Here is a 41,316-nt window from a genome sequence, read left to right on the forward strand (position 1 = left end):
TCGGGTCACGGTTGTCTCCTGATGGCCTGCGTCACCTCGGATGGGTAACTTGCTGGAATGAATCTGTTTTCATGATTGAGAACATTACTTGCATCAGACTGACAACGCTACCGCACGCAAACCCTAGCTTGACGGGCGAAAAAAAGCCGCCTCCGTTTCCGGAGGCGGCTTCTTGCCGGGTTGGCTGTCCTGCTGGCAGCGCACCCGGGGCAAACGCGGTTCCATCCTGGGATGGAACCGGGCGATGGTTGCCTGATTAGGCGGCGGCCAGTGCCAGGGCCTTGACCTTGGCGGACAGGCGGCTCTTGTCGCGAGCGGCCTTGTTCTTGTGGAAGATGCCCTTGTCGGCGATGGTGTCGACCACGGCTTGCATCTTGGCAAACAGCTCGGTGGCCTTGGTCTTGTCGCCGGCGACGACAGCCTTCTCGACGTTCTTGACGGCGGTGCGGTACTTGGAACGCAGCGAGGTGTTGGCGGCGTTCAGTTTGACGTCCTGGCGGGCGCGCTTGCGACCGGATGCCAGGCGGGGGTTCTTTTTCTTCGGCTTGGTTGCCATGATGATGTTCCTTTGAGTTTGTGGATGTTGCCAGCAGAACCCAAGATTGTAGCGTGACACCTGCCAGTCTGCCAAGGTGCAGGGCCCTGGCGCACGCACGAGGTGTGGCTTCCATGCTGCGCTGCAGCGGCTGCGGGCGGCGAAGAATCCATTTTTGTCCCCTCTTTCCTTGCGAGATGAGACAATAGGGGCTCAGATGACACAAGCTTTCTCAGAACTTTCGCTGGCCGAGCCGCTGGCACGCGCCATCGCCGAGATGGGTTTCTCGGCCATGACCCCCATTCAGGCGCAAGCCATTCCGGTCGTGCTGCAAGGCCGCGACGTGATGGGCGCGGCACAGACCGGCACCGGCAAGACGGCCGCCTTCTCGCTGCCGCTGTTGCAGCGCATGCTCAAGCACGAGAATGCCTCGACCTCGCCGGCCCGTCACCCGGTGCGTGCGCTGGTGCTGCTGCCCACGCGCGAGCTGGCCGACCAGGTCGCCCAGCAGATCGCGCTCTATGCCAAGCACACCCAGTTGCGCAGCACGGTGGTGTTCGGCGGCATGGACATGAAGCCGCAGACCGCCGAGCTCAAGAAGGGCGTCGAGATCCTGGTCGCGACGCCGGGCCGGCTGCTCGACCACATCGAGGCCAAGAATTGCGTGCTCAACCAGGTCGAGTACGTGGTGCTCGACGAGGCCGACCGCATGCTCGACATCGGCTTCCTGCCCGACCTGCAGCGCATCCTGAGCTATCTGCCCAAGACCCGTACCACGTTGCTGTTCTCCGCCACCTTCTCGCCCGAGATCAAGCGCCTGGCCGGCAGCTACCTGCAGGACCCGGTCACGATCGAGGTGGCGCGCTCCAACGCCACCGCCTCGACCATCGAGCAGCGTTTCTTCCGCGTCGACGAGGATGACAAGCGCCAGGCCCTCAAGCAGCTGCTGCGCGAGAAGGGCGTCAAGCAGGCCTTCGTCTTCCTCAACAGCAAGCTCGGCTGCGCCCGCATGGCGCGCGCGCTCGAGCGCGACGGCCTCAACGCCGTGGCGCTGCACGGCGACAAGAGCCAGGACGAGCGCCTGAAGGCGCTCGACGCCTTCAAGAAGGGCGAGGTCGACCTGCTGATCTGCACCGACGTGGCCGCGCGCGGCCTCGACATCAAGGATGTGCCGGCGGTGTTCAACCTCGACATTCCGTTCAACGCCGAGGACTATGTGCACCGCATCGGTCGCACCGGCCGCGCCGGTGCCTCGGGCATCGCGATCTCCTTCGTCACCGGGCGCGACGTCAAGCAGCTGGCCGAGATCGAGAAGCTGATCGGCAAGAAGGCCGAGGTCGAGTCGCTGCTGCTCGAGTCCGACCAGCGCCGCTTCGGCGGTGCCCCGGCACGCCAGAACGACGGCCAGCGCCTCTGGAGCGATCCGCAGGCGCGCGCCGAGGTCCGTAGCGAGCGTCCTACCCGGGTCCGCGCGCCGCGCGCCTCGTCCGATCCCTTCTTCGACCAGCCCTACCAGCCGGCCCTGGCATCCGACGCCAAGCCCGAATGGGAAGGCAAGGCACAGCCGGCCCGTGGCCTGTCGCCCTTCATCAAGAGCAAGCGCAAGGTCGCCGCGCTGTTCCGCCCCGCGGCGGCTCCAGCTCCGGCATCGGCGGCTGAATCCAGCACCGAAGCCGCCAGCTGAGTGCTCGATCCGGCGCCTCCGCGCCGGATGCCGTCAGACGCCCGGCTGGCGCGTCTGCGGACAATCCACCTGGATGATCTCGGCCACCTTTGCCGGGCCTTCGGGCTGCGGCTGCAGCCGCGCTGCGCTCAGGCAGCCGCCCCACAGGCAGCCGGTGTCGAGCGCGAGCAGCCTGTCGCGCTGCAGCAGCCCCAGCGTCGACCAATGGCCGAAGGCGATCGGCGTGTCCGCGCTGCGCCGCCCAGGCACCTCGAACCAGGGCAGATAGCCCGCTGGCGCCGATCCGGCGCCTTCCTTGCTGTCGAAGTCCATCCGGCCTGCGGCATCGCAAAAGCGCAGCCGCGTCATCGCGTTGACCACCACGCGCCAGCGCTCGTCGCCGGCCAGCCCATCGCTCCAGCGGTCGGGCTGGTTGCCGTACATGCGCTGCAGCCAGTCCGGCCCCTCGCTGCCCGACAGCATGGCCGAGAACTCCTGCGCCAGCGCCAGCGCCTGCTGCGCCGTCCATTGCGGCAGCAGGCCGGCATGCACCAGCAGCCAGCCCTCGACCTGCAGCGCCAGCGGCCGCGCGCGCACCCAGTGCAGCAGCTCCGCCCGGTCGGGGGCGGCCAGGATCTCGTCGAGCGTGTCGCTGCGGTGCGCCCGGCGCACGCCTGCGGCGACGGCCAGCAGATGCAGGTCGTGGTTGCCGAGCAGGCATTGCGCCGATTCGCCATAGCCCATCAGCCGCCGCAGCACCGCCAGCGAGGCCGGCCCCCGGTTGACCAGGTCGCCGAGCAGATAGAGGGTATCGCGGCTGGGGGAGAAATCCAGGGTATGCAGCAGGCGCTGCAGCGCTTCGTCGCAGCCTTGCAGGTCGCCGATCAGGTAAAGTGCCATCCATAAATTATGGACGTCCTGCTCATCATCTTCCTGACCCTGCTCAACGGCGCCTTCGCGATGTCCGAGATGTCGCTCGCCGCCAGCCGCAAGGCCCGCCTGGCTGCGCTGGCCGAGGGCGGAGACAAGGGGGCCCGGACCGCGCTCCAGCTGCTCGACAACCCGACCGAATTCCTGTCCTCGGTCCAGGTCGGCATCACCTCGATCGGCATGCTCAACGGCATCGTCGGCGAGGCCGCCTTCAGCAGCTCGCTGGCCGAGCAGCTGGTCCGGCTCGGCCTGCCGCAGTCGAGCGCCGAGATCAGCGCGACCGCCGTCGTGGTGGTCGTGATCACCTTCGTGACCATCGTCTTCGGCGAGCTGGTGCCCAAGCGCATCGGCCAGATGCACCCGGAGGCGGTCGCGCGCTTCATCTCGCGCCCGATGGCCGGTGTCGCCAAGGTGGCCAAGCCCTTCGTGATGCTGCTGTCGGCCACCACCCGTGGCGTGCTCAAGCTGCTGCGCTTCGAGAACACCGCGGTCCAGCATGTGACCGAGGAGGAGATCAACGCCAGCCTGGAGGAGGGCGTGGGTGCCGGCATCATCGAGGAGCACGAGCACCAGATGGTGCGCAACGTGTTCCTGCTCGACGACCGCCAGCTCGGCAGCATCATGGTGCCCCGGTCCGACATCGTCTGGCTCGACCATGCCGACAGCCTCGAGCAGGCGCTGGCCAAGGCCTGGCGCGGCGGGCATTCCTGGTATCCGGTCTGTCGCGGCAGTCTCGACGACGTGGTCGGCGTGATCCACCTGCCGCACCTGATGGCACTGGCCGACGCGGGCCATGCGGAAGGCTGGCAGCGCCATGCCAGCTCCCCGGTCTTCGTTCCGGAGACCCTCAGCGGCATGGAGCTGCTCGAGCAGTTCCGCTCGCGCGCCACCCGGCTCGTGTTCGTGGTCGACGAGTATGGCGTGGTCCAGGGCCTGCTGACCCCGCTCGACATGCTCGAGGCCATCACCGGCGAGCTTTCGCCCGAGGTGCCGCACGAGGCCTGGGCGACCCAGCGCGAGGACGGCAGCTGGCTGGTCGACGGCGCGATGCCCGCGCATGAACTCAAGGCCAGGCTCGACATCGCCGAGCTGCCCGACGAGGACCGCGAGCGCTACAACACCGTCGCCGGCCTGATGCAGGCGGTCTCGGGCGAGCTGCTGGGCGTCGGCGAGTCGGTCGAGATCGCCGGCTGGCGCTTCGAGGTGCTGAAGGTCGAGAGCCGGCGCATCGAGCAGGTCCTGCTGCAGCGTCTGGCCGAGCCGGCGGACAGGGCGCAGGCATGAGGCTTGCTTCCTTGATCCGATCAGCCGTCGCCAGCACCAGACCATGACCGATACCGCCGCCCGCCGCCCGCTCGAAGACAGGCCCGTTTCGGCGGGCGCTGCCAGCCTGCTGCCGCCCGATGACCCGCAGCGCGTCGCGTTGCACAACGAGGTCCATGCGCGGCCGGCGGCCCGCATCCGCCTGCCGGCCCTGGTCACCTTGGTCGCGGTCCTCAACGAGGGTGTGTCACGCGAGGACGAACACGCCCACCTGTGTCACTTGCCGGGACAGCAGGGCCTGTCACTGGCCGAATTGCAGGACAACTTCCTGCGCCTGCGGCTCGACGGCTACACCGTCAAGTGGGAGCGCCACACCGAGTTCACCCGCTACTCGATCGTCCAGCCCCTGCCCGCCGGGGCCGGCCTGGGCAGCAGCATGCCCGCGCTGCTCGACCATCTGGTCACGCCGCCCGGCTGGCTGGGCCGGATTCCGGGCCGCACGGTGGCGGCGATCCAGCTCGTCATGCTGAACGCCGACCCGGCGGCGGGCCCGGCCCTGATGGAGCAGGCCAAGCATTGGCTGCGCCGGCGCACCGTGGTCGGCTCGCAGCTGGGCAGCTCGCAGGCCTGGGCCATCACCGACCTGCAGCTCAATGCCGACGGCTTCGAGCGCATGCTGGTGCTCGCGCCGCCGGGAACCAGCGAGGCGGCCGCCGGGCGCATCGCCATGCGGCTGCTGGAAGTCGAGACCTACCGGCTGATGGCCCTGCGCGGCCTGCCGGTGGCCAAGAGCCTGGGGCCGGCGCTGCTCGCCGCCGAGGCCGAGCTGGCCGACCTGACCGCTCAGCTAGATGCCAGTTCGGTTTCCGAGCAGGAGCTGCTCGACCGGCTGATCGGACTGGCGGCGCGGGTCGAGCGCGCGACCGCGGCCCATTCCTTCCGCTTCTCGGCCACCCAGGCCTATGCCGACCTGGTCAGCCAGCGCATCGAGGAGCTGCGCGAGCTGTCGCTGCCGGGCACCCAGACCCTGGGCGCCTTCATGCGCCGGCGCCTGGCGCCGGCCATGGCCACGGTGGCCTCGACCGCGCAGCGGCTGACCTCGCTGTCGGAGCGGGTCGCGCGCACCAGTGCGCTGCTGCGCACCCGGGTCGACATCGCGACCGAGGGCCAGAACCAGCAATTGCTCGCCAAGCTGACCCACGGGCAGGAGCTGCAGCTGCGCTTGCAGAGCACGGTCGAAGGGCTGTCGATCGCGGCGATTTCCTACTATGTCGTGAGCCTGCTACTGTACGGCGCCAAGGCGCTCAAGGGCCTGGGACTGCCGCTGCAGCCCGAGCTGGCGGCCGGCGCGCTGATCCCGGTCGTGCTGTGGGGCGTCTGGCGCACGACGCGCCGCATCCACGAGAAGCTGCATGCCGGCCACTGAGGCCGGCTGACACGGCCTGCCTGCCGGTCAGGCCGGCCCGGCCCAGGCCTGGCCGGGGCTCAGCTCAGCAGCGCCTGGGCGAATTCGCTCGCGCTGAAGGTCTGCAGGTCCTCCAGCTTCTCGCCGACGCCGATGAAGTAGACCGGCACCTCGCGTCCGGCTTCCTTGGCCCACATCGCGATCGCCGCCAGCACGCCGCCCTTGGCCGTGCCGTCGAGCTTGGTCACGATCAGGCCGGTCAGTTGCAGCGCGGCATCGAAGGCCTTGACCTGGGCCAGTGCGTTCTGGCCCGTGTTGCCGTCGATCACCAGCAGCACCTCGTGCGGCGCGCTGGCATCGGCCTTCTGCACCACGCGCTTGATCTTCTTGAGCTCTTCCATCAGGTGCAGCTGGGTCGGCAGCCGGCCCGCGGTGTCGACGATCACCACGTCGCGCCCGCGCGCACGCCCCGCCTGCACCGCGTCGAAGCTGACCGCGGCCGGATCGCCGCCCTCCTGGCTCACGATCTCGACCAGGTTGCGGTCGGCCCAGACGCCCAGCTGCTCGCGCGCGGCGGCGCGGAAGGTGTCGGCGGCGGCCAGCAGCACGCTGGCGCCCTCGTTGGCCAGGTGCTTGGTCAGCTTGCCGATGGTGGTGGTCTTGCCGGCACCGTTGACGCCGGCGACCATCATGACGGTCGGGCCGTCGGGCTGGCCGCCGATCGCCAGCGGCTTTTCCAGCGGCTGCAGCAGGTCCGTGATCGCCTGCGCCAGCAGGCCCTTGACCTGGGACGGATCGGTCGCCTTGGCTGCCTTGACGCGGCGCTTGAGGTCGTCGAGCAGGTATTGCGTGCCCTGGGTGCCGGTGTCGGCCAGCAGCAGCGCGGTCTCGAGCTCCTCGTAGAGCTCGTCGTCGATCCGGGTACCGGTGAAGACGGTCGAGATGCTGGAGCCGGTCTTGCGCAGGCCCTGCTTGAGGCGATCCAGCCAGCCCTGGCGGCCCGCTGCGGCCGTTGGCTTGTCCGCCGGCAGCGGTGCCGCAGGGGCGGGCGCGGCCGGCTGCTGGGCAGCGACTGCTGCCTTGACGGTCGGTGCTGCGGGCGCGGTCGGCGCTGGCGCAGCCTCGGGCTTGGCGGAAGAGAATTTTTTCTTGAGGAAGCTGAACATGGCGCGGGTTTCTAGAATCCATGCATTCTATGAAACCTGCATCACAACGTCCTGTCATTGCCCCGGCCGCGCCGGGTTTCGTCCGCATCATCGGCGGGCTGTGGAAGCGCAGCAAGCTCGCGGTGCCGGCCCGGCCCGGCCTGCGCCCGACGCCCGACCGCGTGCGCGAGACGCTGTTCAACTGGCTGGGCCAGAACCTGGGCGGCCTGCGCTGCCTCGACGCCTTCGCCGGCAGCGGGGCACTGGGCTTCGAGGCCGCCTCGCGCGGCGCCGTCCAGGTGCTGCTGTGCGAGCAGGACCCCGGCCTGGCAGCCAGCCTGCGCGCCAATGCCGAGCGTCTCCAGGCCACGCAGATCAAGGTCCAGCGCGGCGACGCGATCACGGTCCTGAAGGGCGCCGCGCGCGCCAGCTGGGACCTGGTCTTTCTCGATCCGCCTTTCGGCGACGGTGGCAACGAGGCCCTGTTCAGGCAGGCGCTGCAGGCCGCCGTGCCGCTGCTGGCGCCGCAGGGCTGCATCTACCTCGAGGCGCCGCGCGCCTGGAGCGACGAAGACCTGCTGGCGCTGGGCCTGCGCTGCAGCCGCCACGGCAAGGCCGGCCAGGTCCACTACCACCTGCTGGAGCTGGCGCCTGCTACTTGAGCTGGCGTTGCCGGCATGGATCGAATCTGCCTGCGTCTGACGGCATGGCCGGCCTGCCGCCAAGGCGCCGACGCAGGGCTTTTCCGCCAGCGCCAGCCCGGCTGCGGCCGGAAGACGGATAATCCCGCCCATGACGACATCCATCTCCCGTGACGCCCGGAGCCGCCGCATCGCGGTCTACAGCGGCACTTTCGATCCGGTCACGCTCGGCCACGAGGACGTGATCCGGCGCGCTGCCGGCCTGTTCGACGAGCTGATCGTCGCGGTCGCGGTCGCACATCACAAGAAGACCCTGTTCACGCTCGAGCAGCGCATTGCCCAGGTGAGCGAGGTCTTTGCCGACCTGCCCGCCCTGCGCGTGCTGCCGTTTGATGGCCTGATGGTGGATTTCTGTCGCCAGCAGGGCGCTTGCGCGGTCGTGCGCGGCATCCGCAACGTGGCCGATTTCGACTACGAGGCCCAGATGGCCGCCATGAACCAGAAGATGGCACCCGAGGTCGAGACGGTCTTCCTGCTGCCGCAGCCGCAGCTGCAATGCATCTCGAGTACCCTGGTGCGCGAGATCGCCAAGCTCGGCGGCGATGTGTCGCAGATGGTCAGTCCGGTGGTGGCCGCTCATCTGCGCGTGGCCACCCTGGCCGTCTGAAGGGGAGAGCGCCATGGCACTGATGATCACCGACGAATGCATCAACTGCGACGTCTGCGAGCCCGAATGCCCGAACCAGGCGATCTCGATGGGGCCGGATTTCTATGTCATCGATCCGGCCAAGTGCACCGAGTGCGTCGGCCATTTCGACGAACCGCAATGCGTGCAGGTCTGCCCGGTCGAATGCATCCCGGTCAACCCCGAGCATGTCGAGACCCGCGAGCAGCTGCAGGCCAAGTACGCGCAGCTGCAGAAGTCGAACTCGGCGGCGGCCTGACGGCTGCCGGGCCGTCGGTGTCCTTGGTTCCAGCTTGGCAGGTCGTCTGGCGGGAATAGATCTTTTGCGTGCAGGTCTGGGGTGGTACAAGGCCGCCGACCTCATCTGTCCGCTGCGCGTCCAGCAGATCGGTCGTCAGCCTCGCCCCCATCCCAGCAAGATTCCATCGCAGATCCTGGATACGAGGCCGCAGCGCTTTGGACTGGCCGCTGTTGCCCTTGTCTTTCCTGCAGCCGACCCAGTCACGCTTGAGCCCGGTGGGTGGGCGTGCGACTGGCCGATTTTTGGCCGCGCAGCGGACGGCATGAGGCCAGGCGCATGCCCGCCCGCCGGGCCGGCCAATCAGCCACATGAACCTGCTCGGCCCAAGGAGCTATTCAAGGTCCATCAGAAAGTCTGCGCTCGATACGAGCCGTGACGCCACTGATGGACCGTTTATTCGCCGGCAGCCGGCGGCTGGTCCGCCTTGGCTGGCCGGGGCGGCTTCGGGCGTGGCGGCTTGCTGGTGTGGATCGCTGCGGTGGCCTTGTCCATGTGGCCAGCCAGCAGATCGGGCAGGGCGCGCACCGCACGCTCGATCGACTGCTCGAGCGCATCGCGCTGGTCCGGCGCCGGCTTCTTGAGCACCCAGTTCGCGACCTCTGACTTGACGCCCGGGTGGCCGATGCCGATGCGCAGCCGCCAGTAGTCGCTGCTGCCGAGCTGGGCATGGATGTCGCGCAGGCCGTTGTGGCCGGCATGGCCGCCGCCTTTTTTCAGCTTGAGCTCGCCCGGATCGAGGTCGAGCTCGTCATGCGCCACCAGGATCTCCTCGGGCGCGATCTTGAAGAAGCGCGCCAGCGCCGCGACCGACTGGCCGGAGCGGTTCATGAAGGTCATCGGCTCGAGCAACCAGATCGGCCGGCCCTCGAAGCTGCCGCGGCCGGCGACGCCGAAATAGCTGCGCTCCGGGTTCAGGTTGATTTTCAGCTCGCGCGCGACCGCCTCCAGCCACCAGAAACCGGCGTTGTGACGGGTATCCTCGTATTCTGGACCCGGGTTGCCCAGGCCGACCAGCAGTTTGAACATGTCAGTGGCTTGGCGCCGATGGCGCCTGAAGAAAGGGTGGATGCGAAAAAGGCCCGCCGAAGCGAGCCTTTTGCCGAAAAAGCAGCAGAGCGAAGAATTACTTCTTCTTCTTGCCCTTCTTGTCGCCAGCGGCAGCGGCCACCGGAGCGGCGATGATCTCTTCCTTCGGCTCGACCAGGGTCGCGATGCCCGGGTTCGGCTTGCCGTGGACGATGACCTTGACGCCAGCCGGCAGGACCAGGTCGTTGGTGTGGATGGACTGGCCCTTGACGGCGTTGCCCAGGTCGACGGTGATGAATTCGGGGATCTGCATGGCCAGGCAGTCGACGACGACTTCGGTCATCGCGTGGTTGACCAAGCACTTGTCCTGCTTGACGGCCGGCGAGTTCTCGGCGTTGATGAAGTGCAGCGGCACCTTCTTGCGCACGCGGGTGTTTTCATCGACGCGCTGGAAGTCGACGTGCAGGACCAGCGGCTTGAAGGGGTGGTACTGCACATTGCGCAGCACGACCTTTTCGGTGTTGCCGTTCAGTTCCATGTCCAGCAGGGCAGCGTGGAAGGCTTCCTTCTGCAGGGCGAACCACAGGCTGTTGTGATCGAGTTCGATCACGGCCGGGGCAGTGGTGCCGCCGAAGACGATGCCGGGGGTACGGCCGGTGTTGCGCAGGCGGCGGCTCGCACCCGTGCCCTGCTTGGAGCGCTCAAAAGCGGTGAATTGCATGATATCTACCTTAAAGAGGGGCCATCCGCGACCAGCGGCCCCCAACAGAAAAAGCGCCCACTCGCGTGGACGCTGCTTTTTGTCATCGAATCAGTTCGATTCGGCGAACAAATCCATCACCGAGTCGCCGTTGGCGATGCGCTGGATGACCTCGGCCATCAGCGGTGCCACGGAAACCTGGCGGATCTTGGCGCAGGCCTGGGCGGCCGCATTCAAGGGAATGGTGTTGGTCACGACCACTTCGTCGAGGGCGTTGCCCTTGGCGATGCGCTCGATGGCCGGACCCGAGAAGACCGGGTGGGTACAGTAGGCATAGACCTTTTTGGCACCGCGCTCCTTGAGCACCTCGGCCGCCTTGACCAGCGTGCCGGCGGTGTCGATCATGTCGTCCATGATCACGCAGTTGCGGCCTTCGATGTCGCCGATCACATGCATGACTTCCGACACGTTGGCCTTGGGACGGCGCTTGTCGATGATGGCCATGTCGCAGCCGAGCTGCTTGGCGATCGCACGGGCGCGCACCACGCCGCCCACGTCGGGCGAGACGACCAGCAGGTCCTCGTAGTTCTTGGAGCGCAGGTCACCCAGCAGCACCGGCGAGGCGTAGACGTTGTCGACCGGGATGTCGAAGAAGCCCTGGATCTGGTCAGCGTGCAGGTCCATGGTCATCACGCGATGCACGCCGACGGCCTGCAGCATGTTGGCCACCACCTTGGCCGTGATCGGCACCCGGCTCGAGCGCGGACGACGGTCCTGGCGCGCATAGCCGAAGTAGGGGATCACCACCGAGATGCGCTCGGCCGAGGCGCGCTTGAGCGCATCGACCATGATGATGAGCTCCATCAGGTTGTCGTTGGTCGGCGCACAGGTCGACTGGACGACGAACACTTCGCGGGCACGGACGTTCTGGTTGATCTCGACCGTCACCTCGCCATCGGAGAAGCGACCCACGGCGGCCTGGCCCAGGGTGGTGCCGAGTTGCTGGGCAATCTCTGCGGCGAGTGCCGGGTTGGCATTGCCCGTGAAAATCATGAAATCCGGCGATTGCACTGGCGTGGTGATTTGCATGGAGAACCCGGCAGAATGTTGGTCTTCAGAAACACAATGCGGCCCTTTAAGGCCGCGTTGTGTGTTTACTAACAATAAATTTGGCAGGGGAGGAAGGACTCGAACCCTCGCATGTCGGAATCAAAATCCGATGCCTTGACCAACTTGGCGACTCCCCTACATGGGTTTGCAGTTTTCACTACAGACCGAATGCAGTTCTGTTTGTCATCTGCTCTTCACAAACAACGAAAGAGATTGTACTCTATTTTCGCCATTGTTTGAGAGGATGTTCAAACAAATTTTTGCAGCTTCTTGCTATCCAACCAGGAGGCAATGTGGTAATGTCTACCTTGCTTGCCTGACTTGTCGGTGCAAACAGCGCGCTGCCTGAGCCAGTCATTGTACCAGAAAGATTCTGGTTTTTTAACCAATCCAGTCCGATTTTTATGTCGGGGCAAAGATTGATTGCAACCGGCTGCAGGTCGTTGTGTCCATAATTGAAAACACTAGCGCTTGCAACGAAGTCTCGCATTGTAGAGCACAAACTATCGCGTTTGAGAGCCGGGCTCTGAAAAATTTTCGGCGTCGAGGCGCCGGTCGGCGGCTTGAGCACGATGAAGTTGCCAGCGGGCAGCGTCACCGGGGTCAATTGCTCGCCGATACCCTCGACCCAGGCGTTGTCACCGCCCAGGAAGAAAGGCACATCGGCGCCCAGCTGCAGCCCGATCTGCAGCAGCTGCTCGAGTGGCAGGTCCAGGCCCCAGAGTCGATTCAGCGCCAGCAGGCAGCTGGCCGCGTCGCTCGAGCCGCCGCCCATGCCGGCTTCCTGCGGAATCTGCTTGTCGAGCGCGATATGCGCGCCCCATTCGCAGCCGCTGGCGCGCTGCAGTGCCTGCGCGGCGCGCACGACCAGATCGTTGGCAGGCAGGGCCGGGCCGCTGCCACCGATATCCTCGCGGCTGATCGCGCCGCCCGCGCGCCGCTCGAAATGCAGGGTATCGCACCAGTCGATCAGCATGAAGACCGATTGCAGCAGGTGGTAGCCGTCGGCCCGGCGGCCGGTGATGTGCAGGAACAGGTTGAGCTTGGCCGGCGCAGGCACGTCCAGCAATTGACGCAGCGACATATATCAGTGAATGGATTTCAGGGTTGCGGGCGGTCGAGTATCAGGCGCAGCGTCGCGCTCGGGGCCGGTTCCAGCCGGCGGGCCAGCATCCGGCCGTCGGCCGGGCCGAGTTGCACCGTCCAGCCTGGCGGCTGGGCCGGATGGCCCTGCAGCCACTGGAACAGCTCGCTGACCGGCAGCGCAGCACCGGTCAAGGCGGCGGTCAGCGTCGCCAGGTCGGGGTAGGCGCGCTGTTCGTCGCCGCGCAGCAGCCAGGCGGAATCTGCGCTCCAGCGCGCGCTCGCGAGCGCCGAACCCAGCGGTGAATAGAGCCTGAGTTCACCCGCCTGTGCATTGCCGAGCAGTTCGAAGCCGGCATGGAAGCCTTGCGGCGGCTCGCTGTCGACCTGCAGCGAAAGCCGTCCGCTCCAGGGACCTTGACTGGCCTGCTCGCTGGCACCAGTTGTCACCGGTGCCGCCAGCGGCGGGCTGGCGCAACCCGTGACCAGTAGCAGGCTCGCCGCCAGCAGCCAGCCTGGCAGCCTGGCCTTGCCCGGGTGGCTGGTCACGGCTTGACTTGCAGGCGCTGCAGGGTGCGCAGCAGGGTTTCATTGTCCGCCTGCTGCTGCAGGCCCTGGCGCCAGACGCGCAGTGCCGCCTCCCGCTGGCCTTCGGTCCATAGCACTTCGCCCAGGTGGGCGGCGATCTCGGGGTCGGCCCTGCGCTCGAAGGCGGCTTGCAGGATGCGCCGGGCTTCGGCCAGGTTGCCGAGCCGGAACTCGACCCAGCCCAGGCTGTCCTGGATGAAGGGATCGTCGGGAATCAGCGCGACGGCACGGTTGATCAGTTCGCGCGCCTGTGCGAGATCCTGGTTGCGGTCGGCGAGCGAATAGCCCAACGCGTTGTAGGCATGGCCGTAGTCGGGCGCGCGCGCGATCAGCTCGCGCAGCAGGCGCTCCATTTCATCGGTTCGGCCCGCTTTTTCCGCCACCATGGCGCGCTCGTAGGCCAGGTCGGCATCCTGCGGAAAGCGCTGCGTCGCCTCCTCGTAGACCTGCAGCGCTTCGACATAATGTCCGAGCTCGCGCAGCAGCTGGGCCTCGGCCACCAGCTTGCGGCGTTCGTCGGTCGGGTTGTCGGCCGGCAGTCCGCGCAGCAGCGCGCGTGCCTCGTCGAGCCGGCCGGCGCGTGCCAGCAGCAGCGCGCGGCGCGATTGCACGGCGGCCTGGGCTTCCTGGCCCTCGATCCGGTCCAGCCAGGCCAGTGCATCTTCCAGCTTGCCCTGCTTTTCGGCGATCTGCGACAGCAGCAGCTGGGCCTGGGCCCGGCCGTTCTGTCCCGCTTCGCTGGAGGCCACGGCCAGGTAGCGCTGCAGCGAGCTGGTCGCCTGCTCGAGCTGCTCGAGCTGCAAGTACAGCAGGCCGTCGAGCAGCCAGACCTGGGCCATCGAGGCCTGCTCGCGCGTCAGCAGGTTCAGCTGTGCCCGGGCGTCGGAGTGGCGTTTTTGCTCGATCAGCAGCCGGGTGTATTCGAGCCGGACCCGGGTCGCTTCTTCGCCGTCAACGCGTGCCAGCCAGCGTTGCACCAGGGCATCGGAGCCCGGCTGGCGCTGCTCGAGCAGTCCCAGTGCGAGCCAGGCGGGCAGCGCCGACTGGCGATCCTTGGCCATTGCCTGCTGTGCCGATTCGAGGGCTCGGTCCTTCTGTCCCGCCGCGAGCTGCAGCCGGCCCAGGCTGGTCCAGGCCGCCATGGCCTGGGTCGGCTGTTTGCTGGCCTCCTTCAGCAGCGGGGCCACGGCCTGCAGGGCTGCCGTCTTGTCGTTCAGCCGCGCCATCATCTGCGGCAGCGCCTGGATCAGGGGCTGGCGCTCGGCGGCCGCGGTCAGGCGCAGCAGCGAGCGCAACGGCTGGGCAATGTCGGCTGGGCGGTCCAGCGCCAGCGCGAGCTGCAGCACCACGCGCTGTGCTTCGGGTGAACGCGGTTGTGCCTCGGTCCAGGCGCGTGCGGCCTGCAGCGCGGATTCGCCCGACCTTGCCTGCAAGGCGATCTGGATCGCGCGCTGGAACAGTTCGGTTCGCCGGCTCTTGCGCGCCGCATCGAGGGTCAGGCTGAAGCCCGCGCCGGGCTGGCCCTGGGTGATCTGCAGCTCGCTGATCAGCAGCTGGTAGAGCAGCTCGCCGCCCATGCCCGAATCGGCCGGTGTCTTCAGCGTGGATGGCGTCTGGGGCTGGGCTGACGACTTGGGATTGGCTGCCTGCGCCGAGCCGCTTCCGGCCAGCAGCGCCAGCGCCAGGGCGGCGCCGATGGAAGCCCGCATCCCGCCCGTCATCGGGGATGCCGTGCAGGAGGTCGAGGATTGTGCGCAGGGGCGCGTCAGAGCAGAGCGGTCCATCGGCCCATGATAATGGAAGCCCGTTCTCCCGTCCGACCCTGCGTTCCATCAGTTCCCATGCCTGAATTGCCCGAAGTCGAAGTCACCCGGCTGAGCTTTGCCGACCGCATCGCCGGCGCCCGCATCGAGGCCGCCTCCATGGGCAAGCCCCTGCGCTGGCCCCTGGGCATAGCGCCGGCGGCGCTGCAGGGGCGCCAGGTGTTGCAAGTGCGTCGGCGCGGCAAATATCTGCTGCTCGACCTCGATCAGGGCCTGCTGCTGATCCACCTCGGCATGTCGGGCAGCCTGGCCTTTGCCGACCAGTTGCCAGCGGCCGGCCCGCATGACCATTTCGAGCTCGTCACCAGTCGCGGCTGCTTGCGGCTGCATGACCCGCGCCGCTTCGGCGCCGTGGTCTGGGCCGAATCCGAAGCCGATCCGGTCGCGCGCAAGCTGCTGGGCCATCTGGGCGTCGAGCCGCTCGGGCCCGATTTCGATCCGCTCGCGTTCTGGCAGGCGCTCAAGGCGCGCCGTTCGGCGATCAAGCAGGTGCTGCTGGCCGGCGATATCGTGGTCGGGGTCGGCAATATCTATGCCTCCGAGGCCTTGTTCGCGGCCGGCATCCGGCCCACCTTGCGCGCCTCGGGTCTGAGCCGGGTCCGGGCCGAGCGCCTGCATGGCGCGATCCGCGCGGTGCTGGCGCGCGCGCTCGAGCAGGGCGGCAGCACGCTGAAGGATTTCTCCAGCGCCGAGGGCAAGTCCGGCTATTTCCAGCTCGAGGCCATGGTCTACGACCGCGCGGGCCAGCCCTGCCGCGCCTGCGGCGCTACCATCCGCACCCTGCGCCAGGGGCAGCGTTCGACCTTCTTCTGCCCCGATTGCCAGACCTTCTGACTACCTCGTCCTTCTTCATGCCGCTCGCTGCTTCCGACTCCTCGCCGACCGCCTCGCCCCTGCTGTTCTTCCCGCGCCTGGTTCAGTGGCAGCGTAGCCATGGCCGCAGCGGCCTGCCCTGGCAGGGCACGCGCGATCCCTACCGGGTCTGGCTGTCCGAGATCATGCTGCAGCAGACCCAGGTCACGACGGTGCTGGGCTATTACTCGCGCTTCCTCGAGCGTTTTCCCGATGTCCGTGCGTTGGCCGCCGCGCCGCAGGAGGCGGTGCTGGCGCTCTGGAGCGGGCTGGGCTACTACAGCCGCGCGCGCAACCTGCATCGTTGCGCCCAGGCCGTGGTCGAGCAATGGGGCGGCGCCTTCCCGGCCAGCGCCGAGCAGTTGCAGACCCTGCCTGGCATCGGCCGCTCGACCGCGGCGGCGATCGCGGCCTTCTGCTTCGGCGAGCGGATCTCGATTCTCGACGGCAACGTCAAGCGGGTGCTGTCGCGCCTGCTGGCCTTCGACGGCGACCTGGCATCGCTGGCGCAGGAGCGCCGGCTCTGGGCGCTGGCGCAGGATCTGCTGCCCGCCGCACCGAGCCACGACGAGATGGTCGCCTGGACCCAGGGCCTGATGGACCTCGGCTCCAGCCTGTGCTCGCGCAGCAAGCCGGATTGCTCGGCCTGTCCCGGCGCCGGTCTGTGCCTGGCCAGCGCGCAGGGCAGGACCGCGGAATTCCCGGTCCGCACGCGCAAGCTCAAGCGCAGCACGGTCGAATGGTGGTGGCTGCTGCTGCGCCGGCCCGATGGTGCGGTGTGGCTGGAACGCCGCCCGGCCGAAGGCATCTGGGCCGGCCTCTACAGCCTGCCGACCTATGGCTCGCGCGCCGAAGGCCTGGCCGCGTTCGGCGGCGAGCCGGCCTTGCGCCGGGAGCATGAAGCCCTGCGTCACGCCCTCACGCACCGCGATCTGGTGCTGCGTCCGCTCGAGCTCGATGCCTCGGCGCTGCGGCAGGACGCAGCCGGTCCGGGGCCTGCTGCTCAGGCGGCTCCAGGGCTCTGGGTCAGGCGGCAGGCCGACCTCGACCTCGGCCTGCCTGCACCGCTGCGCAGCCTGCTCGAGCGCCTGTTGCCGGCCTGAGACGGGCTGCCCCGCAGCGGCGGGCTGCCGCTATCGGCTTCAGGGTCCGGCGTGCTTGATCGCGTCGAGTTCGCGGTGGCGACTGCGCACCGTCCAGCGCTGCGAGAAGTGCATCGAGAGTTCCTCGACCAGGTAGGTCGAGCGATGCTGGCCACCGGTGCAGCCGATCGCGATCGTGACATAGCTGCGATGGTCGCGCACCATCGACGGCAGCCAGCGTTCGACGAAATCGATGATCTGGGCCTGCATCGCCTGCACCTCGGGCTCCACGCTCAGGTAGTCGGCCACCGGCTTGTCGAGCCCGGTCAGCGGCCTGAGCTCGGGCTCGTAATGCGGATTCGGCAGCATGCGCACGTCGAACACGAAGTCGGCGTCCATCGGCACGCCGCGCTTGAAGCCGAAGGACTCGAACACCAGCGTCAGCGAATTCGGCTCATGGTCGAGCAGCTTGCGCACTTCGGTGCGTAGATGCGAGGCCTTGAGCTGGCTGGTGTCGATCACGAGCGAATACTCGCGCAGCTCGGACAGCAGGTCACGCTCATGCTCGATCGCCTCGATCAGGGCGCGGCGCTGGTCCTGGTTGTCACGCCGCGACAGCGGATGCAGCCGGCGCGTCTCGGAGAAGCGCCGCACCAGGGTGTCGGTGGTCGCATCGAGGAACAGCACGGTCAGCGGCTGCCCGCCCTTGCGCAGCTTGTGGATCTGCGCCGGCATGCCGGGCAGCGATTTCGCACTGCGCACGTCGATCGCGATCGCGACCCGGTTGGCCCGGTAGCCGTGCTCGATCGCGATGAAGGCTTCCAGCAGTTCGGGTGGCAGGTTGTCGACGCAGTAGAAGCCCGCGTCCTCGAGCGCGTGCAGCGCCACCGACTTGCCCGAGCCCGACATGCCGGTGATCAGCACCAGCTGCATGGTGGATTTCTGTCTCATGGCAGCAGCATCTCGCGGGCATGGGCCAGTGACGCGTCCGACAGCTTGTCGCCGCCCAGCATGCGTGCGAGTTCCTGCACGCGGGTCTCGTCCGAGATCGCGCGCACCTCGCTCGCCGTGCCTTGATCATCCTGCCGCTTGGAGACGAACAGATGCTGGTCGGCGCTCGCCGCCACCTGGGGCAGGTGGGTCACTGCCAGCACCTGGCGGTCCTGTCCCAGCTGCTTCATGAGCCGGCCCACGGTCTGGGCCACCGCGCCACCGATGCCGCTGTCGACCTCGTCGAAGATCAGCGTTGGCGCCTGGCCGAGCTGGCTGGTCGTGACCGAGATCGCCAGTGCGATGCGCGAGAGCTCGCCGCCGGAAGCGACCTTGCCGACCGGCCGCGGCGTGCTGCCTGGATGGCCAGCGACCAGGAACTCGACGTTTTCCAGCCCATGTGCCTGGGGTTCGGGCAGCGGCACCAGCTTGGCTTCGAAGCGCCCGCCTGCCATGCCCAGGCCCTGCATCGCCGCCGTGATGGCCTGCGACAGCTGCCCGGCCGCCTGTTCGCGCGCGGCGCTGATCTTCCTGGCTGCCTTGAGCAGGGCCTGCTGGGCGCGCTGCTCGGCCTGCTGCAGCGCATCGAGGTCGCTGCTGCGGTCGAGCTCGGCGAGCTGGCGCTGCCACTGGGCCAGCCGCTCGGGTAGCTCCTCGGGCTGGCAGCGAAAGCGCCTGGCCAGCGACAACCACAGCGACAGCCGCTGGTCGAGCGCCTCGAGCGCGGCCGGGTCGAGCTCGGTCGGATCGGCATGGTGCTGCAGGTCGTGGCAGGCATCCTCGACCTGGGCCAGCGCGCCCTGCAGCACGGCCGCGATCTCGCCATAGCGCGGCTCGATATGCTGCTGTTCCTGTAGCGCCTGCAGGGCCCGGTGCAGCAGCTGGGTCGCGCCGCCGTCCTCCTCGTCGAGCGCCAGCAGCGCGTTGCGAGCGGCATCCATCAGTCCTTGCGCATGTGACAGCCGGCCATGCTGCAGATTGAGCTCCTCCCATTCGCCTTCGGCTGGCGCCAGCTTGGCCAGCTCGCCGAGCTGCCATTGCAGGCGCTCGCGCTCCTGCTGCAAGGTGGCCTGCTGCTGCTGCGCCTGCTCGAGCGCCTGCAGCGCCTGGCGCCAGCTGGCCCAGAGTCCGCGCAGTTCGCCGCCCGGGATGCGGCCGTAGTCATCGAGCAGCTGGCGCACCGTGTCGGGCCGCGTCAGGCTCTGCCAGGCATGCTGGCCATGGATGTCGACCAGCTCCTCGGCCAGGCTCTTGAGCTGGGCCACCGTTGCCGCGCCGCCGTTGATCCAGGCCCGGCTGCGGCCCTGGCTGTCCAGGCTGCGCTTGAGCAGCAGCGGCTCGCCGGGCTCGACCGCAAAGCCGTTCTCGTCCAGCCAGCGCTGCGCCAGCTCGGACAGGTCGAACTCCGCGGCGATCTCGCAGCGCGGCGCGCCCTCGCGCACCACGCCGGCATCGGCGCGCGCGCCGAGGGCGAACTGCAGCGCGTCGATCAGGATCGACTTGCCGGCGCCGGTCTCGCCGGTCAGCACGGTGAAACCGTTCTCGAGCTCCAGGTCCAGGGCCCGCACGATCACGAAATCGCGCAGGGACATGCGGCGCAGGCTCATGTGGTCATTCCTTCATTCCAGTGCAGTTTCTTGCGCAAGGTATCGAAATAGCTCCAGCCCACGGGATGCAGCAGGCAGAGCTTGTAGGGCGCACGCCGCACCGTTATACGATCTCCATGCAACAGGCTGGTGAAAGTCTGCATGTCGAAGTTGGCGCTGGCATCGCGTCCGTTGACCAGCACCAGCGCGATCTCGCCGCTGGCCGGCAGCACGATCGGGCGGTTCGACAGCGTGTGCGGCGCGATCGGCGCCATGATCCAGCCATCGATGGCCGGATGCAACAGCGAACCGCCCACCGACAGGGTATAGGCGGTCGAGCCGGTCGGCGAGGCGATGATCAGGCCGTCGGCGCGCTGGTTGGCGACGAAGCGGCCATCCACCTCGACGCGCAGCTCGATCATGCTCGGTGCGCCGCCGCGGTTGACCACCACGTCGTTGATCGCGACGGTGTCGAACACGCAGTCACCGTCGCGCCAGACGCTGGCGTGGATCAGGCTGCGGTGGTCTTCCTCGTATTCGCCGCGCAGGATCGGGCTCAGGTGGGTCTCGAAGTCGGCGAACGGGATGTCGGTGATGAAGCCGAGTCGGCCCTGGTTGATGCCGACCACCGGGATGCCGAAGCGCGCCAGCTTGCGCCCTATGCCGAGCATGGTGCCGTCGCCCCCCATCACGAGCGCGAGGTCGCACGAGGTACCGATGCCGCTCGCCGATAGGCTGTTGTACTGGGTCAGGCCGGTGTTCTGCGCGGTTTCGCGCTCGATCGACACCTCGCAGCCCATGGCGTGCAGGAAATGCGCCATGCGCTCGAGCGCATCGCGCGAGCCGACCGCGTGATACTTGCCCACCAGCGCCACGTGGCGGAAGCGGGATTTGCCAGCCCGGCTTGTCATGGGGCTCGGGCTTGATGTGGGCAGATTCATCCTCAAATTACATCACAAGCTTTTCTACAATGGCCTGCATGTTAGACGACCGCTCCAAACTGCTGCTCAAGACCCTGGTCGAGCGCTACATCGCCGACGGCGAGCCGGTCGGTTCGCGCACGCTCTCGCGCGCGGCCGGGCTGGAGCTGTCGCCGGCGACGGTGCGCAACGTCATGAGCGACCTCGAGGAACTCGGCCTGATCGTGAGTCCGCATACCTCGGCCGGCCGCATTCCGACCCCGCGTGGCTACCGCCTGTTCGTCGACACCATGCTGACCGTGCGGCGCGAGCGCCTGGCGGTGGTCGATGGCCTGGCCGGGCCTGGCCTGGCGGCCGAACAACCGCGCCAGGTCCTGAGCCAGGCCGCGCAACTGCTGTCGAACCTGTCGCAATTCGTCGGCGTGGTCATGACGCCGCGCCGGCCCTCGGTGTTCCGCCACATCGAGTTCCTGAGCCTGTCGGAGCGACGCGTGCTCGTGATCCTGGTCTCGCCCGACGGCGACGTGCAGAACCGTATCATCCACACCCAGGCCGACTACAGCCAGCAGCAGCTGCAGGAGGCGGCCAACTTCCTCAACGCGCATTACGCCGGACTCGCGATGGACGAGGTGCGACTGCGGCTCAAGACCGAGGTCGATGCGCTGCGCGGCGAAATCACTTCGCTGATGGTCAAGGCGGTCGATGCCGGCAGCGAGGCCATGGAGCAGGACGACGTGGTCGTCTCGGGCGAGCGCAACCTGCTGTCGGTCAGCGAGTTCTCGCGCGACATGGGCCATCTGCGCAAGATGTTCGACCTGTTCGAGCAGAAGACCCAGCTGATGCGGCTGCTCGAGGTCTCGAACCAGGCCGAGGGCGTGCGCATCTTCATCGGCGGCGAGAGCCAGGTCGTGCCGTTCGAGGAGCTATCGGTCGTCAGCGCCCCCTATGCGGTCAACGGCGAGGTGGTCGGCACCCTGGGCGTGATCGGCCCGCAGCGCATGGCCTACGACCGCATGATCCAGATCGTCGACATCACGGCGAAACTGGTCAGCAACGCGCTGAGCCACGGCAAGTAGACGCTACAATTTAAAGCTTGGTTCGGGGCGTTAGCTCAGTTGGTTAGAGCAGAGGACTCATAATCCTTTGGTCGTCGGTTCAAGTCCGCCACGCCCTACCATTCAAATCAACGACTTAGCCTGGCCTTCAAGCTGGGCTTTTTCGTTTCTGGCTGGTCACGCAGCCACTGGCTCGCCTCTTGAGTCCGCTACATTGGGCAGGTCAGTTGCTCACGATGGCACACCCGCCCTTGAGTTCCGTGCTGGCAAACAGCTCGTAGAACTTGCAAGCCTCAAACAGGCTGCAGGCTAGTCCTGCCCAGCCTCATCTGCCGCCAGCTTGTCCAACAAGGCGGTCTTGAACCAGTAGGGCATCGAGTCGGTTTTCATCTCCAGATCAGCGCCGTCAGTGATCTCTGCGACCCAGACCCGCTCTGCGGTCGAGTTGTCGAACACGTAAGCCCTGTCCGAGCACATCACGGCATCAGCCAGGTACTCCAGCGAGCGGTGGTAGCGCTCGACGATTTTCTCTCTGGGGACATCATGCTTGCCCATGCTGACCCGGTGCGCCACCCGTGACACGTTGATCTCCGGATCTTCGGTTGCCACGTAGTACAGATAGGTTCTGAACCCTTGTTCGCGCGCCTGGCAGAAAAACTCCACCTTGGCATGCGCAGACATGACGGTTTCGAACGTGAACGAGACTCGGCGCCGCACCAGGTCGTGCCTGATGAAGTCAACCAGCACCGAGGCAAAGTAGGAATTGACTGCAACCGCGCCAAAGACTACGCGGCCATCCTGCAATCGGATCTGCAGCGCTTCCTCCAAGAGGCCCGACTTCCTGAGCAGTGTCGAGTCTGCGAAGAAGGCATGCAGTTCTGCTTCCGAGGTCTCCACGCCAAAGTCTCCCAGTGCCAGAAATCCACGCTGGCGAACATCAGCCTCGATGTCATCTGCATTGACATAGACGCCCAGCCAGTCGGGGTCCAGCACCTCCTTCAAGGTGCTCTTGCCCGAACCGTTCGGGCCTGCAAACATGCGTAGCCTGGGTTGTACCGCAGTCATCAGGCCGTAGTGTCCCGACGCTTGAGCTTGAACCTGGCCCCAACCTTGACTTGTACCGGATGATGAATGGCACGAATCACGGTTTCGGTGCCGTCCGCATGGGTTTCAACCAACTGGCCATTGACCGCGCGCAGGACCATGCCGCTGCTGGTCAACGCCTGGTAATAAGCACGCTGAAAAGCGCCTTCGGCCAGCCTGGGGATGCCGGCTTCCAGATTCTTCATGGACTCTTCTGTCAGTTTCATTGGCTTACCTCAGCATGAATGCATGGGCCGGACGATGGCGTAGCTAGGGACTTCACCCCGTTCTCCATGGTTCAGAGCTTGCCCAGTGGGCTAGGAAGGTTTTCATGCGGTCGAGGTCGATGGTGGCGTGCACATCCATTTCGGCCTTGACCCAGTACCACTCCGTCGGGACATTATCGCAGCCAGCGGGTAAGGCGGGCAGGGCATCGCTCACTCGCTCGGGCGTATTCGGCCTGCAGCATCAGGTCGGCGGATACAGCGGTCCTGGCTCGGTCTTGTCCTTGCTGTACCTCTTGGGTGCGCCACCAGTTTGTGCATGGCGATGGAGATCCTTGTGGCAGGTCTCTCGCTACTTGGCGCGGCGGGCCTTGATGGCGCAATCGAGACGGCGTGCCGCTCGCTCAGGGCACGCGTGATCAGCTTGCCCTTCATCCGGGTTTCAGGCTGCCACAGCTTCCCACGGGTCCTCGCCACCCGCGGGCGAAGTCCCCGCTTGTCTGCACCCTTCACCAGCACGAACGGCATGCCAGCTGGGCAGCTGTCACGCGTCAGCAAACCATGTGTCTGATCGTGAACGTTGCTGTAGTCGCCTCTCGCGGCGACCGGAGGGAAGTTCATCGGGAAGGCCACCAGGCCACCGCAGCAGCTCTGCCTGATGTTCAAGAAATTGTGGCAGAAATGGTGAATTTTTCTAGGAGGGGTCTTCACTCTTGGTCTGGCTGATGCAAGAATGTCCTTGCTTGGCAATCGTCTCGAGCAATTTGGTTCAATCAATCCCGGAGGTCGTCATGAAGAATTTGAAGAGCCTGAAACAGCAAGCCCAACGCGGCTTTACGCTGATCGAACTGATGATCGTGGTCGCGATCATCGGCATCTTGGCGGCAATCGCCTTGCCTGCCTACTCGGACTACACGATCCGGGCCCGTGTTACGGAAGGCTTGACTTTTGCTGACAGCATCAAGGCCACAGTCTCCGAAAACATTGCCAGCAATGGTGGCGTGACTGCATCGAAGACAGGCTTGTGTGACGGTGTCACTGCGACTGCAGCAACAGACAACATCGCATCCTGGGATTGTGACAACACTGCAACAAAACCTGGTCGTATCACCATTACGATGAAAGCTAACGCTGGTAGTGTGGTGTTTTCCTTGACCCCCACTGCCACTGCAGGATCCCCCATCACATGGGCTTGTACTGTTGCAGATGATGCAAAAGCAAAATACATGCCTAGCTCCTGCCGCGTCAAGACTGTTTGATTTAGGTTTCTTATTGTGGTAGTGAAAACGGCCGCCACGGAGGCGGCCGTTTTCCCCTTGGGCCATGTCAGGCCATTCCAACCGCCGTTCTTGGAGCTAGGGTCCGCTATGAAAACCGTACACCGCCAAGTCGAGCAGGGCTTCACGCTGATCGAGCTCATGATCGTGGTCGCGATCATTGGCATCCTGGCTGCCGTTGCGCTGCCGGCCTATTCCGACTACACGGTGCGGGCCCGGGTCAGCGAAGGTCTCAACTTCGCTGCCAGCATGAAGACCACCGTATCGGAAAACATCAGTTCCAATGGCGGCACCATCGACTCGGCATCCGTCTGCCAGGGCGTCAACAAAGCCGTAAGCAGTTCAGTCCGGGTGGGCAATGTCGGAACCACTTATTACACCGATGTCGATAGCATTGACTGCGACACCGCCACTGGCAAGATCACCGTGACGATGGGCAACCTGGCTAACAATGTGGTCTTCACGCTGGAGCCCAGCGTGTCGGTCGGCAGCCCGATCACCTGGACCTGCAAGGTCTCTGCTGCCGCCAACAACAAGTATGTCCCGGCCAACTGCCGGATCTGAGGCAGCCGCTTTCAGGCTGCTGCCGTTTCCCGCAGCAGCACCTCGCCGCGCAGCGAGTGCGGGTAGGCCAGCGTGATCTTCACGTCCAGCATCTGGCCGATCAGGCGTGCGCCGTTCGGGCCGCCGTCGAAGTTGACGATGCGGTTGCACTCGGTACGGCCCATCAGTTCGGCCGGATTCTTGCGCGATGGGCCCTCGACCAGGATGCGCTGCACGGTGCCGACTCGGCTCTGGCTGATCCGCTGGATGTTCTGTTCCAGCGCGGCTTGGACTTCCTGTAGCCGGCGCAGTTTGATCTCGTGCGGCGTATCGTCGGGCAGGTTGGCCGCCGGCGTGCCGGGGCGCGGGCTGAAGATGAAGCTGAAGCTGTTGTCGTAGCCGACATCCTCGATCAGCTTCATCATCTTCTGGAAATCCTCCTCGGTCTCGCCGGGGAAGCCGACGATGAAGTCGCTGCTCATCGACAGGTCGGGGCGGATCGCGCGCAGCTTGCGGATCGTGCTCTTGTACTCCATCGCGGTGTAGCCGCGCTTCATCGCCATCAGGATGCGGTCGCTGCCATGCTGGACCGGCAGGTGCAGGTGGCTGACCAGCTTCGGGATCTTCGCGTAGGCCTCGATCAGGCGCGGCGTGAACTCGTTCGGATGGCTGGTGGTGTAGCGGATGCGCTCGATGCCGGGGATCTCGGCGACATATTCGAGCAGCAGCGCGAAGTCGGCGATCTCGTCCGTATCGCCCATCTTGCCGCGGTAGGCGTTGACGTTCTGGCCCAGCAGCGTGACTTCCTTCACGCCCTGGTCGGCCAGGCCGGCGACCTCGACCAGCACTTCCTCGAACGGGCGGCTGAATTCCTCGCCGCGCGTGTAGGGCACGACGCAGTAGCTGCAGTACTTGCTGCAGCCTTCCATGATCGAGACGAAGGCGCTGGCGCCCTCGACCTTGGCCGGCGGCAGGTGGTCGAACTTCTCGATCTCGGGGAAGCTGATGTCGACCTGTGGCCGGGCCTTGGCGGTGCGCGCTTCGAGCAGCTCGGGCAGGCGGTGCAGGGTCTGCGGGCCGAACACGACGTCGACATAGGGCGCGCGCTTGATGATCTCGTCGCCTTCCTGGCTTGCGACGCAGCCGCCGACGCCGATCAGCACGCCTTTTTCCTTCAGGTGCTTGACGCGGCCCAGGTCGGAAAACACCTTTTCCTGTGCCTTCTCCCGTACCGAGCAGGTGTTGAACAGGATCAGGTCGGCCTGCTCGATGTCCTGGGTTGGCTCGTAGCCCTGGGCGGCGCCCAGCACGTCGGCCATCTTGTCCGAGTCGTACTCGTTCATCTGGCAGCCGAAGGTTTTGATGAAGACTTTTTTGCTCATGGCAGGTAGTGGCGGAAAAATGCAACAAGCAGGCCGGCAATCAACGGCCGGTCTGCGGTGGGAGGAGAGGGCAGGTGCTCAAGCACCTGCGGGTGTCAGTTGGCCGACGGGTCGGCTTCGGAGGCGAAGCGGTAGTTGCGCTGTACCCCGTCGCCCTTGCCGGCGCGGTGCTCGGCCTGCTCGGCCGGGGTCAGCAGCCAGACCTCGTGCACCAGGCCCAGGCTCTCGCGCCGGTAGTTGACCTGCAGTTCCTGCCCGACCAGTTGCTGGGGCAGCACGATGCGGCGATCGGTGCTGCGGATGCGCGCGCCCGGCGAGAGCCGGTCCGGCTTGCCGTCGAGCAGGATGTCGGGTGGTGCCGTCACGCGCAGCACGCCGCGTCTTGCCTGGTCGGGGAACTGGCGCTGCAGCTGGTCGGTTGCCGGCTGTGCCCAGGACAGCGCGGGCAGCAGGATCAGCGCGGCGGCGCAGGCCGCCTTCAGCGGGTGCTTGGTGGGCATGTGAGTAGGCAGCGGTTCATGGTGTAGATCCAGAGGCTGACAGGTCAGTGAAGATGGACGGATTTTACCCGCCGCAGGCTCAGCCGTGGTGGCGTGCTGCCGCCACGCCACGCAGGAATTCGAGCAGGCCGCTGCCGGCAGCGGTCTGCTGTAGCAGCTCGATCGCGCGCAGCAGGTCGCGCTCGGCCCCGATGCGGCTTTGCACCCGGCTCGACTCGCGCAGCCAGCGGCCAGCCTTCTTCTCGGGCAAGAGGTCGAGCAGGGTTTCCACGCTGTAGCGCACCCGCTTGGCCAACAGCCGGGTCTGGTGCTGCTCGGGTTCGCTGGCCTTGGCGCGGCTCGAGTGCTCGACCGAGCGCTGCAGCCGGCTCAGCAGGCGCACGCTGCGCTCCCTGGCCCAGTCGCGGTCGGCCTTGCGCTGTCTGGTCTCCTGTGTCGCGGTGGCGTCCGACAGCGCGTGCAGCCAATGCGCCAGCCCGAGCAGGCCCAGTCCGGTGCCGGGTTGGGCCAGCAGGGTGCGTGCCGACTCGCGCTGGACCTGGCTGGCCGCAGCCATTTGTTTCTGCACCTGGCGCGCGAGCTCGAGCCGCGCCGGGTCGCCCTCGGCATAGGCCGCGCTCCAGGCGGGCAGGGTCTCGCTGCAGGCCACGTCGAGATCGCGCAGCTGGCCCAGCGCGTCGAGCAAGGGGCGCAGCGCTTCGCGTGGCGCCAGTTCGCTCAGCCAGGGCCGGAACAGTCGTTCCGCGCTGCGCCAGCGCCGCCAGGCGACGCGTGCCTGGTGCACCAGCTCAGGGTCGTCGCCCTGCAGCAGGCCCGCCAGGTTGCGCGTGAACTGCTCGAGCATCTCGCCCATGGCTTGCTGCGCGGCTGCCAGGGGGCTCACGCCGGCCGGCAGATGGGTGGCGCGCGCCCGCGCCGGGACATGGACCAGGCCCTGGGCCAGCGCATAGCCGCGCTCGGCCTTGCTGGCGTCGCAGGGCAGCACCGCGATCTCGCGGGCGATCTGTTGCGCCAGCTCGAACAGCGCTTGCGGCGTGCCGGCCTGCAGTTCTAGCTCGAGTTCGAGCAGGGGCAGCACCTGGCCGGCAGCAGCGATCTCGCCGCAGTCGAGAGCGACCTCGATCCGGCTACCGTCGGCCTGCTGCAGCAGCCAGGTGGTGCGGCGGCAGCGGGTGTCGAAGCAGGGTTGGAGCTGGTCGAACAGTTCGCCCTCGGGGTCGAAGGTCGACCAGGGCGTGGCCGCCAGTGCCGCTCGGTCGAGCTCGCCGCTGGCCACCGCGCTTTCCCATTCGCCGCGCTGGCTCAGGCCGCCGCGCGAGAGGCCGGCGGTCTTGAAGGTCTGGATCCACTCACCGCTTGGCGACTGTCCCGGATCGGTCTCGGGCCAGGGCTGGTCGCTCACGCAGCGCAGGCGCAGTGCGCTGCGTTGCTGGCGCAGGCCCTGTTGCGCGGTGTCGTAGTAGCGGTTCCAGAGCCATTGCCGGCGCAGCGTGCCGGCCGCCAGCGCGGGGATGAGGGTGAGGGTCTGCTCCACGGCCAGCGCGTCAGCACCTGGCAGCAGCAGCTTGAGTTCGACTTCGGTCGGGTTCATGTCGGGTCATTCGCTGGTACGGCGTCTAGTGTCGCATGGTGCAAGACCTTTGGCCTGTGAAGATTTCATGACGGATGGGGTCGCTTGTTTCCGGCACAATTTGCTCCGTATTCCATCCAATCCAAGCATCAGCCATGACCCATATTCCTCACGACCTGTCCCATGTCCAGTCTCGCGACAAGGCCGAGATCCTCGCGCAGGCGCTGCCCTATATCCGTCAGTTCCACGGCAAGACCATGGTGATCAAGTACGGCGGTAACGCGATGACCGATCCCGCGCTGCAGCAGGCCTTTGCCGAGGACGTGGTGATGCTCAAGCTGGTCGGCATCAATCCGGTCGTGGTGCATGGCGGCGGCCCGCAGATCGAGGGCCTGCTCAAGCGCCTGGGCAAGCAGGGCCAGTTCATCCAGGGCATGCGCGTGACCGATGCCGAGACCATGGAGGTGGTCGAGTGGGTGCTCGGCGGCGAGGTGCAGCAGGACATCGTCGGCATGATCAACCGCGCCGGCGGCAAGGCGGTCGGCCTGACCGGGCGCGATGGCGGCCTGATCAAGGCCAAGAAGCTCAAGCTGCTCGACCAGCAGGACCCGGCGCTCGAGCATGACATCGGCCAGGTCGGCGATATCGTCAGCATCGATCCGAGCGTGGTCAAGTCGCTCGAGGACGCCGGCTTCATCCCGGTCGTGAGCCCGATCGGCTTCGGCGAGGACGGCGAGAGCTACAACATCAACGCCGACGTGGTCGCGGCGCGACTGGCCACCGTGCTGCGCGCCGAGAAGCTGCTGCTGCTGACCAATATCCGTGGCGTGCTCGACAAGGCCGGCGAGCTGCTGACCAACCTGAGCGCGGTCGAGGTCGATGCGTTGATCGCCGACGGCACGATCTCGGGCGGCATGATCCCGAAGATTGCCGGTGCGCTGGAGGCTGCGCACAGCGGCTGCAACTCGGTCCACATCATCGACGGCCGGGTGCCGCACGCGATGCTGCTCGAGATCCTGAGCGAGGAGGCCTACGGCACCATGATCCGCTCCCACTGACCGGATGGCAGTCACCCGATCGGGTGGCTGGAAGGCAGAAAGGCGCAGCCATCGGCTGCGCCTTTCTATTGTCCGCGCCCAGCCTGGGCCGGGCGGCGGGAGTCAGTGGCCGTGGCCGACGACTTCACCAGCTTTGAGCTGGTAGACCGTGCCGCAGTAGGGGCACTTGGCCTTGCCGGTCTTGGCGATGTCGAGGAAAACGCGCGGGTGGCTGTTCCACAGCTTCATGTCGGCCTTCGGGCTGGGGCAGAACACGCCACCATTGCCGTTGAGGTCGTGCGCGGACAGTTCGATCGGCTTGCTCATCGTCGGGCTCCTCAGACCTTGGTCAGCCAGTGGGCGTATTTGGGGTTGCGGCCGTTGACGATGTCGAAGTAGGCCGACTGGATCTTCTCGGTGATCGGGCCGCGGCTGCCGCAGCCGATCTCGATGCGGTCGAGTTCGCGGATCGGGGTCACTTCGGCGGCGGTGCCGGTGAAGAAGGCTTCGTCGGCGATGTAGACCTCGTCGCGGGTGATGCGCTTTTGCACCACTTCAATGCCCAGATCCTTGGCGATCTGGAACACGGTGTTGCGCGTGATGCCGTTGAGTGCTCCGGCCGACAGGTCGGGCGTGTAGATGACGCCGTTCTTGACGATGAAGATGTTCTCACCGGAGCCTTCGGAGACGAAGCCGGCGGCGTCGAGCAGCAGCGCCTCGTCGTAGCCGTCGTCGGTGGCTTCGGTGTTGGCCAGGATCGAGTTGGTGTAGTTGCTGACCGTCTTGGCCTGCGTCATCGTGATGTTGACGTGGTGGCGGGTGTAGCTAGAGGTCTTGACGCGGATGCCGCGCTTCATGCCGTCTTCGCCGAGGTAGGCGCCCCAGGTCCAGGCCGCGACCATGGCGTGGATGGTGTTGCCCTTGGGGGACACGCCCAGCTTCTTGTCACCGATCCAGATCAGCGGGCGGATGTAGCCGCTCTCGAGCTTGTTCTCGCGGATGATGTCGACCTGGGCCTGGTTCAGCTGTTCCTTGCTGAACGGCACCTTCATGCGCAGGATCTTGGCGCTGTTGAGCAGGCGCTCGGTGTGGTCGTCGAGGCGGAAGATGGCCGGACCGTTGACGGTGTTGTAGGCGCGAACGCCCTCGAAAGCGCCGCAGCCGTAGTGCATGGTGTGGGTCAGGACATGGACCTTGGCATCGCGCCAATCGACCATCTGGCCGTCCATCCAGATTTTGCCGTCGCGGTCGGACATCGAGGGAACTGCGCTCATCTTCTTCAACCTTTGTCGTGGGGGAATGGTTCGGGGCCTGCCGGTGACATCTGCCCGTAATCTTGCATTTTACGGCGTCCGCCCGCCCCATGACCAGTGCTGTCGTGGCATGATTTCTGCCATGACCAGCTTGCGTGTCGTCACCTACAACATCCACAAGGGGGTGCAGGGCCTGGGCCCGGCCAGCCGCCTGGAGATCCACAACCTGATGCAGGCGGTGCAGGGCTTCGAGGCCGATGTCGTCTGCCTGCAGGAGGTGCGCGGCTTCAATCGCCAGATGCAGCGCCGCTTTGCCAACTGGCCCGGGGTCGGCCAGGCGACCCATCTGGCGCCGCCAGGCTACGAGGCGGTCTACCGCACCAATGCCGTCACCCGCCACGGCGAGCATGGCAATGCGCTGCTGACGCGCTGGCCGGTGCTCGGCCATGGCCACCACGATGTGTCGGACCACCGCTTCGAGCAGCGCGGGCTGCTGCATGTGCGCCTCGAGGTCAAGGGCGCGCCGCTGCATGTGGTGGTGGCGCATCTGGGGTTGATCCACGCCAGCCGCGAGCGCCAGGTGCAGCAGATCGGCGCCATGCTCGAGAGCGAGGTACCTGCCGACGAGCCGGTGGTGGTGGCGGGTGACTTCAACGACTGGGGCCAGCGCCTGCACGATGCCATGGCGGCCTTCGGCCTGCATACCTTCGAGGACATCCGCCATCCGACCTATCCCTCCCGCTTGCCGCTGCTGCACCTGGACCGGATCTACTCGCGCGGCCTGCGTCCGCTGTCGGCCCATGTGCCGCATGGTGGCCACTGGGCGCGGCTGTCCGACCACCTGCCGCTGATCGCCGAACTGGCCTTCGAATGAGGGGCATGGCCGGAGCGTCGAGTTGAAGGTGCCGTTGCGCGCGGGGCACCAGCTGCACCTGCTCGAGGGTGGGGGCGAGCTGTTTCCGGCCATGGTCCGGGCCATCGAGCGGGCCCGCCATCTGGTGCATGTCGAGACCTATATCTTCGAGTTCGCGGGTGCGGCGCTGCAGGTGGCCGAGGCGCTCGAGCGCTGTGCCCTGCGCGGCGTCACGGTCCGGCTGGTGGTCGATGGCATCGGCACCGCGCGGTTGCCGCAGTCCTGGCGCGAACGGCTCGAGCGGGCGGGGGTGCAATGCCGGGTCTACCTGCCGCTGGGCCATCTGGGCTTGCTGATCCCGAGCCGCTGGCGCCGCCTGCACCGCAAGCTCTGCGTGGTCGACGGCCTGCAGGGTTTCTGCGGCGGCATCAACCTGATCGACGACCTCGACGATGTCTCGCTCGGGCGGCTCGAGCGGCCGCGGCTGGACTTCGCGCTCCAGGTCAGCGGGCCGCTGGTGGCCGACATGCTCGAGACCATGGAGCAGCTCTGGTGGCGCATGCAGGCCGTCAGCCGTGCGCGCCAGCATGAGTTCCGTGCTGCCTGGGAGGCCTGGCGTGCCGGCTGGCCGGCCCTGCCGCTCGACCACTCGCCGCCCGGACGCAAGGCGTCGCCGACCGCGGCCGCCTTGCTGCTGCGCGACAACCTGCGCCATCGCCACGACATCGAGCGCGCCTATCTCCGGTCGATCGCCCGGGCGCGGCACGAGATCCTGATCGCCAACGCCTATTTCATCCCGGGGCGCAAGCTGCACCGGGCCTTGACGCTGGCGGCCGCCCGCGGGGTGCGGGTGCGCCTGCTGCTGCATGGCAAGTACGAGCATTTCCTGCAGTACCACGCCGCTCGCACCGCCTACCGGCGCCTGCTCGAGGCCGGCATCGAGATCCACGAATACGCCCCGAGCGCCCTGCATGCCAAGGTGGCGGTGGTCGATGCCAGCTGGGCCACGGTCGGCTCGACCAACCTCGACCCGCTGAGCCTGCTGATGGCGCGCGAGGCCAATGTCGTGACGCGAGATCCGGCTTTCGCGCGCGGGCTCAGGCAGCGGCTCGACCATCTGCTGCAGACCGCTGGCGTGCGCATCGAGCACGAGCAACTGCGCCTGCGCCCCTGGCGCCTGCGCCTGTTCGACCGGGTGGCCTACGCCATCATGCGCGCCATGCTGTGGCTGCTCGGCCACCGCTACTAGCCGGGATTTCCCCTTGCCATCGGGCCTTGGCCTCTGGTGTTAGCATGGGGCAATGCTGATGAAACTGCAACAAGACATGACCGACGCCAACCAAGATGAGGGGACGCCCGTCTCCGTCAAGATCCGCGAACGCTTGCAGGCTGCCAAGCAGCGTTTCCATTCGAATGACAACATCGCCGACTTCATCCGTCCGGGCGAGCTCGAGGCCCTGCTCGACGAGGTCACGGACAAGATGAAGGGCGTGCTCGACAGCATGGTGATCGACACCGAGCACGATCACAACACCGACAACACGGCGCGTCGCGTGGCCAAGATGTACCTCAAGGAGGTCTTTGCCGGCCGCTATGTCCAGGCGCCCACCATCACCGAGTTCCCGAACGCCGAGCACCTCAACGAGCTCATGATCGTCGGCCCGATCACGGTGCGCAGCGCCTGCAGCCACCATTTCTGCCCGGTCATCGGCAAGATCTGGATCGGCGTGCTGCCCAACGAGCACACCAACGTGATCGGCCTGTCCAAGTATGCGCGCCTGGCCGAATGGATCATGGGCCGGCCCCAGATCCAGGAGGAGGCCGTGGTCCAGCTGGCCGACCTGATCCAGGAGAAGACCCAGCCCGATGGCCTGGCGATCGTGATGGAGGCCAGCCACTACTGCATGGGCTGGCGCGGCGTCAAGGACATGGACAGCAAGATGATCAACTCCGTCATGCGCGGCGTCTTCCTGAAGGACAGCGATCTGCGCCGCGAATTCCTGTCACTGATTCCCCGGAGGAGCTGAAGATGCTGGTACGTCTGTTGTATGTGAGCCATGCGGTGCAGCCTGATAACACCGAGGCCATCCATTCCATCCTGTCCTCGGCCCGCGAGCACAACCTGCACCACGGCATCACCGGCATCCTGTGCTATGGCGGCGGCGTGTTCCTGCAGGCGATCGAGGGCGGTCGCTCGGCGGTCAACCAGCTCTACAAGCACATCATCGAGGACTCGCGCCACCGCGATGTCGAGCTGCTGCACTACGAGGAAATCAGCGAGCGGCGCTTCGGCGGCTGGACCATGGGCCAGGTCAACCTGAGCAAACTCAATACCTCGATCGTGCTGAAGTATTCCGAGCGCCCCGAGTTCGATCCCTATTCGGTCTCGGGCAAGGTCTCGCTGGCGCTGCTCGAGGAGCTGATGGCGACGGCCTCGATCATCGGTCGCGCCTGAACCGCCCTTGACGGCTTCGGTCCCCGAACTCTGGGGCTGCGACTTCAGCAGCGCGCCCAGCCGGCGCAAGCCGATCGTGCTGGCTCGTGGCGGCCTGCGCGCCGGGCGGGTGCTGCTCGAGCGCCTGGAGACCTTCGAGACGCTGAACGGCTTCGGCCAGCGCCTGGCCGAGCCGGGGCATTGGGTCGGTGGCTTCGACCTGCCGTTCGGCCTGCCGCGCGAGCTGGTCGAGCAGCTGGGCTGGCAGACCGACTGGCTGGCCTGCATGCGCCACTATGCGGCGCTGAGCCGGGCCGAGATCCGCGAGTGCTTCGCGGCCTTCTGCGCGGCACGTCCGGCAGGGGGAAAGTTCGCGCATCGCGCCACCGACCGCCCCGCCGGCTCGAGCCCGAGCATGAAATGGGTCAATCCGCCGGTAGCCTACATGCTGCATGCGGGCCTGCCGCTGCTGCTCGAGGCTGGCGTGTCGCTGCCGGGGCTGTGCAGTGGGGATGAGGCACGGGTCGCGCTCGAGGCCTATCCGGGCCTGCTGGCGCGCTCGGTGCTGGGCGCACGCAGCTACAAGAGCGACGACAAGGCCAAGCAGACGCCGGAGCGGCTGATCGCGCGCAAGGACCTGCTGCATGCGCTGGAGCAGGGGACGGCGCCGCTGCTGCAGGCGGCCGGCCTGCGGCTCAAGCTCAGCCATGCCCAGCATGACGAACTGGTGGCGGACGCCAGCGGCGACCGGCTCGATGCGGTGCTGTGCCTGCTGCAGGCGGCCTGGGCGTTCGCACAGCAGCAGGGCGGCCATGCGCGCTACGGCCTGCCGGACTTCGATCCGCTCGAGGGCTGGATCGTCACGGCTTGAGGGATGGTCCGCACGGCAGCCGCTCCCGCCCAGCGCCTGGTGATCCGGCCTGGCGGCAGCAGCCGTGGCTGGTCGCGTGTCCTCAGTCGAGCGAGAAGTTGGCGGTCTTGATGGGTTTTTCCCAGCGGGTCAGGTCGGCTTTCTGGCTGGCCGCCAGCTCGGACGAACTGGAGCCGACAGCCTCGTAGCCCAGTTTCCTGAGCTTGCCCTGCAATTCAGGCGTCTTGACCGCATTGACGACCGCCATTTCCAGTTTCTTTCGCACCTCGGTCGGCAGATTGGCCGGGCCATACATGGCAAACCAGGAACTGGCTTCCATCGGAATCCCCAGCTCCTTGAGCGTGGGAACCTCGGGCACTTGCAGGTCGCGCTTGGCGCCGGTAACGGCCAGGATCCTGACCTTGCCGTTGCGGTGCAGTTCGGCGGTTTCCGATACCACGTCGAACTTGTACTGGACATGGCTGCCCAACAACGCCGCATTGGCGGCGGAGCCACCCTGGAACGGCACATGATTGAGCTCGATGCCGGTGCTCTGCTCCATCATGAGTCCCAGCAGGTGCGGCCAGGTGCCTTGTCCTGCCGTGCCGTAGCTGTTCTGTCCGGGCTTGGACTTGGCCGCGCTGATCAGGTCCTGGATGCTCTTGGCGCTGCTGCCCGGACCTGCGACGACGCCGAACTGGAAGCTGGCCAGCAGCGAGATCGGAGTGAAGTCCTGGATCGGGTCGTAATCCAGTTTCTTGTAGAGGTGCGGAAAAAGCACCATCGGTCCATTGGGCAGGATCAGCACGGTTTGCCCGTCGGGCTTGGCTTTCTTGAGCTGGGTCAGGGCAATCCGGCCACCCGCTCCCGGCTTGTTCTCGACCACGATGCTCGAGAAGTCGTTGCGCAGGCCATCGGCCATCAGGCGGGCCAAGGTGTCGGCCGATCCGCCAGCCAGAAAGCCCACCAGGATCTTCAGCGGGGCTTTTTCCTGTGCCGCAGCGGGTGTCGCGCTGGCAGCGCAGCACAAGGCTGCAGTGGCCAGCAAGATGGCGCGTCTTTGCATGGTTTTTGTCTCCTATGGTTATTGGTTATAACCAACCCAATGTAGGGTCAAAGACTTTGGTTGTTCTAAACAACTTTCCCTAGATAAAACCCTGAGCCAGGCCCAATGCCGCCGCCATCGCATCAGGTAGCGGGCATGGAGATGGGGGGCTGCTGGCCGCGCTGGCCAGGCTGGTGCCATGGATCGACCCTGGCCAGGGCGAGCCAGCGCCTGCCCGCGTGGAGCAAGGGCCGGCTGGTGGCCTTCTCGGTCCTGTGGGTCGGGAGGGAGACTCAGTGCTGGCCGCCGCAGACCGCGCAGTCCGGGTTGCGGCCGAGTCGGATCTGGTGGAAGGCCATCTCGCGCGCTTCCAGCATCATGAGCTGGCCGGCCAGCTTCGAGCCCATGCCGCTCAGGATCTTGAGCGCCTCGGCCGCCTGCAGCGTGCCGATGATGCCGACCAGCGGCGCGAACACGCCCAGGGTGGCGCAGCGGGTTTCTTCCAGCCCGTCGGTCTCGGGGAAGATGCAGGCATAGCAGGGGCTGCTCGGCTCGCGCGGGTCGTAGACCGAGAGCTGGCCGTCGAAGCGGATGCCGGCGCCCGAGACCAGCGGCACCCGATGCCGCACGCTGGCGCGGTTGATCAGGTGCCGGGTCGCGAAGTTGTCGGTGCAGTCGAGCAGGACCTGCGCCGTCGGCAGCAGCTCATCGAGCAGTGCCGCGTCGGCACGCTGCACCCGCGCGTCGATCCGTAGTTCGGGGTTGATCGCCAGCATCGCGGCCTTGGCCGACAGGGCTTTCGGCTGCCCGACCCGCTCCAGGTTGTGCGCGATCTGGCGCTGCAGGTTGGTCGCATCGACCTCGTCATGGTCGACCAGGGTGATCTGGCCGACGCCGGCGCTGGCCAGGTAGAGCGCGACCGGCGAGCCGAGTCCGCCCGCGCCCACCACCACCGCATGGGAGGCCAGCAGCTGTTCCTGGCCCTCGATGCCGAGTTCCTCGAGCAGGATATGGCGCGAGTAGCGCAGCAGCTGCTCGTCGTTCATGCCGGGATGCGCGCGGCTCATTCCTCGGGCTTGGCTTCTTTGCGCTCGCTCAGCGTCTTGCTGACCTGCACCGGCTGCCCCTTGAGCTGCTTGATTGCCTGCTGCAGCTGGAAGTCCTTCTCGGAGCCGAATTCGGGCAGCAGACGGCCGCCCGGGTTCTTCCTGGCTTCCTCTTCGAGCCGCAGGCGCGCGGCCTCGCGTTCCTGCTCGCGCTGTTTCTCGGCTGCCTTGTCGGCCTCGCTCAACGGCTTGGCCTCGTCCTGGCCGTTGCCCAGGTGCTTCTCGAGGTCGGCCTCGCGCGTGCGCAGCGCGGCGAACAGATTGCCTTCCTCGGTCTCGTCGACCCAGACATCGGGCACGATGCCCTTGGCCTGGATCGAGCGGCCGCTCGGGGTGTAGTAGCGCGCGGTCGTGATCTTGAGTCCGGTGTCGGGGCCGAGCGGACGCACCGTCTGCACCGAGCCCTTGCCGAAGGTCTGGCTGCCCAGGATGGTGGCGCGCTTGTGGTCCTGCAGCGCGCCGGCGACGATCTCGCTGGCCGAGGCCGAGCCTTCGTTGACCAGCACCACGATCGGCAGCTTCTTGAACGCGCCCTTGCTGACCTCGTTGAGGCGGCGGATCGGGTCGTTGCCGCTGCGGCGCAGGTAGTATTCGGGCGCGGCCTTGTAGATCGACTTGCTTTCCTCGAGCTGGCCGTTGGTCGTGACCACGGTGGCGTTGTCGGGCAGGAAGGCGGCCGAGATCGCGACCGCCGCGTCGAGCAGCCCGCCCGGGTCGTTGCGCAGGTCGAGCACCAGGCCCTTGAGGCCGGGGTTTTCCTTGTAGATGTCCTCGAGCTTGCGCGTGAAGTCCTCGACCGTGCGTTCCTGGAACTGCGAGACGCGGACCCAGGCATAGCCCGGCTCGACCAGCTTGGCCTTGACGCTCTGGGTCTTGATTTCCTCGCGCGTGATCGTGACCGGGAAGCTGCGGTTCTCGTCCTTGCGGAAGATGGTCAGCTGCACCTTGGTGCTGGGCTCGCCGCGCATGCGCTTGACCGCGTCGTTGATGGTCAGGCCCTTGACCGGGGTGTCGTCGATCTTGGTGATCAGGTCGTTGGTCTTGAGACCGGCCCGGTAGGCCGGCGAGCCCTCGATAGGCGAGACCACCTTGACCAGGCCGTCCTCCATCGTGATCTCGATGCCGACGCCGACGAAGCGGCCCGAAGTGCCTTCGCGGAATTCCTTGAAGGACTTCTTGTCGAAGTATTGCGAGTGCGGGTCGAGGCTGGAGACCATGCCCGAAATCGCATCGGTGATGAGCTTCTTTTCGTCGATCGGCTCGACATAGTCGCTCTTGACCATGCCGAACACGGCGGCGAACTGCTGCAGTTCCTCCAGCGGCAGCGGTGCGAGCGAACCGCGCGCGACCGCCTGCAGCTGCACCGTGGTCAAGGCGCCTGCCAGCGCACCGACGGCAACCCAGCCCGCGATCTTGAGTTTCTGACCCATCAAACCATCCTTCTGTCGGCTCTCAATGCGCCGTCTGTTGACTATAAACCCGGCGCGAGCCGGGTGGCGCCCTGCGCTGCAAGACCCGCCTGGCGGTCAGGCCTTGCCTTGGCTGGCCACGGCTGCCGCAGCCGCCGCGGCTGCCTCGGCGTCGCCCAGGTAGTAGCGGCGCAGCGGCTTCATGTCGTCGTCGAACTCGTACACCAGCGGGATGCCGTTGGGGATGTTGAGGTTGACGATGTCGGCATCCGAGATGCCGTCGAGGTGCTTGATCAGGGCGCGGATCGAGTTGCCGTGGGCGGCAATCAGCACGCGCTGGCCCGACTTCACGCTCGGGGCGATGGTCTGCTCCCAGTAGGGCACGACGCGCGCGACGGTGTCCTTGAGGCATTCGGTCAGCGGGATCTGCTCGGGCGCCAGATTGGCGTAGCGGCGGTCGCTGCGCTGGCCGCGCGGGTCGTCGGCCTCGAGCGCCGGCGGCGGGGTGTCGTAGCTGCGGCGCCAGATCAGCACCTGCTCGTCGCCGTATTCCTTCGCCATGTCGATCTTGTTCAGGCCCTGCAGGCCGCCGTAGTGGCGCTCGTTGAGGCGGTAGTCCTTGATCACCGGCAGCCAGGTGCGGTCCATCTCGTCCAGGGTGTACCACAGGGTGTGGATGGCACGCTTGAGCACCGAGGTGTAGCAGAGGTCGAAGTCCCAGCCTTCGGCCTTGAGCAGCTTGCCGGCCGACATCGCCTGCGACACGCCGGTCGGCGTCAGGTCGACGTCGGTCCAGCCGGTGAAGCGGTTTTCCAGGTTCCAGGTGGATTCGCCGTGGCGGATCAGGACGAGTTTGTACATGGGGATATCCAGAGCAAGGGCAAAGCTGGCATTTTAGAATACAGGTCCTCAAGCGAAAGGCTGATCGTGACGTTTTTGATAGCTAACTGGTTTTTGATTCTGGCCGCCCTGGTCTCGGGTGGTCTGCTGCTCTGGCCCCTGGTCACAGGTGGGGGGCTTTCCGGGGGACTCAAGCCCACCGATGCGGTGCTGCTGATCAACCGCGAGAAGGCGGTGGTGGTCGATGTCTGCTCCAGCGACGAGTTCGCCACCGGCCATGTGGTGGGCGCGCGCAACATTCCGCTGGCCGATCTCGAGGCCAAGCTGCCGGGCGCGGTCAAGAACAAGGCGCTGCCCGTGATCCTGGTCTGCGCGTCGGGCATGCGCTCGGGCCGCGCGGTCGCGATCGCGAAGAAGCTCGGCTACGAGAAGGCCCAGTCGCTCGAGGGCGGCATGAAGGCCTGGCGTGCAGCCAGCCTGCCGGTCGAGAAGGCCTGAAGGAATTCGGCATGGCCCGGGTAAAAATCTACAGCAGCGACTACTGCCCCTACTGCCACCGCGCCAAGGCCCTGCTGCGCGAGCGCGGCGTGAGCGACTGGGAGGAGATCTGCGTCGACGGCAAGCCCGCCGAGCGCGCCGCGATGGCGCAGCTGGTCGGTCGCACCAGCGTGCCGCAGATCTTCATCAACGGCCAGCATGTCGGCGGCTGCGACGACCTGCACGCGCTCGATGCGCGCGGCGGCCTGCAGCCCCTGCTCGACGCCTGAACGGTTCGCTGCCGGCTCGGCCTGTCCTGCAGGCAGGAGCTCTGGAAGCGCCATGCCTTGCTGACATAATGGCAAGCGAACGGCCCGCTGCGGCAATGCGCCGGCAGCGGGCTTTTTTTGACCCGAAAACGAAAGCAGCAATGTCCGAGCAACAGGTTCCCGTGTTCCAGATCCAGCGCGTCTACATGAAGGAGGCTTCGCTGGAGCAGCCCAATTCGCCCGCCATCCTGCTGGTGCAGGAGCAGCCTTCGGTCGACATCCAGCTTGGCGTCGGCGCCGAGCAGGTGGCCGAGGGCATCTACGAAGTCAACGTGACCGCGACCGTGCAGACCAAGATCCAGGACAAGACCCTGTTCCTGGCCGAGGTTAAGCAGGCCGGCATCTTCGAGATCCGCAACCTGCCCGACGAGCAGATGGGCCCGATCATGGGCATCGCCTGCCCGCAGATCGTCTATCCCTACCTGCGTGGCAACGTCGCCGACGTGATCACGCGCGCCGGCTTCCCGCCGGTGCATCTGTCCGAGATCAACTTCCAGGCCATGTACGAGCAGCAGCAGGCGCAGGCCGAGCAAGAGGCCGCTGCGGCCTGAGCGCTGCGGCAGGGGAGATGAATTGGCCCGCATGAAGATCACCGTGCTGGGTGCTGGCGCCTGGGGAACGGCGCTGGCCATTGCCGCCGCCGCGAATGGCGAAGCCCACGAGGTGCGCCTGTGGGCGCGCAACCCCGACCAGCTGGCCGACATGCGGCAGCAGCGCGAGAACCGGCGCTACCTGCCGGGGGCACCGTTTCCTGAGCGCCTGCAGGTGCTCGAGGCCGGCCTGGCCGAGCTGCCGGCCCTGCTCGCCGCTGACGACCTGGTGGTGATCGCCACGCCGATGGCCGCCTTGCGCGACATGCTGACCTTGCTGCGCGCGAGTCCGGCGCCAGTGGTCTGGCTCTGCAAGGGCTTCGAGCGCGCGGACGGTGCCGGCATCGGCCTGCTCGGACACGAGATCTGCGCCGAGGTCGCGCCCGGCCTGCAGGCCGGTGCACTCAGCGGTCCGAGCTTTGCCAAGGAAGTTGCCGCCGGTCGGCCGACCGCGCTGGTCGCGGCCAGCGACAGCGTCTTGTTGCGCGAGCGCCTGGTGCAGGCCTTCCATGGCCAGTCGCTGCGCGTCTATGCCAACGACGACCTGATCGGCGTCGAGGTCGGCGGCGCGGTCAAGAACGTGATGGCGATCGCGACCGGCCTGTGCGACGGGCTCGACCTCGGGCTCAATGCGCGCGCCGCGTTGATCACGCGCGGCCTGGCCGAGATCGCCCGGCTCGGGCAGGCGCTGGGCGCCCGGTCCGAGACCTTCATGGGCCTGAGCGGCCTGGGCGACCTGGTGCTGACCGCCACCGGCGACCTGAGCCGCAACCGCCAGGTCGGCCTGCTGCTGGCCCAGGGACTGAGCCTGCAACAGGCGGTCGATTCGCTCGGCCATGTGGCAGAAGGCGTCTACAGCGCCCATACCGTGGCGCAGCGCGCCCGCGCGCTCGGCATCGAGATGCCGATCACCGATGCGGTGGTGGCGCTGCTCGACGGCCGGCTGCAGCCGGCCGATGCGGTCACGGTCCTGATGGGGCGCGATCCGGTCGCCGAGCTGCACTGAAGCGGCCGTGCTGGCCTGAGCCTGGCCGCATCGAGCCATGCAAAAGGCCTGCTCTCGTGGCAGGCCTTTGCTTTTGCCGCACCCGCCAGCGGGCGCTGCGGCCAGCCTAGGGCCTGTTAACGCAA

44 protein-coding genes, 2 tRNA genes and 1 pseudogene are annotated in these 41,316 nt (G+C 66.6%); 22 read left to right on the forward strand and 25 right to left on the reverse strand.

The window, feature by feature from the left end:
• Positions 1–256 precede the first annotated feature (256 nt).
• Positions 257–559 (reverse strand): 30S ribosomal protein S20, encoded by a 303-nt coding sequence (gene rpsT / locus C6P64_RS12620; RefSeq protein ID WP_105748957.1) that lies wholly within the window; start codon positions 557–559, stop codon positions 257–259.
• Between the two features lie 193 nt (positions 560–752).
• On the opposite strand from rpsT, the gene C6P64_RS12625 reads away from it, so the two are divergent.
• Positions 753–2,219: a DEAD/DEAH box helicase gene (locus C6P64_RS12625; RefSeq protein ID WP_105748921.1), complete on the forward strand. Its 1,467-nt coding sequence runs from the start codon at positions 753–755 to the stop codon at positions 2,217–2,219.
• Between the two features lie 33 nt (positions 2,220–2,252).
• On the opposite strand, the gene C6P64_RS12630 is transcribed toward C6P64_RS12625, so the two are convergent.
• Positions 2,253–3,098: a symmetrical bis(5'-nucleosyl)-tetraphosphatase gene (locus C6P64_RS12630; RefSeq protein WP_105748922.1), complete on the reverse strand. Its 846-nt coding sequence runs from the start codon at positions 3,096–3,098 to the stop codon at positions 2,253–2,255.
• Positions 3,099–3,107: 9 nt separating this feature from the next.
• Here C6P64_RS12630 and C6P64_RS12635 point away from each other — a divergent pair, with 9 nt between their 5' ends.
• On the forward strand, positions 3,108–4,412 hold the full coding sequence (locus C6P64_RS12635; RefSeq protein WP_105748923.1) for a hemolysin family protein: 1,305 nt from the start codon (positions 3,108–3,110) through the stop codon (positions 4,410–4,412).
• Between the two features lie 43 nt (positions 4,413–4,455).
• Entirely contained in the window at positions 4,456–5,817 is a 1,362-nt protein-coding gene (locus C6P64_RS12640; RefSeq protein WP_105748924.1) for a DUF3422 family protein, read from the forward strand.
• A gap of 59 nt (positions 5,818–5,876) precedes the next feature.
• On the opposite strand, the gene ftsY is transcribed toward C6P64_RS12640, so the two are convergent.
• Positions 5,877–6,962: a signal recognition particle-docking protein FtsY gene (gene ftsY / locus C6P64_RS12645; protein ID WP_105748925.1), complete on the reverse strand. Its 1,086-nt coding sequence runs from the start codon at positions 6,960–6,962 to the stop codon at positions 5,877–5,879.
• Between the two features lie 29 nt (positions 6,963–6,991).
• Here ftsY and rsmD point away from each other — a divergent pair, with 29 nt between their 5' ends.
• The 3 genes from rsmD (at position 6,992) to C6P64_RS12660 (ending at position 8,526) form a co-directional block, all read left to right on the forward strand.
• On the forward strand, positions 6,992–7,603 hold the full coding sequence (gene rsmD, locus C6P64_RS12650) for a 16S rRNA (guanine(966)-N(2))-methyltransferase RsmD (RefSeq protein WP_105748926.1): 612 nt from the start codon (positions 6,992–6,994) through the stop codon (positions 7,601–7,603).
• 130 nt (positions 7,604–7,733) lie between these two features.
• Positions 7,734–8,249, forward strand: a complete 516-nt coding sequence (gene coaD / locus C6P64_RS12655) for a pantetheine-phosphate adenylyltransferase (RefSeq protein WP_105748927.1) — start codon at positions 7,734–7,736, stop codon at positions 8,247–8,249.
• A 13-nt stretch (positions 8,250–8,262) separates the two neighbouring features.
• Positions 8,263–8,526, forward strand: a complete 264-nt coding sequence (locus C6P64_RS12660) for a YfhL family 4Fe-4S dicluster ferredoxin (RefSeq protein WP_105748928.1) — start codon at positions 8,263–8,265, stop codon at positions 8,524–8,526.
• Positions 8,527–8,961: 435 nt separating this feature from the next.
• Here C6P64_RS12660 and pth read toward each other — a convergent pair whose 3' ends face one another.
• The 7 genes from pth to C6P64_RS12695 form a co-directional block, all read right to left on the reverse strand.
• Positions 8,962–9,594: an aminoacyl-tRNA hydrolase gene (gene pth, locus C6P64_RS12665; protein WP_105748929.1), complete on the reverse strand. Its 633-nt coding sequence runs from the start codon at positions 9,592–9,594 to the stop codon at positions 8,962–8,964.
• 97 nt (positions 9,595–9,691) lie between these two features.
• Positions 9,692–10,315, reverse strand: coding sequence for a 50S ribosomal protein L25/general stress protein Ctc (locus C6P64_RS12670; protein WP_105748930.1), 624 nt, complete (start codon positions 10,313–10,315; stop codon positions 9,692–9,694).
• 90 nt (positions 10,316–10,405) lie between these two features.
• On the reverse strand, positions 10,406–11,383 hold the full coding sequence (locus C6P64_RS12675) for a ribose-phosphate pyrophosphokinase (RefSeq protein ID WP_105748931.1): 978 nt from the start codon (positions 11,381–11,383) through the stop codon (positions 10,406–10,408).
• Positions 11,384–11,464: 81 nt separating this feature from the next.
• A tRNA-Gln gene (locus C6P64_RS12680) sits at positions 11,465–11,541 on the reverse strand.
• 83 nt (positions 11,542–11,624) lie between these two features.
• Positions 11,625–12,482, reverse strand: coding sequence for a 4-(cytidine 5'-diphospho)-2-C-methyl-D-erythritol kinase (ispE, locus tag C6P64_RS12685; protein ID WP_105748958.1), 858 nt, complete (start codon positions 12,480–12,482; stop codon positions 11,625–11,627).
• A 23-nt stretch (positions 12,483–12,505) separates the two neighbouring features.
• Positions 12,506–13,036, reverse strand: a complete 531-nt coding sequence (locus C6P64_RS12690; RefSeq protein ID WP_245911719.1) for a lipoprotein insertase outer membrane protein LolB — start codon at positions 13,034–13,036, stop codon at positions 12,506–12,508.
• Positions 13,033–14,784, reverse strand: coding sequence for a tetratricopeptide repeat protein (locus tag C6P64_RS12695; protein ID WP_170073100.1), 1,752 nt, complete (start codon positions 14,782–14,784; stop codon positions 13,033–13,035). Before C6P64_RS12695 ends, C6P64_RS12690 begins: the two co-directional genes overlap by 4 nt.
• A gap of 132 nt (positions 14,785–14,916) precedes the next feature.
• On the opposite strand from C6P64_RS12695, the gene mutM reads away from it, so the two are divergent.
• A complete protein-coding gene (mutM, locus tag C6P64_RS12700) occupies positions 14,917–15,732 on the forward strand; it encodes a bifunctional DNA-formamidopyrimidine glycosylase/DNA-(apurinic or apyrimidinic site) lyase (RefSeq protein WP_105748933.1) in 816 nt (271 codons plus the stop codon).
• Between the two features lie 17 nt (positions 15,733–15,749).
• Entirely contained in the window at positions 15,750–16,853 is a 1,104-nt protein-coding gene (gene mutY, locus C6P64_RS12705; RefSeq protein ID WP_105748934.1) for an A/G-specific adenine glycosylase, read from the forward strand.
• Between the two features lie 39 nt (positions 16,854–16,892).
• Here mutY and rapZ read toward each other — a convergent pair whose 3' ends face one another.
• From rapZ to C6P64_RS12720, 3 genes are read right to left on the reverse strand one after another with little or no spacing between them, the layout of a single operon-like run.
• Entirely contained in the window at positions 16,893–17,783 is an 891-nt protein-coding gene (rapZ, locus tag C6P64_RS12710; RefSeq protein ID WP_245911720.1) for an RNase adapter RapZ, read from the reverse strand.
• Positions 17,780–19,429: a DNA repair protein RecN gene (gene recN, locus C6P64_RS12715; protein WP_105748936.1), complete on the reverse strand. Its 1,650-nt coding sequence runs from the start codon at positions 19,427–19,429 to the stop codon at positions 17,780–17,782. The genes rapZ and recN overlap by 4 nt, the downstream gene beginning before the upstream one ends.
• Positions 19,426–20,319 carry an NAD kinase gene (locus C6P64_RS12720; RefSeq protein ID WP_105748937.1) on the reverse strand — a complete coding sequence of 298 codons (894 nt, stop codon included), beginning with the start codon at positions 20,317–20,319 and terminating at the stop codon, positions 19,426–19,428. The genes recN and C6P64_RS12720 overlap by 4 nt, the downstream gene beginning before the upstream one ends.
• Positions 20,320–20,387: 68 nt before the next feature.
• Between C6P64_RS12720 and hrcA the strand changes: the two genes are divergently transcribed.
• A complete protein-coding gene (gene hrcA / locus C6P64_RS12725) occupies positions 20,388–21,404 on the forward strand; it encodes a heat-inducible transcriptional repressor HrcA (RefSeq protein WP_105748960.1) in 1,017 nt (338 codons plus the stop codon).
• 24 nt (positions 21,405–21,428) lie between these two features.
• Positions 21,429–21,505, forward strand: a tRNA-Ile gene (locus C6P64_RS12730).
• 187 nt (positions 21,506–21,692) lie between these two features.
• On the opposite strand, the gene C6P64_RS12735 is transcribed toward C6P64_RS12730, so the two are convergent.
• The 3 genes and pseudogenes from C6P64_RS12735 to C6P64_RS18795 all read right to left on the reverse strand — a co-directional run.
• Positions 21,693–22,421, reverse strand: coding sequence for an ATPase (locus C6P64_RS12735; RefSeq protein WP_245911721.1), 729 nt, complete (start codon positions 22,419–22,421; stop codon positions 21,693–21,695).
• Between the two features lie 26 nt (positions 22,422–22,447).
• Positions 22,448–22,672, reverse strand: coding sequence for a hypothetical protein (locus tag C6P64_RS12740; protein ID WP_245911722.1), 225 nt, complete (start codon positions 22,670–22,672; stop codon positions 22,448–22,450).
• Positions 22,673–22,745: 73 nt separating this feature from the next.
• Positions 22,746–22,916: pseudogene (locus tag C6P64_RS18795) on the reverse strand (HipA family kinase); the annotation flags it as partial.
• A 565-nt stretch (positions 22,917–23,481) separates the two neighbouring features.
• Here C6P64_RS18795 and C6P64_RS12745 point away from each other — a divergent pair.
• Together C6P64_RS12745 and C6P64_RS12750 are read left to right on the forward strand one after the other, a co-directional pair.
• A complete protein-coding gene (locus tag C6P64_RS12745; RefSeq protein ID WP_105748939.1) occupies positions 23,482–23,949 on the forward strand; it encodes a pilin in 468 nt (155 codons plus the stop codon).
• Between the two features lie 108 nt (positions 23,950–24,057).
• The gene (locus tag C6P64_RS12750) at positions 24,058–24,531 is read left to right on the forward strand and encodes a pilin (RefSeq protein ID WP_105748940.1); all 474 of its coding nucleotides are present in this window, start codon (positions 24,058–24,060) and stop codon (positions 24,529–24,531) included.
• Positions 24,532–24,542: 11 nt separating this feature from the next.
• Here the strand turns inward: C6P64_RS12750 and miaB are convergent, their stop codons facing one another.
• The 3 genes from miaB to C6P64_RS12765 all read right to left on the reverse strand — a co-directional run bounded on the left by miaB (position 24,543) and on the right by C6P64_RS12765 (position 27,983).
• Entirely contained in the window at positions 24,543–25,892 is a 1,350-nt protein-coding gene (gene miaB / locus C6P64_RS12755; RefSeq protein WP_105748941.1) for a tRNA (N6-isopentenyl adenosine(37)-C2)-methylthiotransferase MiaB, read from the reverse strand.
• A gap of 95 nt (positions 25,893–25,987) precedes the next feature.
• On the reverse strand, positions 25,988–26,392 hold the full coding sequence (locus C6P64_RS12760) for a hypothetical protein (protein ID WP_105748942.1): 405 nt from the start codon (positions 26,390–26,392) through the stop codon (positions 25,988–25,990).
• Between the two features lie 79 nt (positions 26,393–26,471).
• Entirely contained in the window at positions 26,472–27,983 is a 1,512-nt protein-coding gene (locus tag C6P64_RS12765; RefSeq protein ID WP_105748943.1) for a CYTH and CHAD domain-containing protein, read from the reverse strand.
• Between the two features lie 134 nt (positions 27,984–28,117).
• On the opposite strand from C6P64_RS12765, the gene argB reads away from it, so the two are divergent.
• Entirely contained in the window at positions 28,118–29,020 is a 903-nt protein-coding gene (gene argB, locus C6P64_RS12770; protein ID WP_105748944.1) for an acetylglutamate kinase, read from the forward strand.
• A gap of 102 nt (positions 29,021–29,122) precedes the next feature.
• On the opposite strand, the gene C6P64_RS12775 is transcribed toward argB, so the two are convergent.
• Both C6P64_RS12775 and C6P64_RS12780 read right to left on the reverse strand, forming a co-directional pair.
• On the reverse strand, positions 29,123–29,326 hold the full coding sequence (locus tag C6P64_RS12775; protein ID WP_105748945.1) for a zinc-finger domain-containing protein: 204 nt from the start codon (positions 29,324–29,326) through the stop codon (positions 29,123–29,125).
• A gap of 11 nt (positions 29,327–29,337) precedes the next feature.
• On the reverse strand, positions 29,338–30,273 hold the full coding sequence (locus C6P64_RS12780) for a branched-chain amino acid transaminase (RefSeq protein ID WP_105748962.1): 936 nt from the start codon (positions 30,271–30,273) through the stop codon (positions 29,338–29,340).
• Between the two features lie 121 nt (positions 30,274–30,394).
• Between C6P64_RS12780 and C6P64_RS12785 the strand changes: the two genes are divergently transcribed.
• From C6P64_RS12785 to C6P64_RS12805, 5 genes are all read left to right on the forward strand, one after another.
• Complete coding sequence (locus C6P64_RS12785; RefSeq protein WP_342747543.1) at positions 30,395–31,126, forward strand: endonuclease/exonuclease/phosphatase family protein; 732 nt, start codon at positions 30,395–30,397, stop codon at positions 31,124–31,126.
• A 22-nt stretch (positions 31,127–31,148) separates the two neighbouring features.
• Complete coding sequence (clsB, locus tag C6P64_RS12790; RefSeq protein ID WP_425436755.1) at positions 31,149–32,354, forward strand: cardiolipin synthase ClsB; 1,206 nt, start codon at positions 31,149–31,151, stop codon at positions 32,352–32,354.
• Positions 32,355–32,430: 76 nt separating this feature from the next.
• The gene (folE, locus tag C6P64_RS12795) at positions 32,431–33,132 is read left to right on the forward strand and encodes a GTP cyclohydrolase I (RefSeq protein ID WP_425436756.1); all 702 of its coding nucleotides are present in this window, start codon (positions 32,431–32,433) and stop codon (positions 33,130–33,132) included.
• 2 nt (positions 33,133–33,134) lie between these two features.
• Complete coding sequence (locus tag C6P64_RS12800) at positions 33,135–33,560, forward strand: BLUF domain-containing protein (RefSeq protein ID WP_105748948.1); 426 nt, start codon at positions 33,135–33,137, stop codon at positions 33,558–33,560.
• Positions 33,561–33,567: 7 nt separating this feature from the next.
• Complete coding sequence (locus C6P64_RS12805; RefSeq protein ID WP_105748949.1) at positions 33,568–34,410, forward strand: DUF429 domain-containing protein; 843 nt, start codon at positions 33,568–33,570, stop codon at positions 34,408–34,410.
• A gap of 82 nt (positions 34,411–34,492) precedes the next feature.
• Here C6P64_RS12805 and C6P64_RS12810 read toward each other — a convergent pair whose 3' ends face one another.
• From C6P64_RS12810 to gpmA, 4 genes are all read right to left on the reverse strand, one after another.
• On the reverse strand, positions 34,493–35,455 hold the full coding sequence (locus tag C6P64_RS12810) for a Bug family tripartite tricarboxylate transporter substrate binding protein (protein WP_105748950.1): 963 nt from the start codon (positions 35,453–35,455) through the stop codon (positions 34,493–34,495).
• Between the two features lie 272 nt (positions 35,456–35,727).
• Positions 35,728–36,480 carry a HesA/MoeB/ThiF family protein gene (locus tag C6P64_RS12815; RefSeq protein ID WP_105748964.1) on the reverse strand — a complete coding sequence of 251 codons (753 nt, stop codon included), beginning with the start codon at positions 36,478–36,480 and terminating at the stop codon, positions 35,728–35,730.
• Between the two features lie 17 nt (positions 36,481–36,497).
• Positions 36,498–37,970 (reverse strand): S41 family peptidase, encoded by a 1,473-nt coding sequence (locus C6P64_RS12820; protein ID WP_105748951.1) that lies wholly within the window; start codon positions 37,968–37,970, stop codon positions 36,498–36,500.
• Between the two features lie 96 nt (positions 37,971–38,066).
• Positions 38,067–38,810 (reverse strand): 2,3-diphosphoglycerate-dependent phosphoglycerate mutase, encoded by a 744-nt coding sequence (gpmA, locus tag C6P64_RS12825; RefSeq protein WP_105748952.1) that lies wholly within the window; start codon positions 38,808–38,810, stop codon positions 38,067–38,069.
• Positions 38,811–38,876: 66 nt separating this feature from the next.
• Between gpmA and C6P64_RS12830 the strand changes: the two genes are divergently transcribed.
• From C6P64_RS12830 to C6P64_RS12845, 4 genes are all read left to right on the forward strand, one after another.
• Positions 38,877–39,287, forward strand: coding sequence for a rhodanese-like domain-containing protein (locus C6P64_RS12830; RefSeq protein ID WP_105748953.1), 411 nt, complete (start codon positions 38,877–38,879; stop codon positions 39,285–39,287).
• An 11-nt stretch (positions 39,288–39,298) separates the two neighbouring features.
• Complete coding sequence (gene grxC / locus C6P64_RS12835; RefSeq protein WP_105748954.1) at positions 39,299–39,556, forward strand: glutaredoxin 3; 258 nt, start codon at positions 39,299–39,301, stop codon at positions 39,554–39,556.
• A 140-nt stretch (positions 39,557–39,696) separates the two neighbouring features.
• The gene (gene secB, locus C6P64_RS12840; RefSeq protein ID WP_105748955.1) at positions 39,697–40,146 is read left to right on the forward strand and encodes a protein-export chaperone SecB; all 450 of its coding nucleotides are present in this window, start codon (positions 39,697–39,699) and stop codon (positions 40,144–40,146) included.
• A gap of 31 nt (positions 40,147–40,177) precedes the next feature.
• Positions 40,178–41,191, forward strand: coding sequence for an NAD(P)H-dependent glycerol-3-phosphate dehydrogenase (locus C6P64_RS12845; RefSeq protein ID WP_105748956.1), 1,014 nt, complete (start codon positions 40,178–40,180; stop codon positions 41,189–41,191).
• Positions 41,192–41,316 lie beyond the last annotated feature (125 nt).

The sequence above is a fragment of the Malikia granosa genome (genome assembly GCF_002980595.1).
In the GTDB taxonomy this organism is placed as follows: Bacteria; Pseudomonadota; Gammaproteobacteria; order Burkholderiales; family Burkholderiaceae_C; genus Malikia; species Malikia granosa.

Bases quoted from the DNA above. Each gene is read 5' to 3' on its own strand.
- C6P64_RS12630 (WP_105748922.1), bottom strand. From the start codon at position 3,098: ATGGCACTTTACCTGATCGGCGACCTGCAAGGCTGCGACGAAGCGCTG.
- C6P64_RS12740 (WP_245911722.1), bottom strand. From the start codon at position 22,672: ATGAAGAATCTGGAAGCCGGCATCCCCAGGCTGGCCGAAGGCGCTTTT.
- folE (WP_425436756.1), top strand. From the start codon at position 32,431: ATGACCGACGCCAACCAAGATGAGGGGACGCCCGTCTCCGTCAAGATC.
- C6P64_RS12670 (WP_105748930.1), bottom strand. From the start codon at position 10,315: ATGCAATTCACCGCTTTTGAGCGCTCCAAGCAGGGCACGGGTGCGAGC.
- C6P64_RS12800 (WP_105748948.1), top strand. From the start codon at position 33,135: ATGCTGGTACGTCTGTTGTATGTGAGCCATGCGGTGCAGCCTGATAAC.
- ftsY (WP_105748925.1), bottom strand. From the start codon at position 6,962: ATGTTCAGCTTCCTCAAGAAAAAATTCTCTTCCGCCAAGCCCGAGGCT.
- grxC (WP_105748954.1), top strand. From the start codon at position 39,299: ATGGCCCGGGTAAAAATCTACAGCAGCGACTACTGCCCCTACTGCCAC.
- secB (WP_105748955.1), top strand. From the start codon at position 39,697: ATGTCCGAGCAACAGGTTCCCGTGTTCCAGATCCAGCGCGTCTACATG.
- mutY (WP_105748934.1), top strand. From the start codon at position 15,750: ATGCCGCTCGCTGCTTCCGACTCCTCGCCGACCGCCTCGCCCCTGCTG.
- hrcA (WP_105748960.1), top strand. From the start codon at position 20,388: ATGTTAGACGACCGCTCCAAACTGCTGCTCAAGACCCTGGTCGAGCGC.
- C6P64_RS12765 (WP_105748943.1), bottom strand. From the start codon at position 27,983: ATGAACCCGACCGAAGTCGAACTCAAGCTGCTGCTGCCAGGTGCTGAC.
- C6P64_RS12720 (WP_105748937.1), bottom strand. From the start codon at position 20,319: ATGACAAGCCGGGCTGGCAAATCCCGCTTCCGCCACGTGGCGCTGGTG.
- C6P64_RS12785 (WP_342747543.1), top strand. From the start codon at position 30,395: ATGACCAGCTTGCGTGTCGTCACCTACAACATCCACAAGGGGGTGCAG.
- gpmA (WP_105748952.1), bottom strand. From the start codon at position 38,810: ATGTACAAACTCGTCCTGATCCGCCACGGCGAATCCACCTGGAACCTG.
- C6P64_RS12815 (WP_105748964.1), bottom strand. From the start codon at position 36,480: ATGAACGACGAGCAGCTGCTGCGCTACTCGCGCCATATCCTGCTCGAG.
- C6P64_RS12625 (WP_105748921.1), top strand. From the start codon at position 753: ATGACACAAGCTTTCTCAGAACTTTCGCTGGCCGAGCCGCTGGCACGC.
- C6P64_RS12775 (WP_105748945.1), bottom strand. From the start codon at position 29,326: ATGAGCAAGCCGATCGAACTGTCCGCGCACGACCTCAACGGCAATGGT.
- C6P64_RS12635 (WP_105748923.1), top strand. From the start codon at position 3,108: ATGGACGTCCTGCTCATCATCTTCCTGACCCTGCTCAACGGCGCCTTC.
- C6P64_RS12675 (WP_105748931.1), bottom strand. From the start codon at position 11,383: ATGCAAATCACCACGCCAGTGCAATCGCCGGATTTCATGATTTTCACG.
- miaB (WP_105748941.1), bottom strand. From the start codon at position 25,892: ATGAGCAAAAAAGTCTTCATCAAAACCTTCGGCTGCCAGATGAACGAG.
- rapZ (WP_245911720.1), bottom strand. From the start codon at position 17,783: ATGAGACAGAAATCCACCATGCAGCTGGTGCTGATCACCGGCATGTCG.
- C6P64_RS12760 (WP_105748942.1), bottom strand. From the start codon at position 26,392: ATGCCCACCAAGCACCCGCTGAAGGCGGCCTGCGCCGCCGCGCTGATC.
- C6P64_RS12780 (WP_105748962.1), bottom strand. From the start codon at position 30,273: ATGAGCGCAGTTCCCTCGATGTCCGACCGCGACGGCAAAATCTGGATG.
- C6P64_RS12810 (WP_105748950.1), bottom strand. From the start codon at position 35,455: ATGCAAAGACGCGCCATCTTGCTGGCCACTGCAGCCTTGTGCTGCGCT.
- argB (WP_105748944.1), top strand. From the start codon at position 28,118: ATGACCCATATTCCTCACGACCTGTCCCATGTCCAGTCTCGCGACAAG.
- C6P64_RS12845 (WP_105748956.1), top strand. From the start codon at position 40,178: ATGAAGATCACCGTGCTGGGTGCTGGCGCCTGGGGAACGGCGCTGGCC.
- C6P64_RS12660 (WP_105748928.1), top strand. From the start codon at position 8,263: ATGGCACTGATGATCACCGACGAATGCATCAACTGCGACGTCTGCGAG.
- C6P64_RS12735 (WP_245911721.1), bottom strand. From the start codon at position 22,421: ATGTTTGCAGGCCCGAACGGTTCGGGCAAGAGCACCTTGAAGGAGGTG.
- C6P64_RS12750 (WP_105748940.1), top strand. From the start codon at position 24,058: ATGAAAACCGTACACCGCCAAGTCGAGCAGGGCTTCACGCTGATCGAG.
- mutM (WP_105748933.1), top strand. From the start codon at position 14,917: ATGCCTGAATTGCCCGAAGTCGAAGTCACCCGGCTGAGCTTTGCCGAC.
- pth (WP_105748929.1), bottom strand. From the start codon at position 9,594: ATGTTCAAACTGCTGGTCGGCCTGGGCAACCCGGGTCCAGAATACGAG.
- rsmD (WP_105748926.1), top strand. From the start codon at position 6,992: ATGAAACCTGCATCACAACGTCCTGTCATTGCCCCGGCCGCGCCGGGT.
- coaD (WP_105748927.1), top strand. From the start codon at position 7,734: ATGACGACATCCATCTCCCGTGACGCCCGGAGCCGCCGCATCGCGGTC.
- C6P64_RS12695 (WP_170073100.1), bottom strand. From the start codon at position 14,784: ATGCGGGCTTCCATCGGCGCCGCCCTGGCGCTGGCGCTGCTGGCCGGA.
- recN (WP_105748936.1), bottom strand. From the start codon at position 19,429: ATGAGCCTGCGCCGCATGTCCCTGCGCGATTTCGTGATCGTGCGGGCC.
- C6P64_RS12640 (WP_105748924.1), top strand. From the start codon at position 4,456: ATGACCGATACCGCCGCCCGCCGCCCGCTCGAAGACAGGCCCGTTTCG.
- C6P64_RS12745 (WP_105748939.1), top strand. From the start codon at position 23,482: ATGAAGAATTTGAAGAGCCTGAAACAGCAAGCCCAACGCGGCTTTACG.
- C6P64_RS12820 (WP_105748951.1), bottom strand. From the start codon at position 37,970: ATGGGTCAGAAACTCAAGATCGCGGGCTGGGTTGCCGTCGGTGCGCTG.